Genomic DNA, 57303 nt, shown 5'->3' with positions numbered 1-57303 from the left:
CCATGCGGCCATCGCCCGCCCGGGAACGCCGGTATCCGGCCCCAGGCTTGCGATTGACGGGCAGCCTGCGGCCCACGACGCCGCAGGGCCAGGTGCTACGGACACAGCAAGTTTCGACCACCTGATACGCCGCCCTCAGAACAACAACAACGAGGTTCGCATGCGTCAGAAAACCCAGCTCAAGACTATGCTCGCCGCCGGCCTGATCCTCGGCTCCGGCATCACCCACGCCGCCAGCAACCTGGTCTTCTGCTCCGAAGGCAGCCCTGCCGGCTTCGACCCGGGCCAGTACACCACCGGCACCGATTTCGACGCGACCTCCGAAACCATTTTCAACCGCCTGGTGCAGTTCGAGCGCGGCAGCACCCGCGCCGTGCCGGCCCTGGCAACCAGCTGGGAGATCAGCGAAGACGGCAAGCGCTACGTCTTCCACCTGCGCCCGGACGTGAAGTTCCATACCACCGAGTACTTCAAGCCGAGCCGCACGCTCAACGCCGACGATGTGCTCTTCACCTTCCAGCGCATGCTCGACAAGAACCACCCGTTCCGTAAGGCCTACCCCACCGAGTTCCCCTACTTCACCGACATGGGCCTGGACAAGAACATCGCCAAGGTGGAGAAGGTCGACGACCTGACCGTGGCCTTCACCCTTAACGAAGTGGACGCCGCCTTCATCCAGAACCTGGCGATGAACTTCGCGGCCATCCAGTCCGCCGAGTACGCCGACCAGTTGCTGAAGGCCGGCAAGGCCGCCGAGATCAACCAGAAGCCAATCGGCACCGGCCCCTTCGTGCTCAAGCGCTACCAGAAGGACGCGCAGATCCGCTTCACCGGCAACAAGGACTACTGGAAGCCCGAGGACGTGAAGATCGACAACCTGATCTTCGCCATCAACACCGACGCCTCCGTGCGTACCCAGAAGCTCAAGGCCGGCGAATGCCAGGTCACCCTCAATCCGCGTCCGGCGGATATCGAGGCCCTGAAGAAGGACCCGAACCTGCAGGTCCCCAGCGAGCCTGGCTTCAACCTCGGCTACATCGCCTACAACGTCACCCGCGCGCCCTTCGACAAGCTCGAGGTGCGCCAGGCGCTGGACATGGCGGTGAACAAGCAAGCCATCATCGGCGCCGTCTACCAGGGCGCCGGCCAACTGGCCGTGAACGGCATGCCTCCGACCCAGTGGTCCTATGACGAGACCATCAAGGACCGCGCGTTCGACCCGGAAAAGGCCAAGGCACTGCTCAAGGCCGCCGGCGTCAAGGAAGGCACCGAGATCACCCTCTGGGCCATGCCCGTGCAACGCCCCTACAACCCCAATGCCAAGCTGATGGCCGAGATGCTCCAGGCCGACTGGGCCAAGGTCGGCATCAAGGCGAAGATCGTCAGCTACGAATGGGGCGAGTACATCAAGCGCGCCCACGCCGGAGAACACGACGCCATGCTGATCGGCTGGACCGGCGACAACGGCGACCCGGACAACTGGCTGGGTACCCTCTACGGCTGCGACTCGGTCAACGGCAACAACTTCTCCAAGTGGTGCGACGCCAGCTACGACAAACTGATCAAGGCGGCCAAGGCCACCCCGGACCAGGCCAAGCGCACCGAGCTCTACAAAGAGGCCCAACACGTGCTCCAGCAGCAGGTGCCGATCACCCCGATCGCCCACTCCACGGTCTATCAGCCGATGCGCGCCAGCGTGAAGGACTTCCTGATCAGCCCGTTCGGCCGCAACAGCTTCTACGGCGTCTCCAACGGGCGCTGAGCAGAGGGGGCCGGGCAACCGGCCTCGATGCATTCCTCCAACCGGCACAGACCGGACGAGGCTTTCTCACCTGCCACAACGAACGCCAGGCGCCGTACCCGACACCCTCGGGCCGGCGCCTTTACCCACGCGGCCTAAACTGCTGGGAACGGCCACCTTTGTTGGCCGGCACGAATAAAAGATGAGGAGTGATTCGCCAAGATGCTGAGTTTCATTGCACGCCGACTGGGGCTACTGATCCCCACCTTCTTCGGCGTCACCCTGCTCACGTTCGCCCTGATCCGCCTGATTCCCGGCGACCCGGTGGAAGTGATGATGGGTGAACGCCGGGTCGACCCGGAAATGCACGCCCAGGCCATGGAACGCCTCGGCCTCAACAAACCGCTGCCGGAACAGTACCTGGACTACATCGGCAAGCTGGCGCAGGGCGACCTGGGCGAATCCCTGCGTACTCGCGAGGGCGTCTGGAGCGAGTTCCTCACCCTGTTCCCCGCCACCCTGGAGCTGGCCATCGCCGCGCTGATCTTCGCCGGCACCCTGGGCGTGCTGGCGGGGGTGATCGCCGCGCTCAAGCGCGGCTCGCTGTTCGACCACGGGGTGATGGGCATCTCGCTCGCGGGCTACTCCATGCCGATCTTCTGGTGGGGCCTGCTGCTGATCATGTTCTTCTCCGTGGGCCTGGGCTGGACCCCGGTTTCCGGTCGCATCGACCTGCTCTACGACATCGAGCCGAAAACCGGCTTCATGCTCATCGATACCCTGCTCAGCGAGGAGGAAGGCGCCTTCGTCGACGCCTTGCGCCACCTGATCCTGCCGGCGATCGTCCTGGGCACCATCCCGCTGGCGGTGATCGCCCGCATGACCCGCTCGGCGATGCTCGAAGTGCTGCGCGAGGACTATGTCCGCACCGCCCGCGCCAAGGGCCTGTCGCCGGCCCGCGTGGTCTTCGTCCACGGCCTGCGCAATGCGCTGATCCCGGTGCTCACGGTGTTCGGCCTGCAGGTGGGTACCCTGCTCGCCGGCGCCGTCCTGACCGAAACCATCTTCTCCTGGCCCGGCATCGGCAAATGGCTAATCGAGGCCATCGGCGCCCGTGACTACCCGGTGGTGCAGAACGGCATCCTGCTGATCGCCTGCCTGGTCATCCTGGTCAACTTCGTCGTGGACATCCTCTACGGCCTGGTCAACCCGCGCATCCGCCATCAACGCTGAGGAGACCTGACCTTGAACGCCATGCAACCCCAGGTCGACCCGAGCATCCTCTATCCGTCTCCGCTCAAGGAGTTCTGGAAGGCCTTCTCCCACAACAAGGGCGCCGTCGGCGGCCTTGCCTTCATGATCCTGATCGTGATCTGCGCGCTGTTCGCCCCCTGGATCGCGCCCCATGATCCCAGCGAGCAGTTCCGTGATTTCCTGCTGGCTCCGCCGGCCTGGCTGGAAGGCGGCCAGGCGCAGTTCCTGCTCGGCACCGACGAGTTGGGCCGCGACTTGCTCTCGCGCCTGATCCACGGCGCTCGGCTGTCGCTGCTGATCGGCCTGTCCTCGGTGGTGATGTCGCTGATCCCGGGCATCCTCCTCGGCCTGGTGGCGGGCTTCTTCCCGCGCCTGCTCGGCCCGTCGATCATGCGCCTGATGGACATCATGCTGGCCCTGCCCTCGCTGCTGCTGGCGGTGGCCATCGTCGCTATCCTCGGCCCGGGCCTGATCAACACCGTGATCGCCATCGCCATCGTATCCCTGCCCTCCTACGTGCGCCTGACCCGCGCCGCGGTGATGGTCGAACAGAACCGCGACTATGTCACCGCCTCGCGCCTGGCCGGCGCCGGCCTGTGGCGCCTGATGTTCGTCACCGTGCTGCCCAACTGCATGGCGCCGCTGATCGTGCAGGCCACCCTGAGCTTCTCCTCGGCCATCCTCGACGCCGCCGCCCTGGGCTTCCTCGGCCTCGGCGTGCAGCCGCCCACTCCCGAGTGGGGCACCATGCTGGCCTCCGCGCGCGACTACATCGAACGCGCCTGGTGGGTGGTCTCGCTGCCCGGCCTGACCATCCTGCTCAGCGTGCTGGCGATCAACCTGATGGGCGACGGCCTGCGCGATGCGCTGGACCCGAAACTCAAGAATGCAGTCTGAGGAGCCCGCCATGAACCGAATGACCTTTGTAGGATGGGTGGAGCGAAGCGATACCCATCATTTCCGGCCGACCTCCTCGATGGGTATCGCTCTGCTCCACCCATCCTACGGCCACGCTTGCGACCGCCAGGAGACCGCCGTATGAGCCTCCTTGAAATCAAGAACCTGTCCGTGCGCTTCGGCGACGCCAACGCGGTACCCGTGGTCGACGGACTCGACCTTTCGGTGGACAAGGGCGAGGTGCTGGCCATAGTCGGCGAATCCGGCTCCGGCAAATCGGTGACCATGATGGCCCTGATGGGCCTGATCGACGCTCCCGGCATCGTCAGCGCCGACAGCCTGCGCTTCGACGGCCACGACATGCTCAGGCTCAAGGGCAAGCAGCGTCGCCACATAGTCGGCAAGGACATGGCCATGGTCTTCCAGGACCCGATGACCGCGCTCAACCCCAGCTACACCGTGGGCTTCCAGATCGAGGAAGTGCTGCACCAGCACATGGGCCTCAAGGGCAAGGCCGCCCGCCAGCGCGCCCTGCAGCTGCTGGAACGAGTGGAAATCCCCGGTGCCGCCAGCCGCCTCGACGCCTACCCGCACCAGCTCTCCGGGGGCATGAGCCAGCGCGTCGCCATCGCCATGGCCATCGCCGCCGAGCCCAAGCTGCTGATCGCCGACGAGCCCACCACCGCCCTGGACGTGACCATCCAGGCGCAGATCATGGACCTGCTGCTCGACCTCCAGCGCGACCAGGGCATGGCCCTGGTGCTGATCACCCATGACCTGGCGGTGGTCGCCGAGACCGCCGACCGCGTCTGCGTGATGTACGCGGGACAGGCGGTGGAAGTCGGCGAAGTGCCGCGCCTGTTCGACGCACCCACCCACCCCTATACCGAAGCCCTGCTCAAGGCCATTCCCGAGCACAGCCTGGGCGCCCGCCGCCTGGCCACCCTGCCCGGCATAGTCCCCGGCCGCTACGACCGGCCCCACGGCTGCCTGTTGTCGCCGCGCTGCCCCTACGGCCAGCCCAACTGCGTGGCTCACCGTCCGACCCTGGACCCGCATGCACACGGCGCGGTGCGCTGCTTCTACCCCCTGAACCTGATCGAGGTGGCGCGATGAGTGCCGTATTGACCGCCCGCGAACTGACCCGCCACTACGAGATCTCCCGTGGCCTGTTCAAGCCCCACGCCCTGGTGCGCGCCCTGAACGGCGTGTCGTTCGAGCTGGAAGCCGGCAAGACCCTGGCCGTGGTTGGCGAATCCGGTTGCGGCAAGTCCACCCTGGCCCGCGCCCTGACCCTGATCGAGGAGCCCTCCTCCGGCTCCCTGCGGATCGCCGGCCGCGAAGTGACAGGCGCCAGCAAGGAAGACCGCAAGCAACTGCGCCGCGACGTGCAGATGGTCTTCCAGAACCCCTACGCTTCGCTCAACCCGCGGCAGAAGGTCGGCGACCAGTTGGCCGAGCCGCTGCTGATCAACACCCCGCTGTCCCGTGCCGAGCGCCGCGAGCAGGTGCAGGCGATGATGCAGCAGGTGGGCCTGCGCCCCGAGCACTACCAGCGCTACCCGCACATGTTCTCCGGCGGCCAGCGCCAGCGCATCGCCCTGGCCCGCGCCATGATGCTCAACCCCAAGGTGCTGGTGGCGGACGAGCCGACCTCGGCACTGGACGTGTCCATCCAGGCCCAGGTGCTCAACCTCTTCATGGACCTGCAGGAGCGCTACAACACCGCCTACGTATTCATCTCCCACAATCTCGCGGTGGTGCGCCACGTCGCCAACGACGTGCTGGTGATGTACCTCGGTCGCCCGGTGGAAATGGGCCCCAGCGAGCTGATCTACACCCGCCCGCTGCACCCCTACACCAAGGCCCTGCTTTCGGCCACGCCGGTCATCCACCCGGACCCGGGCAAGCCGAAGATCAAGATCGCCGGCGAGCTGCCCAACCCCCTCGACCCGCCGTCCGGCTGCGCCTTCCACAAGCGCTGCCCCTACGCCACCGAGCGCTGCACGGTGGAAGTACCGGAGTTGCGCCTGCTCGATGCCCGCCAGGTGGCCTGCCACCATGCGGAGACGATCAACGCCTGACGCTCTTCTGTGGGGGCGAATTCATTCGCTATGCGGGCCGAAGGCCCGCCCGACAGTATCCAAGGGGCCGCTTCGCGGCCCTTAGCGAATGAATTCGCCCCCACAAGGAAAAAGCACCACCTTCAGATATCCCGCAACAGCGCCAACCTCACCCCGAACCCCACCAGCACCCCGCCGAACAGCCACTGTTGCACTCGCTGCACCAGCGGCCGCCGCCCCAGCCAGCGGCCCAGCCCCGCGCCCGCCAGGGCATAGGCCGCGTCGAACGCCAGCCCCACCGCCACCAGCAGGGCACCCAGCCAGGCGAACTGCAACGCCAACGGCCCGGCCTCGGGGCTGACGAACTGCGGCAGCAGTACGGAACAGAACACCAGCGCCTTGGGGTTCAGCAGGTTGGTCAGCAGGCCCCGGCGCATGGCCAGCCAGTAGGCCCGCGATGGCTGCCGCCCACCCTCCACCACCAGGGCCGAGGTCTGCGCCTGGAGCAGCCGCAGCCCGAGCCAGAGCAGGTAGGCCGCGCCGGCCAGGCGCACCAGGTCGAAGGTCCAGGGCGCGGTTTTGAACAGCACCGCCAGCCCCAGGCCGGCCAGCGCCACATGGCAGCTGCGCGCCAGGGCCAACCCCAGTGCCGTGGCCAGGGCCATGCCGCGGCCCTGACGGGCCCCGGTTTGCAGCAGGAGGATCATGTCCGGCCCAGGCAGCAGGTAGACCACTGCCAGGGCGATAAGGAATCCGGTCATTTTTCCGCTCCAGAGCCGTGTCGAGAGGAAAAATTCTAGGCCCGAAGGCCGGGGCAGGTGCTTGCGTATTTGACTGGTACAGCCATGATTCATGGCATTTCCTGCCAACCCTATGCAGCCAAACAGACCACTCATGCCAAAACTGAAACTGGACGCCCTCGACCACCGGATTCTCGCCGCCCTGCAGCGCGACGGCCGCCTTTCCAACGTGCAGCTGGCCGACGAGATCGGCCTGTCCGCCTCGCCTTGCCTGCGCCGGGTCCGGCTGCTGGAGGAAGCCGGCGTCATCCGGGGCTACCACGCCAGCCTCGACCGCGACGAAGTGGGCCTGGGGCTGACAGTGTTCGTTGGCATCAAGGTGGAACGTCATCGCCAGGAACAGGCCGACGCTTTCCGCGAAGCGGTGATCAGCCTGCCGGAAGTCATCTCCGTGCACCTGGTATCGGGCGAGGCGGACTTCCTGCTGCAAGTGGTGGTGCCGGACCTGCGGGCCTACGAGCACTTCCTGACCGGCACCCTGCTCAAACTCCCCGGCGTCAGCGATATCCGCAGCAACTTCGCGATCCAGACGGTAAAGGCGCCCTCGCCGCTGCCGTTGAACCACTTGCCGAAATAGCCCGTTGCACGGGCCGCTTTTCTGTGGGGGCGAATTCATTCGCAAAGGGCTGCGCAGCAGCCCCCCTGCGGCGCTGAAGGGCACCCCTGCGGGCTGCTTAGCGAATGAATTCGCCCCCACAAGGAACCGGCAAGGTCGGTGCCCTACCGCCCGAAAAAGCGATAGAACTCCCGCAGCTCTTCCTGGGCATCCTCCAGGCTCATGGGGGTGAAGCGCAGCACCTGGTTCGCCGCGCACTGCGCCAGGCGTCCCAGGTCCAGCGGGTGGACCCAGCCGAGGATGGGGTAGCCGCCCATGGTCTGGCGGTCGGCCATCAGCACTATGGGTTGGCCGTCCGGCGGCACCTGGATGGCGCCGCTGACCACGCCCTGCGACCACTGTCGCTGCGGCGCGAGGATGGGCGCGCCTTGCAGCCGCGTACCCATTCGGTCCGACTGCGGGCTAAGTTGCCAGGGCTGCTCGAAGAAGGCGCGAGCCTCTTCCTCGGCGAAGCTGGCCGCGTCACCGCCCAGCAGCACCCGCATCAATTGCGCGGCCTTGTAGTCCGGCTGCCAGGGCCAGGGCACGCTAGCGCCGCGTGGAAAATCGGCGGCGCCGCCTTGTAGCAGGTCACCCTCGGCCAGCTTGGCGCCTTCACCGCCCAGCCCGCCCAGGCCTTCGCGCAACTGGCAGGCGACACTGCCCAGTACCGGCTCGGCTCGGATGCCATCCGCCATCGCCAAGTAGGTGCGCTGGCCACTGCGGGCGAAGCCGACCTGGAGGCGCTGCCCGGCCTCCAGACGAAAGCGCGACCAGTTGCGTCGCGGTTCGCCGTCCACGTCCAGCGGCATATCGGCGCCGGCCAGTGCCACCCAGAGCGTATTTTCAGCTTCCAATTCGACACCGCCCAGGGCAATTTCCAGCACTGGGCAGCCGAAAGGATTGCCCAGCAGCCGATTGGCCCAGGCCATCGCCAGCGGGTCCATGGGCCCGGCGGGGGAAACTCCCAAGTGCTGCCAGCCAAAGCGCCCGGCATCCTGCAGCAGGCTCAGCGGGCCGGGCTTGATCACCCGCAGGCCGCTCATGCCTCGCCCCCTTCGGCGCGGTAGCGCGCTTCGTCGATGGCGAAGAAGCGCACCCGGTCTCCCAGGGCCAGTGGGCAAGGCGGTTCGCGACTGGCGTCGAACAGCGACCAGGGGCACAGCCCCAGCAGGTGCCAGCCGCCGGGGGAGGCCTGGGGATAGATGGCGGTCTGGCGCTCGGCGATGGCCAGGCTGCCGGCGGGCACGCGGATGCGCGGACTGCCTCGGCGCGGCAGCGCCAGGCGCGCATCCAGGCCGCCGAGATAGGCGAAGCCAGGGGAAAAGCCGATGGCGCCGACGCGGTATTCGCCGCCGCTGTGGATATCCACTACCTCAGCCGCGGAAAGGCCACAGGATTCGGCCACCTTCGCCAGGTCCTCGCCGCAGTACCAGACGGGAATCTGGTGGAGCTTGCCGGCGTCGTTCGCAGCCGGCGCCTTCAGCCAGTCCTCGAGCAACGGCTCGATATGCCGGCCCAGGGCGAGATGGTCGGTGCGGGTCAGGTCGTAGTGCAGCAGCAGGGTGGTCCAGCCCGGCACCAGGTCCACCAGCAGGTGGCCGAAATGCTGGCGCAGGGTCTCGGCCAGCACGGCGATGCGCTGTGGCAGCCGCGCATCCGGTTCGTCGGCCAGCACCAGCAGCAGGGCTTCGGCGCCAGCGGGTTCGAGGCGGATCATAGGGCGTCCAGCTTGCCTCGCAGACGGCGCAGTACAGCCAGGGACTCCGGGTTATCGCCATGCACGCAGAGGCTGTCGGCGGTCAGCCGCAGCGGCTTGCCGTCGATATCGGGGAAAGGTTCGCCAGTGGCGATCGCCATGGCTTGGTCGAGGATGCGCTCGGGCTCGTGGTGCACCGCGCCCGCCAGGCGCCGGGGCGCCAGTTGGCCGTCGGACAGGTAGGCGCGGTCGGCGAAGGCCTCGAACATCAGCGGTACGTCGGCCGCGTCGGCCAGTTGCAGCTCGCGGCTGTTGTCCGCCAGGGCCAGGACCATCAGCGGCAGACCCTTGCGGTAGCTGGCGCAGGCGTCGAGCACCGCGCCGAGCAGCGCGTCGTCGCGCACCAGGTCGTTGTACAGGGCGCCATGGGGCTTCACATAGGCGACCTGGGTGCCGACGGCGCGGCAGAAAGCTTCCAGCGCGCCGATCTGGTAGAGCACCAGGGCGCGCACCTCCTCCGGCGTGCAGGCCATGTGGCGGCGGCCGAAACCAGCGAGGTCCGGGTAGGCCGGATGGGCGCCAATGCGCACGTTGTGGCGCAACGCCAGTTCGACGGTGCGTTGCATGGTCAGGGGGTCGGCGGCGTGGAAACCGCAGGCGAGGTTCGCCTGGTCCACCAGCGGCATGGCGTGCTCGTCGTTGCCCATGTTCCAGGCACCGAAGCTTTCCCCCATGTCGCAGTTCAGCAGGATTCGTCTGTTCATGAAGCCGATTATGGCTAAAAGCCGCCGTTCTTGTAGGGGCGAAACTCCACGTAGGTTGTGGCTGGGCTACCGGAGCCCAACATCCCGTGCGCCGACAGGGCCGCCGTTGGGCTTCGCTGCGCTCTGCCCAACCTACAGGACGCCCCCAAAAAACGCCCCGCACGAGGCAGGGCGAACATTTCCCCAGGAGCAGGGATCACTCGGTTCGGCGCACAGCGCCCTCAATACACGTCGCGGCGGTAGCGGCCTTCGTCGCTCAGCTGTTGCAGAGCTTGGTCACCCAGGATGTCGCGCAGGGTGCGGTCCACGCCTTCGGCCATGCCCTGCAGGCTGCCACAGACATAGATCACCGCACCCTCCGCCAGCCAGGCGCGCAACTCGTCGGCGGCCTCGCGCAAGCGGTCCTGCACATAGACCTTCTCGGCCTGGTCACGGGAGAAGGCGAGGTCCAGGCGTTGCAGCTCGCCCTCGGCCAGCCAGGCTTGCAGCTCACTGCGGCAATAGAAATCGTGGGCCTGGTTGCGCTCGCCGAACAGCAGCCAGTTGCGGCTGCGGCCAGCGGCGATGGCGGCCTTGAGCAGGCTACGCAGACCGGCGAGGCCGGTGCCATTGCCGATGAAGATCAGCGGGCGGTCTTCATCGATCAGGTGGAAGCGGCTGTTGCGGCGCAGGCGCAGGGGCACGGCGGCGCCCTGCGGCAGATGGTGGGTCAGCCAGCCGGAGGCGATGCCCAGGCTGCCGTCGGCATGCTGCTCCTGGCGCACGATCAGCTCGAGCACGCCGTCGCTGGCCAGCGAGGCAATGGAGTACTGGCGCACCGACAGGCCGATCAGCGCCTGCACCAGGGCTTGCGGCTGCAGGCCCACCAGGTGCTCGAAGGAGCCCGGCAGCAGGCGTCCGCCCAGGGCCTGGCGCAGCGGCTGGCGCACGCCGTCCAGTTCCACCTGGGCGTCGCCGTCCAGACCATGCTGGTCGAGCCAGGTCTGGATGCGCGGCTCGGCCTGACGCGGGAGGATCTCCACCAGGTCGCCGGCCTGCCAGTCCATCTGGCTGCCCGCCGGTGCACGCAGGCGCAGCAACCAGGTGGATTCGCCCTGGCTGCCGGGGTTGAGATGTTCGCGGCCTTCCAGGGTCCAGCTCTCGAAAGCCGGGCCACTCCAGGGCGTCAGTACGGCGTTACCGGAAACCTGGGCGAGCTGTTGCTGCCACTGCTGCAGGGCCCCGCTGTCGCCGTTGTCCACTTCCACCGGGTCGAACAGCTGGCTGGCGCCCTGCCCTTTCAGCCAGGCCTGCAGGCGTCGGCCGAAACCGCAGAACTGCTCGTACTGGCGATCGCCGAGGGCCAGCACGGCGAAGCGCAGGCCGGCGAGTTGGGAGGCCTGGCCGAGCACCTTGCGCTCGAAGCCACGGGCATTGTCCGGGGCCTCCCCATCACCGAAGGTGCTGACCACGAAGAGCGCATTGCGGGCCTGGGCCAGGGTGCCGCCGTCCAGTGCCGCCAGGGGCTCGACGCGCACCGGCAGGCCTGCGGCCTGCAGCTGGCCAGCGCTCTGCCAGGCCACCTGCTCGGCGAAACCGCTCTGGCTGGCGAAGCCGATCAGCCAGGAATCGTTGCCGGCACTCGCCTCCAGCCCGCCACGGGCGGCCTTGATCGCGCTCTTCTTGCGCCGGCGGTCGAGATAGAGCAACCAACCGGTGACGAAGAACAGCGGCATGCTCAGGCTGGCCAGCATCACCAGGATGCGCCCCGGCAGGCCGAAGTATTCGCCCACGTGCAAGGCGTAGATGCTGGTGAGCAGTTGGGCCTTGAAGCTCTTGTCGGTATAGCGGTCGCTGCGCAGCACCTTGCCGCTGGCCGGGTCGAGGGTGATCTGGTTCAGCGCGCGCGGATGGTCGGCGCCTTCCAGCAGGTAGAAGACGGTGGCCGGCTGGCCGCCCACCGGCGGCAGGCGCAGGTTGTAGGCGGTCATGTCCGGGCCCGCGGTGTCGCGGATGCTCTTCCACACCGCGTCATAGTCCACCACCAGCGGCGGGCCGGAGGGCGCATGCATGCCGGGGCGGCCGCGGCCTTCGCCACGGCGCTCGCCAGGCTTGCCCTGCTGCCCGGCGGGTGCATCGGAGAGCAGTCGATTGAGGCCTTCGCGGTACCAGTCGTAGGACCAGAACAGGCCGGTCAGCGCGGCCAGGAGATAGAACGCCAGGCACCAGGTGCCGGCCACCGCATGCAGGTCCCAGTTGAAGCTGCGCCCCTTGCGCGACCAGTCGAGGGTCAACCAGGCGCGCCAGCTGCCGGCCTTGCGCGGCCAGCGCAGGTAGAGGCCGGAGAGGCAGAAGAAGATCAGGATCAGGGTGCAGGCGGCGGTGATCTGCTTGCCGAACTCGCCCATGGCGAGGAACCGGTGCAGCTGCAGCATCAGGTCGAAGAACACCTGGCCGGACGGCTCGCCCAGCAACTCGCCGGTGTAAGGGTCGAAGTAACGCATGGGGCCACGGTGCTCGCCGGGCGGAGGCGCGAAGAAGACCCGGGCGGCTTGATCGGACCCGGTTTCCACCCCGAGGCGGACGACCTTCTTGCCTTCGGCAGCTTCTATCCTGCTCACCAGCTCGGCAGGCGGCAGCACGCCAGTGTCGCGCACCTGGACCTGCAGGGTCTCAGGGTTGAGCAGGCTTAGGATTTCCTCCTGGAAGCTATAGGCGGCCCCAGTGACGCCCATCAGGGCCAGTACCAGCCCGGCACTGATACCGAACAGCCAGTGCAGCTGGAACAGGGTCTTCTTCAACACGTGATCTTCCTCGGGCGCGCGCCTGACGGCGCGGCGGATCGCTCTTGCGGTCGGCCCCATGCCTGACCGGGAGGCGATTTTATTTGAGAACGGGATGCATTAAACCAGGAATCAGAGCTTTTACCTTTTATTTACAGCCTTGTCCGAGGACCCTGCCTTGCGCAGGGCCCCCGGGTCGTTCGTCAGAACGAGTAGGTCGCGGTCAGGATCGCCGACCGCGCGTCGCCGTACTCGACGGCCGAGGAGCGGGCATCGGTGCCGTTCTGCTGGCGTACGCGCTCCACGTAGTCCTTGTCGAACAGATTGTTGACGTTCAACTGCAGGTCCAGCTCTTTGTTGACCCTGTAGCCGACCATCGCGTTATGCACCCAGTAGGCATCCAGCTTGGCGGTGGTGCTGGAGCTGACGTTACGCTCGCTGACGTAGCGCGCGCCGTAGCCCAGGGTCCAGCCTTCCGGCAGTTCGTAGGTGGTCCACAGGTTGAAGGAGCGCGGCGGGGTGTTGCCCAGCGCCTGGCCTTCACGAGCGATGCCGGCGGCGGTGTTGGCCGCTTCGAGCGTCTCGCTATCCTGGAAGGTGTAGTTGGCGAAGACATCCCACTGCTCGGTGATGTGCCCGGTCAGACCGAGCTCAACGCCTTGCACCCGCTGCTTGCCTGCCAGCTGGGTGGAACCGTCGGCCATGGTTTCGCGCGCGTCGGTCTTCTCTACGCGGAACACCGCGCCGTCCACTTGCAGGCGACCACCCAGCAGCTCCCACTTGGTCCCCAGTTCCCAGGTCTCGTTCTTTTCCGGGTCCAGGTTTTCGGTATGGTCAGTCACACCGCCGCCGTTGGACGCCAGCGCCTCCGCGGAGGGGTTGAAGGAAGTGCCCCAGGCCACATAGATGCGGCCGTTCTCCACCGGCTTGTAGACCAGGCCGGCACGGCTGCTCAGCTCTTCATCCTTGGAGGTGAAGTCGCCAGTCTCGGCATGGGTCGCGGAGTAAGTCTTGCTGTTGCCGTCGAACCAGTCATAGCGCAGGCCCAGGTTCAAGTCCCACTGCTCGTGCAGGGCGATGGTGTCGAAGACATACAGCGCCTTGTCGTCCAACTGGTTCTCGGTATAGCTGCTGGTGGCCTTGGTGACCGGGCCATCCCAATGACCGGGCGGATTGCTCAGGTCGAAACCGTTGGACGGATACAGGGCGTTGCCGAGACCGTGGTTGTAGCTCTTGAGATCGAAGTCCTCACGGGATATCTCGGCACCGGTGACCAGCTCATGACCCAGTCCGAGGGTGTCGAAGCTGGCCCGCAGGTTGGTCTGGTTGATCCACATCTCGGTGGTGGTGTCGCGGCCGGAAGCCTGAGGCCCCGCCGGGCGGTAGCGGCCTGGCGGAACGCCTTCGATGTTGACGTGGGACGCCGAGACTATGGTGTTGCGGTCGATGCGGCTGTAGCGGGTGAGGTTCTGCAGGCGCAGGTTCTCGTTGAAATCGTGCTCGAGGTTCGCAGTGAAGGCGTTCTGGTCGATCTCGTCCTTGTCCAGGTTCTCCCAGCCGAAGTAGTCCTCGCGGCTGACGCCGGCGAGCTTCTTGCCGTTGCGGGCCGGTACGCCGTAGTCCGGCAGGTTGTCGTCGGTCTGGTGGAAGGCGCTCAGGGTCAGGCGGGTGGAATCGTTGAAGCCCAGGCGCAGGGAGGGCGCAACGCCCCAGCGCTCGCGGTCGATCTCGTCACGGCCGGGTACGTCGTTCTCGTGGGCCATCAGGTTCACGCGAAACGCACTGTCACTGCCCACGCCTTCCAGCGGCTGGTTGGCGTCCAGGGTCAGGCGGTGATAGTTGTCGGTGCCGAGGCCGCCGCCCAGGGTGGTGAAGGCGTTGTCATGGGGCTGCTTGCTGATGATATTGATGCTGCCGCCGGTGGTGCCGGCGCCGCCGAACACCGAGTTCGGGCCCTTGATGACCTCGACCTGCTCGATGTTGAAGGTGTCGGTGCGGCTGGTCTGGGCGCTGTCGCGCAGGCCATCGATCTGGATGTTGTTGTTCGCGGAGAAGCCGCGGATGTTGATGCTGTCGCCGGAACCGCCGCCACCCTCGCCGGCGTTGAAGGTGATGCCGGAAACGTTGGACAGTACCTGGCGCAGGCTCAGGGCCTGCTGCTCCTGGATGACTTCCTTGGGTACGACGGTAATGGTCTGCGGCGTATCCAGCAGCGGGGCGGTGTATTTGACGGAGGAGGATTGCTCGACCTTGTAGGTTTTCACTGCCTTGCCGTCGACCGTCACGCTATCGAGTTGCAGGGCCTGTTTCTGCTCTTCGGCCAGCGAAAAATTTGCGGACGATGCGACTGCCAGGCCGATGGCGCTGGCCAGGATGGCGCGTTGCGGCAGACTATTCTTGTTGCTCATAAGAATCACTCCCCAGTGAATTTGAGGCGCGATTCTATTTGCGAATGTTTATCAGTAAAGATAAATACACGTCCTTTACATAATCTTTACATTTATATCGGAAACTTCCCTCTCTAAAACGGGCCACGAATAGGTTGATATTGCCGGCTATTTCACCCAATTCCGGCGAATAGGACTGCCCACTGGTGCTATCCCGAAGCACGAAAAGAATCAAGCCGAAAAGTGACTTGCCAGTCACTTTTCGGCCTTGAAACTCTACAGAACGAGTTGCACCGCGAGCCGCGTCGTAGGGTGCGCCGTGGGCACCGCCCCCTTTGCCAGGAGCGGATATCGAGCCTGCCAACACCGATCTCCGGTGCGCACAGCGCACCCTACGCCACTGGACCTTTCCCTGGAGTCAGTGGGGGAGCGCTGAAGTACTCAGCGCCAGATCAGCGAAGCGTCGATGGAGGGCAGGTTCGGGCAGCCAGCCAGGGCCATGGCCACCTCCAGTTCCGTGCGCAGCAAGTGCAGCACGTGGGCCACCCCCGAAGCGCCTGCCGTTGCCAGGCCATGCACATAGGGCCGGCCGATCATCACCGCGTTGGCGCCCAGGGCCAGGGCCTTGAATACATCGGTGCCGCGGCGGATACCACCATCGAGCAATACCGGCACCTTGCCCTCCACCGCCCGAACCACCGCCGGCAGCACATCCAGGGTGGCGGGCATACCGTCCAGGGTGCGGCCGCCATGGTTGGAGACCACTATGCCGTCGACGCCCTGCTCCACCGCCCGCGTGGCATCCCGGGGGTTCATCACGCCCTTGACCAGCACCGGCAAGCGGGTGAGCGATTGCAGCCACTCGAGGTCCTTCCAGGTGGGCGCGTGCTCCAGCAGCGGGCTGCCGAACAACGGGCTGGCACCCGGCTGGGCGACACTTGGCGGCAGGCTGCGCATGCCCTTCAGATTGACGGCCTCGACACCATCCGGGAGGACGAAGCCGCTGCGCTGTTCGCGGTTGCGCATGCCGTTCACCGGTGCGTCCACCGTCACCACCAGCGCGCGGTAGCCGGCGGCCTCGGCGCGCTGCACCAGCTCACGGGTGAACCCCCGGTCCGGCTGGATGTAGAGCTGGAACCAGAGCGGCGTCTGCGCCGCCTGGGCGATAGCCTCAAGACTGACACCGGCCTGGGTGCTGACCACCATGGCCGCGCCCATGGCCGAGGCGCCGAGCACGCTGGCCAGTTCGCCGTCCGGATGGGCCAGTTTCTGGAAGGCCACAGGAGCCAGGAGAATGGGGTAGTCCAGATCGAGGCCACAGAGCTGCAGCCGCGTATGACCTCCCCTGAGGTCTTCCAGCACCCGATTGAGCAGGCGCACGCGCTGGAAGGCCGCGAGGTTGTCGGCCAGGGTGAGTTCGTCCGCCGCACCGCCGGCCAGATAGGCCCAGGCCTGGGGCGTCATCCGCTCGCGGGCGAAGGGCTCGTAGTCGGCGACCGCGGCGATTTCGGCGGGAATCTGCTGGAGCTTCGGAAGGGGCATCATGGCGGGCCTGCTCAGGTGTTCGACCAGTGCCGCAGCAGATTGTGGTAGACGCCGCTGAGACGCACCAGGGCCTCGCTTTCCGGCGCTTCTCGGGTCAGTTGCTGGATGGCGCGGTCCAGCTCCAGCAGCATGGAACGCTGGCTGTCCTCGCGGACCAGGCTCTGGATCCACATGAACGAGGCCATGCGCGCACCACGGGTCACCGGGTTTACCCGGTGCAGGCTGCTACCGGGATAGAGCACCAGATGCCCCGCGGGCAGCTTGACGCTGTGGCTGCCGTAGGTGTCTTCGACTATCAGCTCGCCGCCTTCGTATTCGTCGGGATCGCTGAAGAACAGGGTGGCGGAGAGGTCGCTGCGCACCCGGTGCTGCGTGCCCGGCACACTGAAGATGGCGTTGTCGACGTGGTTGCCGTAGGTGCCGCCGCCGCTGTAGCGATTGAAGCGCGGCGGCAGGACTTTCAGCGGCAGGGCCGCAGCGAAGAATTGCGGGTTACTGCCCAGGCGCTCGACGATGAAGTCACCGATCTCGATGGCCAGCGCGTCGTCCTGGGCCAGCTGCTGGTTGTCCTTGGCGCGGACGGCCATATGCCCTGCCGTGCCGCGACCATCGACCCAGTTGGCCTGCTCCAGTGCCGCGCGGATCTTGCGCACTTGCTCGGGCGTGAGCACGTCAGGGATGTGCAGCATCACGGTGGTTACCCTCCTAAGCGGCGCCCGATTGGAGAGCCGGCTGATAAGCGTTCGCAAATAAAACTGGCGCTCATCTTACTTGGGCAGCAAGGCGCAAGGAACCAGAGACAAGATGCCGCCCAGGAGAAAGGTGTGGCTTTTTTACCTTGGGTTGGCCGGGGTCAGAAGGACAGCGTGGCGGAAAGGACGGCCGAACGCGCATCGCCGTATTCGATGGCGGAAGACCGGGCTGCGTCGCCCAGGGTGGTGCGCACGCGCTCCACATAGTCCTTGTCGAACAGGTTGTTGAGGTTCAGCTGCAGGTCCAGGTTCTCGCTGGCCTTGTAGCCGAGCATGGCGTTGTGCAGCCAGTATTCGTCCAGCTTGATCCGGTCGTCGGACGAGGTCAGGTTGCGCTCGCTGACATAGCGCGTGCCATAGCCGACGCGGACATTGCCCGGCAGGTCATAGGTGGTCCAGAGGTTGAAGGAGCGCGGCGGCGTGTTGGCCAGGGCCTGCCCCACGGTTGCGAGGCCCTTAGGCGTGTTGGCGTCCTTGCGGGTTTCGCTGTCGAGGTAGGTGAAGTTGGCGAACAGGCTCCACTGTTCGGTGAGCTTGCCAGTGGCGGCCAGCTCGACGCCTTGTACCCGGCGATCACCCGCCAGGGCGGTGGAACCGTCGGCCATGGTGGCCCGCGCGTTCTTCTTCTCCACCTGGAAGATGGCGGCATCCAGCTCCAGGCGACGCTCCAGCAGCTCCCACTTGGTGCCCAGCTCCCAGGTCTCGTTCTTTTCCGGACCGAGCTTCTGGGTCGCCTCGCTCAGGCCCGCGCCCGAGGTCGCGAGGTTCTCCGCCGAAGGGTTGAAGGAGTTGCCCCAGGCGACATAGAGGCGGCCGAAATCGGTAGGCTTGAACACCAGCCCGGCACGGCTGCTGAGGCGCTCGTCGCTGGAGCTGTAGCCCTTGGCGGTCCAGGTGCCCTTGGCCTGGCTGCGGTTCTCGGCGTCGCCATCCACCCAGTCGTAGCGCAGGCCCAGGCTCAGGTCCCACATCTCGTCCAGGGCAATGGTGTCGAAGGCGTAGAGCGCCCGGTCGATCAGGCGCGTCTCGACCTTGGAGGACGTGCCCTTGTCGGTCGGCCCGCTCCAGTAGCCCGGCGGGCTGGCCAGGTCGTACCCGCCCTTCGGAAACTTGAGGCCGTAGGAATAGACGTCGCGGTCATAGGTCTCGCGGGAAACCTCCAGGCCACCTACGAAGGTATGCCCGAGTCCCAGAGTGTCGAAGTTGGCGGTGAGACTGGTCTGGTTGATCCACATCTTGCTGGTGACGTCGCGCCCATAGGCTTGCGGACCGGCCGGCAGATACTTGCCCGGAGGCAGCTTGTCGATGTTGACGTGAGCAGCGGAAATCACCGTGTCGCGGTGGACCTGGCTATAGCGGGTGAGGTTCTGCAGCGACAGGTCGTCATTGAACTGGTGCTCCAGCTTGATGGTGAAGGCGTTCTGGCTGATCTCTTCCTTGTCCAGGTTGCGAAAGCCGAAGTAAGCATCGCGGCTGACGCCAGCCACCCGCTTGCCGTTGAAGATGGGCACGCCATAGTCGGGCAGATTGTCGTCGGTCTGATGGAAATAGCTCAGGGTCAGCCGCGTGTCTTCGCTGAGCCCCAGCGCCAGGGACGGTGCGATGCCCCAGCGCTCGCGCTCGATCTGCTTGCGGTCTGGAACGTCGTTCTCATGGGCCATGAGGTTGAGGCGGAAGGCGCTGCCATTGCCGACCTCCTCCAGCGGCTGGTTGGTATCCAGAGTCAGGCGGTGGTAGCTGTCGGTGCCCAGGCCCGCGCCGATGCGGGTGAAGGCCTCGCCCTGCGGTTGCTTGGTGATCTGATTGACCGTGCCACCGGTGGTGCCCATGCCACCGAATACCGAGTTGGGGCCCTTGATCACTTCCACCTGCTCGATGTTGAAGGTGTCGGTGCGGTTGTTCTGCGCGCTGTCGCGCAGGCCGTCGATCTGCATGTTGGAACTGGCCGAGAAGCCGCGGATGTTGATGCTGTCGCCGGAACCGCCGCCGCCCTCACCGGCGTTGAAGGTAATGCCGGAGACGTTGGACAGCACTTCGCGCAGGCTCAGCGCCTTCTGGTCCTGGATCACCTCCTGGGGCACCACCGTGATGGTCTGTGGCGTGTCCAGCAGGGGTACGGCGTACTTCGCCGAAGCCGAGCGCTCGACCTTGTAGGGTTTGTCGCGCTTGCCATCGACAGTCACGTTGTCGAGTTGCATGGCCTTGCCCTGCCCATCGGCCATGGCATGACTGGCCAGGCTGGCGAGGGCGACGCCGACAGCGGCAGCCAGCAGGTTGCGCTGCGAAAGCTTGAGTGGTGCGGTTTGGTGCTCCATGAGAGGTCTCCCCAGTTGAATGGGGAGCGACTCTATTTGGGAATGGTTATCACCAACAGACATCCAACGCAGGTTCGGAAATGCCCTTGTCTGTCACGGAAAAACCCTACAACCAACGCGCCGCATAGGGCTTGGGAGGCAGTGATAGCTGGCGACCCGGACTCGCGATCCGTTGGGCTTCGCTGCGCTCAACGCCAACCTACAAAAAAACAAAGCCCGCCAATGCGGCGGGCTTTGTCTGAGCGCGTACAGCCATGTAGGTTGGGCAGAGCAACGCGAAGCCCAACAAGGAATGCGCAGCATTCCCCGGTGAGGAACCGTCCCCGGATTGTTGGGCTTCGCTGCGCTCAACGCCAACCTACAAAAAACAAAGCCCGCCATTGCGGCGGGCTTTGCGTGAAGCGGGTGCAGCCTTACAGGTAGAAAGCCTTCAGCGGCGGGAAGCCATTGAACTCCACTGCGCTGTAGCTGGTGGTGTAGGCACCGGTCGACAGCCAGTAGAGGCGGTCTTCGGCGGCCAGGTTCAGCGGCAGGCCGTACTTGTAGTTCTCGTACATGATGTCGGCGCTGTCGCAGGTCGGACCGGCGATCACCACCTCTTCCACCTCGCCCTTCTTCTCGACCCAGATCGGGAACTTGATGGCCTCGTCCATGGTTTCGATCAGGCCGGAGAACTTGCCCACGTCGGTGTAGATCCAGCGCTCCACGGCGGTGCGGGACTTGCGCGCCACCAGCACGACTTCGCTGACCAGGATACCGGCGTTGGCGATCAGGGAACGGCCCGGCTCGAGGATGATTTCCGGCAGTTCGTCGCCGAAGTCTTCCTTGAGGAAGCGGATGATTTCCTCGGCGTAGGTTTCCAGGCTGTTGGTGCGCTGGATGTAGTTGGCCGGGAAGCCGCCGCCCATGTTGATCATCTGCAGGGTGATGCCGTCTTCTTCCTTCAGGCGCTCGAAGATCACCTTGACCTTGGCGATGGCGGCGTCCCAGACGTCGATGTCACGCTGCTGGCTGCCCACGTGGAAGGACACGCCATAGGGCACCAGGCCCAGTTGTTTGGCGAGGATCAGCAGGTCCAGGGCCATGTCCGGGTTGCAACCGAACTTGCGCGACAGCGGCCAGTCGGCCGAGGTGGAGCCTTCGGTGAGGATGCGCACGTAAACCTTGGCACCCGGAGCAGCCTTGGCGATGTTGCGCAGGTCGGCTTCGGAATCGGTAGCGAACAGGCGCACGCCCTTATCAAAGAAATAGCGGATGTCACGGGCTTTCTTGATGGTGTTGCCGTAGCTGATGCGCTCCGGGCCAACACCGGTCTTCATCACCTTGTCCAGCTCGTAGATGGAGGCGATGTCGAAGTTCGAACCCTTGTCACGCAGCAACTCGGTGATCTCGCTGGCCGGGTTGGCTTTCACTGCGTAGTAGATCTTGGCGAAGGGGAAGCAGCTGACCAGCTGATCGTAGGAATCGGCGATGGTCTGCTTGTCGATCACCACGAACGGGGTTTCTTGCTTGTCGGCAAACGCCTTCATGCGCTGGAAAGTTTCGGGCGAGAAGTAATCTTCGACCTTGATCGACATGCGAGGGGCTCCATATGGCAAAACAAACGAAAGTTGTTAGGGGTGGCCGAGTCTTTGGACAACAGGCCTGAACGTCTGATCAGTTTCCCCACTTTGGTTCGCCTACTTCCCAAGGCATGTCGCCGAGGATTTTCAGTCGATCAGGACTTCAAACCTCTCGTCGTCAGTACTTGAGCCGGATGGATCGTTGCCAGCATGGACGTTCGGGCGCGAACTTTAGGACCACAGGCAGCACAGATCAATCAAAAATTGCCGCTTTGGCGCATCCCTTTGTCGCATCGCCAATTGACTGTTTCAGATATCCAACACAACGAACTGAAATACCGCACAATCGCCGAGATTCCTCTCGCCCGATGGACACCGCTTGGCCTGCGAATACCGCTATAATCGCCGCCTTTTTTGACAGACCGACTACTCGTCGACGGATTTCATTTCCATGAGCATTCAGGCCGCCGAAGTCGCGAAGCGCCGCACGTTCGCGATCATCTCCCACCCCGACGCCGGTAAGACCACCATTACCGAGAAGCTGCTGCTGATGGGCAAGGCCATCGCCGTGGCCGGGACCGTGAAGTCGCGCAAGTCCGACCGCCATGCCACCTCCGACTGGATGGAGATGGAAAAGCAGCGCGGCATCTCCATCACCACCTCGGTGATGCAGTTCCCCTACCGCGAGCACATGGTCAACCTGCTCGACACCCCCGGCCACGAAGACTTCTCCGAAGACACCTATCGCACCCTGACCGCAGTGGACTCGGCGCTGATGGTGCTCGACGGCGGTAAAGGCGTGGAGCCGCGGACCATCGCCCTGATGGAAGTCTGCCGCCTGCGCGATACGCCCATCGTCAGCTTCATCAACAAACTCGACCGCGACATCCGCGACCCGATCGAGCTGCTCGATGAGATCGAAGCGGTGCTGAAGATCAAGGCCGCACCGATCACCTGGCCGATCGGCTGCTACAAGGACTTCAAGGGTGTCTACCACCTGGCCGACGACAAGATCATTGTCTACATCCCGGGCCACGGTCATGAGCGCATCGAGACCAAGGTGATCGACAAGCTCGACTCCGACGAAGCCCGCGCCCACCTGGGCGACCTCTACGAGCGTTTCGTCGAGGAGCTGGAACTGGTGCAGGGCGCCTGCCACGAATTCGACAAGAACGCCTTCCTCAAGGGCGAGATGACCCCGGTGTTCTTCGGCACCGCGCTGGGCAACTTCGGCGTCGACCAGGTGCTCGACTGCATCGTCGACTGGGCGCCGCAGCCGCTTTCGCGCGCCACCCACGAGCGCGTTGTCGAGCCCACCGAGGAGAAGTTCTCCGGCTTCGTGTTCAAGATCCAGGCGAACATGGACCCGAAACACCGCGACCGCATCGCCTTCATGCGTATCTGCTCGGGCAAGTACGAGAAGGGCATGAAAATGCGCCACGTGCGCCTGGGCAAGGACGTGAAGATCGCCGATGCGCTGACCTTCTTCTCCTCCGAACGTGAGCAGCTGGAAGAAGCCTTTGCCGGCGACATCATCGGCCTGCACAACCACGGCACCATCCAGATCGGCGATACCTTCAGCGAAGGCGAACCCCTGGGCTTCACCGGTATCCCGCACTTCGCTCCGGAACTGTTCCGCCGCGTGCGCCTGAAGGACCCGCTGAAGTCCAAGCAGCTGCGCCAGGGCCTGCAGGAGCTGGCCGAGGAAGGCGCCACCCAGGTGTTCTTCCCCGAGCGCAACAACGACATCATCCTCGGCGCGGTGGGTGTGCTGCAGTTCGACGTCGTCGCCAGCCGCCTGAAGGAGGAATACAAGGTGGAGTGCGCCTACGAGGCGATCAACGTCTGGTCGGCGCGCTGGATCGATTGCAGCGACGAGAAGAAGCTCAAGGAGTTCAAGGACAAGGCCTTCGAGAACCTGTCCGTGGACGGCGGCGGCCACCTCACCTACCTGGCGCCGACGCGGGTCAACCTGGGCCTCATGGAAGAGCGCTGGCCGGATATCAAGTTCCGCGCCACCCGCGAGCACCATTGATAGCGGGCCCGCGCGTCGGGCCTACTGCCCTGCAGGGTGGATATCGCCTTTCATATCCACCATCACGGCTGATCCCAGCGCCGATGGTGGATCGGTGAAGCGTGATCCACCCTACGGCCGATGAGCGATCACGGATCGAGCGCACCGGAGGTCCAGGTGCTCGAAGGCGCCGAGCCGGTGAACTTGGCGACTATCGCCCCCTCCGGCACCAGCCGGTCGCGGTAGCGGGTGACCATCCGCCCCGCCTGAGGCGCTACCAGCACCTGCTCGCTGGCCGGGTCGCCCGGGATGGCGATGACTCGCGCGAAGCGCTCGCCGGCCTGGACGACATCACCCAGCTCCCGCTCGAACACCAGCACCCCTGCCGCTGGCGCGAAGACCGTTTCCATATGCCCGATGGGCACAGCCCTGCCCTGCCATTCCGGCAGCTCCGCCGCTTGCGCGATCAGGCCGCGGGCACAGAGGAAGGCGTAGAGGCCGTCGGCATCCTGCTGCGCCAGGGCATCGCTGACGTCGCCCTGGCCGCGCAATTCGACAGTGGCGACCAGGCGCCCCTCGAAGCGTCCCTCCGCCAGCCAGGGAGCGATCACCACTTCCTCGAAGGCACCATCGCTGTCGCCCTCCCAGATGATCGCCACCTCGGCCCTCAGGGCCGCCGCCAGGTCCTGGCCGGCGGGCCAGAAGCACTGGTGCAGGTAGACGTATTGCAGCGCCTCATCATCGGTATGCAGGTCGAGGACGATATCGGCATCCGCTGCGAGGCTGGCCAACGCCTTCTGCCAGACGGCCAGGTTACCCAGCGGGCGAGCCTGGGCCAGGGATGCGGGGAAGCCCCGATTGAAGTTGCGGCTACTGGGTTCATGCACCCGGCCAAGGATGCGTCCATGGCGGAACTGGCCGATACCCAGCGGATTGGCCTGGGGCACCAGGGTCACGCAGCCCCGCAGAAAGCCGCTCTCGGCGGCTGCCTGCAGGCGCGGCAGCAGCGTGTGCAGCACCAGCATGCCGGCGATCTCGTCGGCATGGACGCCTGCCTGCAGGTGGACCCTGGGTCCCGGCTTGCCGCTGTCCAGGCGCCAGGCAGGCACCCGCAGCAACGCGCCGGAATCACCCGGCACGCTCAGGGATACGTCTTCGATCATGTCCTACCCTCCTGATGGCCGCCGGGCGAGCCCGGACGGTTGGTTTGTCGCCTGGCCAGGCGGTACTATCCCGGCCGATCGAGCGAAGGAAATCGCCCTTGGATACGCCCCGCGAAAGACAGCCCCGAACCAACCCCGACGAACGCCGCGAACACCTGGTGCGGGCGGCCCTGCGCTGCCTGGTCGCCGAGGGCCATGCGGGCATTTCGGTGCGCCGCATCGCCAAGGAGGCCAATGTCGCCGTCGGGCTGATCAACCACTATTTCGGCAGCATCGATGCGCTGGTGGCCCAGGCCTACGAAACCCTGGCCAGCGAGGTCAACCAGGCCCTGTTGGCGCAAATCGACGCCGCCGGGCCGGCGCCTGCCGCACGCCTGGAAGCCTTTCTCACCGGTTACTTCTCGCCGGTAACCCTGGACCCCGACCTGCTCAGCCCGTGGGTGGTGTTCTGGAGCCTGATCCGCCACTCCCCGCAAGTGAACGAAGCCCACGAGCGCACCTACGGCGGCTCCCTGGTATTGCTGGAACAATTGCTCTCGGAACTCGCCCGGGAGGAAGGCTTCGCCATCGCCAAGCCGCGCCTGGCGGCAATCGGCCTGTCGGCATTGCTCGACGGCTTGTGGCTGGAATGGTGCCTCAACCCCGCCAACTTCAGCGCCGAGGAAGGCCTGGACATCAGCCGCCGCTGGGTCGACAGCCTGCGGCGCGGGGCGTATGCCTGACCTCTTGCGACCGAGGTTGAACCGAAACACGTTGTGGGGGCGAATTCATTCGCTAAGGGCAGCGAAGCTGCCCCAATTAACCTTACAGGCAGACCTGCGGCCTGCTTAGCGAATGAATTCGCCCCCACAGGTAATCTGTCAGCCCCTGTCAGCTTGCCCGGCGAAACATCGATCGTCGCTCCGCCAGGCCGAATCCCGTCTCGATCATGAAGGTCAGGCAGATGTAGATGCCGGCCACCAGCAACAGCGGCTGATAGATCTGGAAGGTCTGGGCGCGCACCACGTTGGCGGCGCCCAGCAGATCAACCACGGCCACGGTCGAAGCCAGCGCGGTGGACTTCAGCAGCATCACCGTTTCCCCCGCGAGCGTCGGCAGCAGCAGGCGGATCGCCCTCGGCAGCCAGACCCGGATCAGCACCAGTCGGTGACGCATGCCGAAGGCCGCCGCAGCTTCCAGCTCGCCCTTGGGCACCGACTTCATGCCGCCGCGAATCACTTCGCCGACATAGGCGCCCACCGAGAGCACCAGGGCGAAGACGATGTACCAGAAGCCATCGCGCAGGTAAGGCCAGAGAAAGCTGCCGCGGATCAGCGGGAACTGGGCGAAGAGGCTGCCCAGGCCGTAGTAGAAGATGTAGATCTGCACCAGCAGCGGCGTGCCGCGGATGACGCTGGTGCAGGCCAGGCTGGTGCCCGCCAGCAGCGGGTTGCGCGACATCCGCGCCAGGGCCACCCCTAGCGCCAGCACGAAGCCCAGCACGGCCGAGATGGCGAGCATCAGCAGGGTGGTGCCGAGGCCACCGAGCAGCAGTTTGCCGTAGTCGATTATCCAGGCAGCGGTCATCGTCAGCCCTCGCTCACACCGACGGGGTCCAGCGGCGGAAGCGCCGCTCGAGCCAGCCGGAAAACAGGTTGGAGAGCACGGTCAGCACGTAATAGAAGGCCGCCGCGGTAAGGTAGAAGGTCAGGTAGTGGCGGGTGGAGCCGGCCGCCTGCTTGGCGGTGAACAGCAGCTCGTTGGTGCCGACCACGCTGATCAGGGCGCTGTCCTTGATCAGGTTGACCCAGAGGTTTGCCATGCCGGCCAGGGCATTGGGCGCCATGATCGGCAGGGTCACCCGGCGGAACAGGCTGAGGCCGCCCATGCCGAAGGCCCGCGCCGCTTCGATCTGGCCAGAGGGAATGGCCTGGATGGCGCCGCGGAAGATTTCCGAGGCATAGGCGCCCTGCACCAGGCCGAGCACGGCGATCGCCACCACTGTGCCGTTGAGTTTGAGGTCACCGTAACCCAGCCAGGCAAACAGCTGGTTCAGGCCCATGGAGCCGACGTAGTAGAGCAGCAGGATCAGCAGCAGCTCAGGCACGGCGCGGCACAGGGTGGTGTAACCGCGCATCAGTTGCGCCACCGGCCGCGGCCCGCTGAGCTTGCCCATGGCGACCGCGAGGCCGATCAGCATGCCGACCAGGAAGGCGCCGACGGAAATCTGCAGGGTTACCCACAACCCCTTGAGCAGCGCCGGGCCCCAACCCTGGGCGCCGAAACCGACCAGTTCAAAGTAAGACTGCATTGCAGGCCCTCATCGAGGCGGAAATGCGCCATCCCGGAGCTGCCGGGATGGCTCCGGAGGTCACTGCTTCGGCGCGACGCTGACGTCGAAGTACTTGGCGGAAATGGTCTTGTAGTCCTCGCTGGCCAGCAGCTTGGCGATGGCTTCATCGAGCTTGGCCTTGAGGGCCGTGTCGTCCTTGCGCAGGCCGGCCCCGACGCCTCGACCGAACACCGGGTCGTAGGGCACCTCACCCTTGTTCTCGATGCCGGCGGCCTGGGCATCGGAGGATTTGACGAAGGCGCTGACGGCGATGCCGTCGGCCATCATCAGGTCGATGCGCCCGGCCACCAGATCGGCGTTCACCGAGTCCTGGGTGTCGTAGTAGCGCACGTCCGCGATGTCCTCGTAGTACTTCTTCAGGTAGTTGGAGCTGACGGTGGAGAGCTGCACACCGATCACCTTGCCCTTGAGCCCCTCTGGACTGATGGCGAAGTCCAGCGCCTGGGGCGCGGCCACGGCCACCGGAGTGTCGTAGTAGGCGCGGCTGAAGGCGATCTGCTTCTCGCGCTCCTCGGTGACGGACATGGAGTTGAAGATGATGTCCACCTTCTTCGCCATCAGTGCGGGGATCAGTCCGTCCCAGGCCACTTCGTCGATTTCGCACTTGGCCTGCATCTGCGCGCAGAGGGCGCGGATCAGGTCGGGCTCGAAGCCGGCCCACTGGCCGTCCGGCTGCTTGCTGGAGAATGGCGGATAGGGTTCGGCCGCCATCGCGAACTTCAGGGTTTCGGCCTGGGCGCCCGCCGCGCCGGCCACGAGCATTACCGCACCTGCCATCCAACTTGCCAGTCGAGACTTCTTCATGGTGTTCCCCTGCCCTGCTTGATGTTGTTGTGGTTAGAGCTTGTCGCGCTGGCCGCCGCTGGCGGCCGGGGTCAGCGATTCTGGTGCGCGGTGACGAACTGCCGGCAGCGTTCGCTGCGCGGGCGCAGGAAGACTTCCTGCGCTGGACCTTCCTCTTCGATCCGGCCCTGGTGGAGGAAGGCGACATGGCTGGATACGTCGCGGGCGAAGGCCATTTCGTGGGTCACCAGGATCATGGTGCGGCCCTCTTCGGCCAGCGAGCGGATCACCCGCAGCACTTCGCCCACCAGTTCCGGGTCCAGGGCCGAGGTGGGTTCGTCGAACAGCATCACCTTGGGTTCCACCGCCAGCGCGCGGGCGATGGCCACCCGCTGCTGCTGACCACCGGAAAGGAAGGACGGATACTCGTGGCGCTTGGCCGCCAGGCCGACGCGCTCCAGCAGTGCCTCGGCCCGCTCCAGGGCTTCGGCGCGGCTCTCGCGCAGCACCTGGATCGGCGCCTCGATGAGGTTTTCCAGCACGGTGCGATGGGGCCAGAGGTTGAAACCCTGGAACACCATGCCAAGGCGCGAGCGGATGCGGGTCAGCTGCTTCTGGTCGGCCACCACCGGCTCGCCGATGCGGTTGGTGGTGAGCCGGATGCTCTCGCCGTCGACCTTGACCGTGCCCTGGTTGGGAATCTCCAGCATGTTGATGCAACGCAGCAGGGTGCTCTTGCCGGAGCCGCTGGCGCCGATCAAGGACACGACGCCACCCTCATGGGCCGTCAGCGAAACACCCTTCAGCACTTCAAACTGGCCGAAGCGCTTGTGGATGGAATCCACTTCCACCATCTTCGGCCGTTCAGCCGGGGCGGCAGCGGGATTGGCCTTGCGGGTCGAGATCACCTCGATGGCCGGGCCGGGCTTCAGGCTGGAAGCGAAGCGGCGGATGCGCGCGCAGGCCTCCGTCAACTGCTCCTCGCCCAGGGTGTAGGACAGGCGCACGAACCCCGCGGCGGCCGGGCCGAAGGCTTCGGCATCGAGCACCGCGACACCGGTGGCGCGGAACAGCTGCCAGGCGAAGTCCAGCGAGCTGAGACCGCTGCCACGCACATCCAGCAGCACGAACATGCCGGCTTGCGGCTTCAGCACCTTGAGCGGGGCGCAGCCTTCCAGCGCGTCCACCACCAGATCACGGCGGCGCCGGTAGAGCTCACGCATGTCATGGGTCACCTGGTCGTAGGCGAGCACCGCGGCCAGCGCGGCCTCCTGCACGAAACCGGGCAGGCCGTAGAGCATGTTCAGCGCCAGGTTCTCGATATGCGCCACCAGTTCCGGGCAAGCGACCACCCAGCCGGTGCGCCAGCCGGTCATGGCGTGGGACTTGGACAGGCTGCCAATGCTCACGGTGCGGTCGCGCATCCCCGACAGGGTGGCGAAATAGAGGTGAGGCTGCTCGAAGGCGAGGCTTTCGTAGACTTCGTCCACCACCACCCAGAGGTCGTGCTGCCGCGCCAGCTCGGCGATGGCCTGCAGCTCCTCGGCATCGAGCACCACGCCCGTTGGGTTGTTTGGATTGGCGAAGAAGATCGCCCGGGTACGCTCGCTGATGGCCGCGCGCAGGGCCGCGAGGTCGGGCCGGAAGCCGCCTTCCGCTGGGCAAGGCACTCGCACCAGGTTGGCGCCGGAGGCCTTCAGGGTGGCTTCGTAGGTGACGTAGACCGGGTCGAAGACGATGACTTCGTCACCCTCTTCCAGCAGGCACATGGCGGCGGCGTAGAGGCCGTTCTGCGCGCCAGCCACCAGTATGGTGCTGTCGGCCGACACCGCCTGCCCGGTCAACCGGCCATGCAGGTCGGCGATGGCCTGGCGCAGTTCGGGGCGACCGGCCACGTCACAGTAATGGGTGTCGCCCGCCTGCAGCGCTTCGATGGCGGCTGCGGTGATGGGTTCTGGCGTGGCGATATCCGGATCGCCGATGCTGAGGACGATGACGTCTTCGCCCGCCCGCTGGGCGGCGATCGCCGCGTAGTGAATATCCCAGGCGGCTGTGCCTGGCCCTGCCATCTTCTTCACAAGCGAAGCGAAACGCATGTCCGAGCCCCATTGAAAATGGTGGAATCCGGGCCGCCTGGCTGCATTGGCCAAACGGCAAGTGGGCCAACCATAGCCCAGCATGAACGAGTGTTCAATAGCGTTTTTCACCCGGTTTCCGCAGGCCCGCGCCATGCCCCGAGGCAGAGCGGATGCACCACGGGAAACAGCCCGGACACCCCGGCAAGAGGCATGCTCCGGGGCCACTGCCGGTATATGCTGGCGAGCATGCTGATCGATACCCACAACCACCTGGACTTCCCGGAATTCGATGCCGACCGCAGCGAGGTGCTGGCGCGCTGCCGCGCCCTGGGCGTCCACCGCCAGGTGCTGCTCGGCGTGTTCCAGGGCAACTGGCAGCGGGTCTGGGACCTGGCCAACGCCGAGGACGGTTTCTACACCGCCTTCGGCCTGCACCCGGTCTACCTGGCGCAGCATCGCGCCGGGCACCTGGATGAGTTGCGCGAAATGCTGCAACGCCATGCTGGCCACCCCAAGCTCTGTGCGGTGGGCGAGATCGGCCTGGACTACTTCATCCCCGAGCTGGACCGCGACGGCCAGCAACGCCTGTTCGAGGCGCAGTTGGCCCTGGCGGCGGAGTTCGAACTGCCGGCGCTGCTGCATGTCCGGCGCAGCCATGCGGCGGTGATCGCCACCCTGAAGCGCTTCCGCCTCAAGCGGGCCGGCATAGTCCACGCCTTCGCCGGCAGCGTCGAGGACGCCAAGGAATACCGCAAACTGGGCTACCGCCTCGGCCTCGGTGGCGCGCCGACCTGGCCCCAGGCCAACCGTCTGCGCAAGGTGGTGGCGCAGTTGCCGCTGGAGGCCATCGTGCTGGAGACCGATTCACCGGACATGGCGCCGGCCATGCATCCCTATGGGCGCAACAGCCCGGAATTCCTTCCGGATATCTGCGCAGCCCTGGCTGAAATCAGGGGCGTCACACCGGAGGAGCTGGCCGAGGCCAGCACGCGCAATGCCTGCGAGGTGTTTGGCTGGTAATCCTGGCGATGAGGCGGTTTCTTCGTTGTGGGGGCGAATTCATTCGCTAAGGGCAGCGCAGCTGCCCCCAGGCTCCCAGGCAGACCTGCGGTCTGCTTAGCGAATGAATTCGCCCCCACAAGAACAGCGCCCATGAACAAGCCCGCCGAGCGGCGGGCTCATTCATGGGGCCGGATCAGACCCGGAAGGCGCCGATCAACTGCTTGAGCTGCGCCACTTGCCCGGACAACTCGCGGCTGGCCCGCTCGGTCTGGCTCGCGCCTTCGGCGGTGCGTTCGCCGGCGTGGTTGATCTCGACGATGTTCTGATCGATATCCTGGGCCACGGCGGTCTGCTGCTCGGCTGCAGCGGCGATCTGCTGGTTCTGGTCGACGATCATGCCCACCGCGCTGAGGATGTTCTCCAGCGCCGCCTGCACCTTGCCCGACTGGCTGACCGTGCCGTCGGCCATCTGGTGGCTGGTGCTCATCGCCTTCACCGCGGCGCCGACACCACCCTGCAGCCTGGCGATCATCTGCTCGATTTCCTCGGTGGATTGCTGGGTGCGTTTGGCCAGGGTGCGCACCTCGTCCGCGACCACGGCAAAGCCACGACCCTGCTCGCCGGCACGGGCCGCCTCGATGGCGGCATTGAGGGCCAGCAGGTTGGTCTGCTCGGCGATGCCCTTGATCACCTCCAGCACGCGGCTGATGGAAGCGCTGTCCGCGGCCAGTTGGTTGATCACCGCCACCGACTGGTCGATCTCGCCGGCCAGCCGCTCGATGCTGCCCAGCTGGGACTCCACCAGGGCCCGGCCGCTGACGGTTTCCTGGTTCACGCTCTGCGCGCTATCCACTGCGGCTGCCGCGCTGCGCGCCACTTCCTGGGCGGTGGCGGACATCTCGTTCATGGCCGTGGCCACCTGCTCGATCTGGCTGCGCTGCCCGGCCACCGCCTGGTTGCTTTCGCCGGAGACCTGCTCGACCCGCCCGGCCTGGCGCTCCACCTCGGTCACCGTGTGGCCGACCAGTTCGATCAGGTCGTGGATCTTCACCACAGTGCCGTTGAAGGTCTGGCCCAGCTCGCCCAGCTCGTCGCGGCTTTCGGCGCGGAAGCTGACGGTCATGTCGCCGGCGGCGACCTGGTCCATCACCTTGCCCAGGCTCTTCAGGGTGGTGCGGGTGGACACGTAGAAACCCGCGTAGAGGTAGAGGATGGCGACGAACACCACCAGCAGCGCCACCACCAGCAACGCGGTCTGCACACGCTTGTCGGCCAGGCGGCCTTCCAGTTCGACCTTGAGGAAGGCCAGGGAGCCGTCGTTGAGCTGGTAGGTCCTATCGAGGGCGGTGCTGACCTGGTCGTAGAACTGCTGCCATGGCGAGTCGAGGGTGTCGGCCATGATGACCTGGTCCTCGAACAGCGTGGCGCTCTGCTTGATGGTCGCGCGGCTGGCGGCAGTCAGGGCGTCCAGCGCCTGGTGGGCGCGCGGGCTGCCGTCCAGGGCGTCGGCAATCTTCAGGCCGTACTCGGCGTTGAGCTTCTCCAGGTCCAGCAGCAGGTCATCCAGCTTGGTGCTGGCCGCGGAATTGAGGAAGCCCTGCGCCAGGGAGTAGGCGCCGATGGCGCGCCCCTTGCCCAGGGCCATGGTGACCTGGGGCGTGGCAGTGGTGACCAGTTCGGTGATCTGGCGGACGTCGGCCTGGTCGTCCTGGCTGAGACCGGCCTGGGCGGCGACGAACTTGATGAAGACCTGGGAATTGCCCAGCAGCTTCTCGATCATCGCGCTCTTGCTCTGCAGCGAAGTTTCGCCCTTGGCCGCCTGCAGCGCCGAGAGCAGCTCATCGCGTTTGGCATTGAAGGCTTCGACCTGCTCGGCCTCGGACGCGACCGGCGCCAGGCCCTGCAGGGTAGCGAGCAGTTCCTGCTCCAACGTGGCGATGCGTTTTTCCAGGTCGCCTGACTGGCCTGACTGGCCAATCATCGCGTTGATCAGCACCAGGTCGTTGAGGCTTTCCAGGCCACGACGCAAGCCGAGGCTGGCGCCCAGGAGGTCAAGGCTCTGCAATTCGGAGCGGGTGCTGACGTACTGCCGATAGGAGTCGCGCACCAGGTAGAAGTTGGTGATCAGCATCGGCAGGAAAAATAGAACGCTGATCAGACTGAACTTCATGCCGAAGCTGAGGCGGTTCATCAGCGCGATGGCAGGATACAACAGAGTCTTCACGAGACGTCTCCTGTTCTCATTATTGTTATGGACGCGCTCCGCCCGCCTTGGCAGGCGAGTTGGCCAGTGCGTTGCAGTATCCCCACACTGCTCGGCGGCCACTTGGTTCTGTCAGATATCCCTGTGATCCAAGTCAGCTATTTCGGGCGCGGTCATCTGTGTACCCGATATCGGCAGGAGTTTCTGTAACTAAAGGTTAAGCATGGCGGGTGCCGCCCGGCGGTAGTGCCAGGCGGACGAGGGGACAGGAATCAGAACAGCAGGGCCCATACGGCGAAACCGGCGTACCAGAGCACTGCAGCGCGGACCAGCAACTGCCAGAGGGCGTCCAGGGTCGCCACGCCGGCGTCGCCGCTGACCGGTTCCGGCAGCTCGGCGGCTGCGCGGCCGGCCAGCTCGATATAGCGTCGAGCCGGGATTTCCCAGCTCAGCAGCTCGTGCAACAGCACGCGGCTGACGCCGACGAAGTTGCCCACCAGGGAGAAGCTGGCAGCCAGCACCCGGACCGGTAGCCAGTCGAAGGCATGGCGAATCATCCCGGCCTGCTCACGCAGCGCCGGGATGCCGGCATTTTCCGAGGCCAGGGCGAGCAGGCGGTAGGCCAGGGCCGCTACCGGGCCGAGCAGCGCGTACCAGAAGATCACCGCGAAGAAGCCCTCGTAGGCCTGCCAAAGCTGGTAGCCCTGCACCTGTTGCAGCAGGTCGGCACCCTCGTCCGCCTCCAGGCCGAGGTCGCGCTCGGCGACGTGGTAGGCGCCCTGGGTATCGCCGCGACGCCAGGCATCGCGGAACGGGCCGAGGTCGGCCAGCACGTCGCCGCGACCGAGGCTGTAGATGATCACCAGCAGATGCACCGGCAGCGCCAGCCAGCCATAGGCCACCGGCTCGACCAGCAGCAGGAGCAGTGCCAGCCCCACCAGGGGCAGCAGCACCAGCCGCACCAGGATCAACCAGGGCCGGTCAGCCAGCTGTGGGTTGGCCTCGGCCTTGGCCAGTTCGCGCAGCCAGAATCCGTCCTGCTGGATATGCCGGCGCCAGGCAGAAAATTTCTCGATCCAGAGCACCAGCAACAGCACCAGAAAATACATGGGTCCCTCCTCTTCCTATGGCGCGAGGGCGGCCCGCAGGCGCGCCCAATCGAATGCAGGCCCCGGATCGGTCTTGCGTCCCGGGGCGATATCGCTATGACCGCAGATGCGCGCCGGCGTTATGGCCGGGTAGGCAAGCCGCAGCTGCTCCACCAATGCGATCAGCGCAGCATACTGGGGTTCCGTGAAAGCTTGATCATCGGTGCCTTCAAGTTCTATCCCCAAGGAGAAGTCATTGCAGTTCTCCCGCCCATCGAACAGCGAGACACCGGCGTGCCAGGCCCGCTCGTTGCAGGAGACGAATTGGGTGATGGCGCCATCGCGCTCGATCAGAAAATGCGCGGACACCTTGAGATCGCGGATACCGTCGAAGTAGGGATGCTCGTCGGGATTCAGGCAATTCTGAAAGAACTCCTGCACCTTCCCCGTGCCGAACTGCCCGGGCGGCAAACTGATGTTGTGAATCACCAGCAGGGAAATTTCTCCCTGCGGGCGACAGTTGAAGTTGGGCGAAGGGCAGTGGCTGATGCCCTGGCACCAACCGGATGCGGGGTCCAGCTGCATGTCGGCTCCTTGGTCTGCCGCCCACTTTAGGCGCAGTGGAGCCATTTTAGCGAGTGAAGACGTGAGGAGCGTCAGGGGCGCCATGCGCACCGGGCGGAACTCACTGCCACATTCCTGTGGGGGCGATTTCAATCGCTGAGCGAACCGCAGGTTCGCCCTTCGACCTCGAAAGGGGCAGCTTCGCCACCCTTAGCGAATGAATTCGCCCCCACAAAGGATGACTACAGCATCCGGAATCAGGCTCAAGCACCCTTGAGTCGCCGCAGGTTACCGATCACCGACTCCAGGGCACGGTCGAACAGCAGGGCGTCGTCCAGCAAACGGATCGCCTTGCGGCGGAACTCCACGGCCAGACCCATGCGGGTCTTCTCCAGCACTTTCATGCCGGTGCGGTTGACGAAGATGTACTTGCCGGTGGGCTTGATCAGCGCCGCCAGCTTGCAACGCAGCTTGTGTTCCTCGTCTTCCTGGAACTCGACCCAGCTGCCGACCCGCAGGCTGTCGACGAAGCCCAGGGCCTCGTCGTCATCGGCCAGGCTGACCTCGGGTTCCTGGACCTGGGACTCGCCCGGCACGGCCAGGACTATTTCCTCCAGCACCGCCACCATGGCCGGGGCGGACTCGCCCGCTTCGGTTGCGGCTTCGTCCGGCAAGTCGAGCAGCAGGGGCGCCGATTCCAGATTGTCGTCGGCGAGCACTTCCACCGGCTCCGGCTTGCGGAAACGCTGGAAGCCCTGGACGTGCAGGGCCTCCAGCTGGCTGAAGAATTCGCTGGTGGAGAAGGGATCGAACGCGGCGCTGGCCAGCCCTTCGCGCAGGGACTTGAGCAGCCCCGGCACCAGCTCCAGCAGCCGGGCGCGGGCTTCGGGGGCCTCGTGGGACTCCACGCTCCAGACCAGGTCGTCCATGGTCTGCAGGGCGGCCCGCCATTCGGCCGACTCCACGCCGTGCTTCAGGCAGCTGAGCAGCAGGACCTTGCTCCAGGCCTCCTGCAACAGGCGCACCACCACTTCCGGCAGGGTGCGGCCGAGCAGGCGCTGGTTGAGCGCTTCCTCGACCTGTTTACGCGCCAGTTCGGCCTTGGCGCGGCCTTCCTCGGCGTCGCGGGTGCGCTGTTCCAGCAATTCGCTGCGGCGCCGTTCATCGCCGGTGTAGGCGAGAAATTCCGCCAGCAGCTCGGAGAAGATTGCCGGGTCGTCGACGAAATCGTTCAGCAGGCGCTGCACCACCTGCTCGATGCGGTGGTAGAGGCTGTCGCGCTGGGCGTCGTCCTGTTCCACCCAGCCCAGGGCGGCGGAGGCGATCTCGTTGAGCAGGCGGCGCGCCGGATGGCTGCCGCGGCTGAAGAAGGTCTTGTCCAGCAGCGCGACCTTCAGCATGGGAATCTGCATGCGGCCGATCAGGGCCTTGAGCGAATCCGGCAGGGTGCGGTCGTCGAGGATGAACTCGAAAAGCATGGACACCAGGTTGATGACGTCATCGTCCACCTGGCCCACCACCCGCACTCGGCCACTTCGGGCGCTGGCGCGGGTCAGCAACTGGTCAAGGCTGATGCGCAGGTCGTAGTCATCGCTGTGCTGCTGCGGCAGGTGCTGTTGCAGATGCGAGAGCAGGCGTAGCAGGTCGATGCTGCTGACCGGCACGGCATCGGCCGGGTGATCCCGACGCGGCAGCGCGGTGCCGCGAACCTGGGAAAGCAGCTCCTGAAGCACACCGAAGACTTCCTGCATGCCCTCCTCGGCCGTCTGGCTGCCGCCAGCAGGAGAACCCGAGCCGGTCTGAGCGGAACGCCCTGCGCCGCTGGCGCGTTCCTGCTGGCGACGCGGCGCCGCCGAGCGCAGGTCCGGCAGCACGCCGGCAGCGACCAGCGACTGGTTGGCCTCGGCGTAGAACTGATCCAGCTCCGTGAGGACATACTTCTCGAACAATTTGAGGATGATCAGCTTGACCTTGATCTCCACGCCCAGGCTGCGGCAGGCGTCGAGGAAGGCCTCGCAGAGCATGCGCGGGCCCAGGGGGTTGGTCTTGTCTTCGATCTTCTTGCTGATGAGGGTGTTGAGGCGAATGGTCAGGTGGCTCAGGGGAACCGCGTCGCGGCTCATCACCTTGGCGACCATGGCATCCAGGGCCACGGTTTCCTCGAGTTCGTCGTTCTGCACCAGGGACAGGCTGTCGAAGGACACCGCGTCCAATTGCGGCGCCTTGCCGATCTCGTACTGATTAAGGGAAGAGAGTGACTCGAAGACGTTCTGCAGGAAGGTCCGCTCGATGCTCTTGCGCTTGAGCCGCAAATCGCGCATCGCCTCGAAGAAGGCATTCTGCTCGGCATTGCTGGTAGCGCGATCCGCCATCTCGAAGAGGGTGTCGTCGGCATTGTCGAACAGCACCTGAAGCGTCTGCTTCAGCTGCAATGCCACTTTGTCGCGCACCTGGATCAAGGCCACGGGCAGCCTTCCTACCGGTGAGGTTGGCGATTGCTGGGCGGCTCCCTTGTTCAGAGGCACCACCTTCGCGTCGTTCTGCATCACGAGCCTCCCGCAGGCCACGCCCTTCCGAAGGGTACATTGGGCCACACGTCGATCATGGGAAGTCATCCATAACGTCAACTATCTGGCGTCAAAAATAGAAAATTCCGATGTCATTATATGGATGATGCCGTGACAACCAAGCGAAGTTTTCCTACAGACATGACTCAAGTCACAGATGCAGGGAAACCAACCGAGAAGCGCACGACATGCGAGACGCACTCCAGAGGTCTAGCAGAAAGCGCCGGCCGGCGGTCATCGACACTGCGCCGGTCGTCGGCAGCCTTTATAATCGCCGCCATTCTGCCTGCGGAGCCCACCATGCCCAACCTCCTCCTCGCCGACCTCAACGCCGAAATCGAGGCCAATGTACGCGCCGCCCTCAGGGAAGACATCGGCAGCGGCGACATCACTGCCCAACTCATCCCCGAAGACCGCCAGGCCCGCGCCACCGTGATCACCCGCGAATCGGCCATCATCAGCGGCACCGCCTGGGTGGACGAAGTGTTCCGCCAGATCGACCCACGGGTAACGGTGGAGTGGCAGGTGCAGGACGGCCAGCGCGCCGAGCCGAACCAGGCACTCTTCCACCTCGAAGGCCCGGCCCGCGCCCTGCTCAGCGGCGAGCGCAGCGCGCTGAACTTCCTCCAGTGCCTGTCCGGCGTCGCCACGCGCGTCGGCCACTACGTCGAGCTGGTCAAAGGCACCCAGGTGAAACTGCTCGACACCCGCAAGACCCTGCCCGGCTTGCGCCTGGCGCAGAAGTACGCGGTGACCTGCGGCGGCGGCCACAACCACCGAATCGGCCTGTACGATGCCTTCCTGATCAAGGAAAACCATATCGCGGCCTCCGGCGGCATCGCCCAGGCCATCGAAGCCGCCCACCGCATCGCCCGCGGCAAGCCCGTCGAAGTGGAAGTGGAAAATCTGGAAGAACTGCAGCAGGCCCTGGACGCCGGTGCCGACATCATCATGCTCGACGAACTCAGCCTCGACGACATGCGCACCGCCGTCACCCTCACCAATGGCCGCGCCAAACTCGAAGCCTCCGGCGGCGTCAACGAGACCACCCTGCGCACCATCGCCGAAACCGGCGTCGACTACATCTCCATCGGCACCCTGACCAAGGACGTCAAGGCCATCGACCTGTCCATGCGCCTCAGCCTCTGAGCAAACCCCGGCCAACAAAAAGCCCCGCAATCGCGGGGCTTTTCGTTTGAACTGAGTAACGGGCCCGCCTGCTACGCCTCAAGCGACCTGGATGAAGCGCCGAAACCAGTCGGTCGGGTGCGCCATGCGCACCCGCAGCCGAGCATCGCGCAAGGGCCGATTCCACAAGCCGACTTTCCGGGATTACTTAGCGACTGAAGGCAGACGCCTTGTGGGGGCGATTTCAATCGCTGAGCAGGCCGCAGGTCTGCCCTACGGACCGTCCCGGGGCAACTTCGTCGCCCTTGGCGAATGAATTCGCCCCCACAGCGCCGGTAGGGTGCGCCATGCGCACCAGCCGTTGAACCCCGCGCAGTGACTGACTCCGCAATCCGGCTACCAGAGATTACTTAGCGGCTGAAGCAGTAACCCCTGTAGGGGCGATTTCAATCGCCAAGCAGACCGCAGGTCTGCCCCACGACCCTTCCCGCGGCAACTTCGTCGCCCTTGGCGAATGAACCCGCCCCCACATGCGCCGGTATGGGTGCGCCATGCGTACCAGCAGTTGCCCCCCGCGCAGTGGCTGACTTCGCAATCCGGCTACCAGAGATTACTTAGCGGCTGAAGCAGTAACCCTTGTAGGGGCGATTTCAGTCGCTGGGCAGGCCGCAGGTCTGCCCTACGGACCGTCCCGGGGCAACTTCGTCGCCCTTGGCGAATGAACCCGCCCCCACAGCGCCGGTAGGGTGCGCCATGCGCACCAGCAGCCGAGCATCGCGCAAGGGCCGATTCCACAAGCCGACTTTCCGGGATTACTTAGCGACTGAAGGCAGACCCCTTGTGGGGGCGATTTCAATCGCTGAGCAGGCCGCAGGTCTGCCCCACGACCCTTCCCGCGGCAACTTCGCCGCCCTTGGCGAATGAACCCGCCCCCACATGCGCACCAAGTGCCGCCCGCTCATTACCCATGAAAAGTCGAAATAAACCTGCCCTTGCTTCACCCCAAAATGACCTAACCCAGGCGACCAGTTGCCTCGCTGTGATTCCGATCAGCCACCATACTTCGCCGTGAGCGAGCAGGGCCTACTCACTCGTCCTTAATTGCTTCCCGCGAAGTCCCCATCACCCATCGATGATCGGGGCGTCTTGGCGTGCGCGCCGAGCCGCCAAGCATTCACGCGGACGCAATTCGAGGGAGTAGTCGCTTCGTCGGTGCCGGGCCGGATGTGCAGGGCATGGCACCGCTTTCTCGATGTAGATGTAGTGGAACAACAGCGCTTGCGCTGTGGAAGCTGCTTCCGCAGTTGCATGAATGACCAGAAGAAGTTCCGTGATCATCAACGCCGGATCGATGCAGGCAATTGACATCGGAGTGACTCGACGAATCCTGATTTCGGCTGTCGCGTGCAAGGTATCGGTGGATAGGCTTCCGACCGACGGACAGAGCGGCAAGGGCGGGCAACCGCTGCCCCCGTTGCGCTCACAGGGACACACCTGAGAAGAACTGTGCCTCCGTCCACCTGAAAACCGAACTCCCGCTCGGGAAGACAGCCATGCATACCATCCGTAACACCTTGGTGGTAGTGGATCCGCAGCAACCTGAAACCCTGGTCCTGAACCGGGCCAGAATGATCGCCAGTGCCACCCAGTCGCACCTGCATCTGCTGGCTTGCGACAAGCACCGCGACCATTCCTCTCACCTCCAGGACCTGGGAGGGACACTGGAAAAGGAGGGGTTCAGTGTCAGCGCCCAGCAGGCCTGGCACCACAGCGCACACCAGACCATCATCGCAGTACAGCAGGCGCAGGACTGCGGACTGGTGATCAAGCAACACCTGCCCGATAACCCCCTCGTGAAGTCGATCCTCACCCCGGAGGACTGGAAACTACTGCGCTATTGCCCCAGCCCGGTTCTGATCGTGAAAACCGCTGCACCATGGAGCAGTGGCACCATTCTCGCCGCCGTCGACGTGGGCAACAGTGATATCGAACACCGCGTCCTGCATGCCGGCATCGTCAGCCACGGGCACGACATTGCAAAGCTGGCCGGCAGCGCGCTGCACATGATGAGTGCCCACCCCTACCCCATGCTCTCGGCGCGGGACCCTGTATTCCAGCGCAAGGAGAGCATCCAGGATTTCTACCGCGAGCAATGCAGGACACTGCAAAAGGAGTTCGGCATTGACGACGACCGCCTGCATATCGAAGAAGGCGCGGCCGATATCCTTATTCCGCAAATGGCCCGCAAACTCAATGCCGCGCTGACGGTGATCGGCAACGTGGCCCGCACCGGGTTGACCGGCGCCCTGATTGGCAACACCGCCGAGATGGTGCTCGACGCACTGGAGAGCGATGTCCTGGTGCTCAAGCCGGACGACATCATCACCCACTTGGAGGAACTGGCAGCCCCGGCGCAAGGCGCCCAGGAGCAGGCCACGCTAACGTCCTGGCCCTACAACCACCATAACCATCGACTGTAGGTTCACCTGCCTGCGACTCGTTGGTCGTGGCCGTGTGCCGCTGTTGAGTCTCTGATACCCGCCTTGCCGAGCCTCGGGACGTTGCCATGCGCCCCGAGCAAGGCTATGGTGCGGCCGTCCTGGCAAATTTCAGGACCGGGTTTGGCGACCCGAATTACAAGTTGGCGCTCAGGCGCCCCAGACTATTGCAGGCGCTTTTTTGTGCCCGCAATGCTGTGTCATGGCGGCTGTGCGCGGGAGACCGAAAGGTCTGCCGGGAGCCAACTTGCCCGGTTCGCCAACCTGCGCACAGCTGTCACCTCTAATCGTTTGGCGACGATTTTTGACAGCTCCATTTCTCAAGTTGGAGCCGCACTCATGAACATTGGAAGTCCGTATTCGCAAACAGCAGTGGGCAAGCCCCGCACTTGGCCAACCGCTATCGCCCTGGATCAGAGAATTGTTGGAGGTGGGCCATGAACACCTTCGCCCGCATTGCCGACCACCAAGGCGACCGCATCCTGACCGCCAGCTACGCCCTCGGCACCATCGCCGACCTGCTGGGGTGCGATGGCCTCGAACACCACCTGAGCAACCGGGACCTGAACGGCCTGCACCACGCCATCAAGATCATCTCGGACCTGATGCAGTGCTCGGCAATGGACCTGTATGGCGTTGCCGACAAAATTGGCAGAAAGGACTGAGAGGTTAGTGGCCAAGCCACCACGCAGTAGCCGAGCACCAAAAAACAAAAAGCCCCGCAGAACCTGCGGGGCTTTTTGTTTGGATCATGGTGCCGGTGAAAGGAATCGAACCCTCGACCTTCTCATTACGAATGAGCTGCTCTACCGACTGAGCTACACCGGCGGCGGGACGTAAGCTAACACTCTACCCCGTTCGAATCAATCGACTGAAGGTAGCAAAAAACACGAAGTCGCGAAGTAATCGGACGTCAGTTCAGGCACTCCGATACAGCTGATAGAGCATTAGCCCTGGCCACTAGGCAGAAGCGACTTTTATTTTGCCACCGAACCACCTCAGAAACCATGAACCATTAACTCATATTCGTCACCCTACATTTTTGGCAACACAACAGAACTCATCTCCGGATACCGCTGAAGTGCAAGAATATTCCAGTCTTTAATCGCCGCATCACAAATCCCAGTAGGATTCAGATCGCATATGAGCCTCATAGCCCATGTCGATTCACTCCCCCTATCATTTAATGCACTAGCCTGCGCATATCGGAACAACCCCCCAATTGTTGGATAACGTAAAACGGCACGATGCATCCGCTCAAGTTCTTGCCGAGGCATATTCCGCTTTGGAACAGCATCAAGGCTGTTAAGAGATACCTGTAGGGAGTTGAGCATTACCGCTTCCGGAAATACATGAGCACCAGCACCGGATATGTGCGCCGCCAAGAGTCGACGCGCATTCAACTCCTGCTCGACCCCACGGTACTCACGAAAAACAATCGCCAGAAGCACACTCAGCAGCAATCCAGCAACAACCAACAGGTAACGCGGCAACACGGCAACAACTTTATCATTGCCAAGCACACTAGCAACGCCTACAAACAGGCCCATCGGCAATATAAAGAACAAATAAAGATGAGGCAACTCAAGCATTGCATGTATAAAGAAAATACCGATCACCACCAGAACAACTCTATGAAGTTCAGTTGCCGCACTAAAAACTTGCCGCACCAGCCACCAAAGAATAGCTACAACCAGCACCACACCTAGCAAAACCCCATTCCAGAGAAGCAAATCGAGAAATAGGTTGTGCGCATGCCCCATGATCTCCTTAATCCCAGAGTACTTGTCAGCCAATGAAACATGCACCAGTATCACCTGATTCCAACCATACCCCAGCAGCGGCTTGTCCAGAATCCCCTCAATTGCCATCGCCCAGAATATTGGCCGCACTCCAGCACTGAACACCGCTCTCCCCGAAGCCCCAAAAAGAATCTCGCTTACTATGGGCTTGAACCCCAAAAGCAGAACAAACCACCCCCCCAGCAATATCAGCAATATGACCTTCCGCCACAAGTGGCGAGACTGCGCCCAAATCAATGCCGCCCCGGCAAGAAACGCGATCTGGAGACAGCCAGTGCGCGACCCCGTCAGAACGATTCCCAGCAGAAGAAAAGCAATGCCTAAACTAGCAGCACCAACGCCAATGTAGCGCCGACTGGATGCCCACCAAAACCCGGCACATCCCCATGCCAGAAGCGTGGAAAGATTATTCGGCTGCCCAATATGCGCTACAGCACGCCCACCGCCTACCGCCCCCGAAGGAACTAAAACCCCCAACCCCTCAAGAGCAAACCATTGATACAGGGCAAGTCCGGTCGACAACATCGACGCAATAATCAAGCTGAAAAATAGATAATCGACGACCTTGAAAGGCTGTATAGACTGACTTCGCTGCCCCAAGGATATCGCAATCGCAAAAGCCAGAATGTACGCAATAGACAAGACAGCTTCGCTAGAAAACAGCAGAATACCAAATACCGATTGATAAATCGGGATAAAGGAGACACAGGAAACAAAAAGCACCTGCCGCGTTATCAACCAGGGTTGAGCCGAGGTCCAAAAACACCACCCCACCCATGGAAGCACCACCACCACCATCAGAAACTCATTATAAAATGTAGTCCAGGGATCGGAATGTGTGGATACCAACCAGGGAAGTGACGCCAGCAAAACACAAACAAGCCATCCAACACCGCTTTGTTTCGAGTCCTTCCTATACTCATATTTTTCAGCCCCCCCCCCAACCTCTGAGACCTGATTCAAAATAAAACCATCTTTCCGCTTCGAACGAAGCCCCCCCTGAAAATAACTCATGAACAATTGAATCCACACATTAAACACCCCAAAAAAAAGAGGCGACCATTAGGCCGCCCCTTTTACCCCCACCAGTCACGCCGCCTTATCAACGGCACTCTTGCGGAACAAATTTGTCTGCAATAGCTGTGGCACAAACCCAAGTCAACTGACCGTTACCAGCATCAGTAGGAGTCAGGGTAATCGTTCCAGTAGCGTTCGGAACAGTGGAGGTTACTGTTACCACACCAGTGGCAGCAGTAACAGTAATGCCGGAAACATACTTCGTAGCCCCTGGGAAAGTATAACCAGAGTTTGCAGCAGTAAGAGATGCCAACCCCCCGAGCGAAGAGCTAGTTTCAGCAACTGCCAACTTGGCCGGAGCTGCCATTACAAGAACCTCGCTAATCTTGGCGCGAGTAGTGTAGTCCTGGTAAGCGGGTAGTGCTACAGCAGCCAAAATACCGATGATGGCAACCACGATCATCAATTCAATCAGAGTAAAGCCTTTCTGAGCTTTCATGTATTCATCCTCAAATGTGATAGGCCAAACGACCTACCACCTACCAAGCAAAGCGCACGCCAACTATCGATGCACTGAGAAAAAACTGCTGCCGCTGGCCAGAACGGCAACGGTATGTCGTAATTTTTGATGGCCTTCGAGGCCACAGGCGTCGTTCATGGAGTCCGAACCCTGCCAGAATGTGCCATATTTTGTCAGGTTGGCCGAGTCAGTTTGGTGGACGGACTCGACTAGGTTATAAGACTGAGTCAAACAATCGACCGACGCTCGCCATGACAGAGACTGCCCCTACCCTTTCAGGCTTGGCCAAACAACTCGTCTTGACCAATCTACTGGATGAAAGAAGTGCCCTGCAGGCCCATACCCAGGCTCAGCGCAACAAGATTCCGCTGATCACCTACCTGGTGCAGAACAAGCTGCTGAGGAGCCGGGATCTGGCGGAGATGGCGGCGGAGCAGTTCGGGGTGGCCTTCCTTGACCTGAGCTGCATCGACAAGGAAGCCCAGCCCAGGGAATTGGTCAGCGAAAAGCTGATCCGCCAACACCGGGCGCTGCCCCTTTGGCGTCGTGGCAACAAGCTGTTCGTAGGCATTTCCGACCCGACCAACCACCAGGCCGTAACCGATATTCAGTTCAGCACCGGGCTGAATACCGAGGCCATCCTGGTCGAGGATGACAAGCTGGGCGATGCCATCGAGAAATTCTTCGAAAGCGCTAATAGCGCCATGGAAGACCTAGGTGACGTCGACCTGGATGGCATCGATGTCGAGGCGGTCGATGATGACAAGAAAGACAGCCCCGGAGGCGTAGATGCCGACGATGCCCCGGTGGTGCGTTTCGTCAACAAGATGCTGCTGGACGCAATTCGCGGCGGCTCCTCCGACTTGCACTTCGAACCCTACGAACGCTCTTACCGCGTGCGCTTCCGAACCGACGGCATGCTGCATGAAGTGGCCAAGCCGCCGATTCAGTTGGCCAGCCGGATCGCCGCTCGCCTTAAGGTGATGGCCGCCCTGGATATTTCCGAACGGCGCAAGCCCCAGGATGGCCGGATCAAGATGAAGATCTCCAAGGCCAAGTCCATCGACTTCCGCGTCAATACCCTACCCACCCTCTGGGGCGAGAAGATCGTGATGCGGATTCTCGACCCCACCAGCGCACAGATGGGGATCGATGCCCTGGGCTATGAAGAGCATCAGAAAGAGCTATACATGACGGCCCTGAAGCAGCCGCAAGGCATGATTCTGGTAACTGGCCCCACCGGCTCGGGCAAGACGGTTTCCCTCTACACCGGCATCAATATCCTCAATACTGTGGATATCAATATTTCCACGGCCGAGGACCCGGTGGAGATCAACCTGGAAGGGGTCAACCAGGTCAACGTCAATCCCAAGCAGGGCCTGGATTTCGCCCAGGCCCTGCGCTCATTTCTGCGCCAGGACCCGGATGTGATCATGGTCGGCGAGATCCGCGACCTGGAAACCGCCGAGATTGCCATCAAGGCGGCACAGACCGGCCATATGGTGCTTTCCACCCTGCACACCAACAGCGCAGCCGAAACCCTGACTCGCCTGCGCAATATGGGCGTGCCTGCCTTCAACATCGCCACCTCGGTCAACCTGATCATCGCCCAGCGCCTGGCACGTAAATTGTGTAGCCACTGCAAGAAGGAACTGGACGTCCCGCGAGAAACGCTGGTCAAGGAGGGCTTCCCGGAGGCCAGGATCGGCAGCTTCAAGCTCTTCGGTCCGGTCGGCTGCGACAATTGCAACCAGGGTTACAAGGGCCGAGTGGGTATTTATGAAGTGGTTAAAATCACGCCGGCCATGCAGCAGCTTATTATGGAGGAAGGCAACTCCATCCAGATCGCCCAGCAGGCGCGCCGCGATGGCTTCAATGACCTGCGAACCTCGGGCCTGGTGAAAGCCATGAATGGCATTACCAGCCTTGAGGAAGTCAACCGCGTGACCAAGGATTAACCATGGCGGAAAAAGCGCTTAAAACCAGTACCTTCGCCTGGGAGGGTACCGACAAGAAAGGCTCCAAGGTTAAAGGCGAAATCAACGGGCATAACCCGGCGCTGGTCAAGGCCCACCTTCGCAAGCAGGGCATAAGCCCTACCAAGGTGCGCAAGAAGTCCACTTCCCTGCTCAGCGCGGGGAAGAAGATCAAGCCCATGGACATCGCCCTGTTTACCCGCCAAATGGCCACCATGATGAAGGCCGGCGTGCCGCTGATGCAGTCCTTCGACATTATTGGCGAAGGTTTCGACAAGCCGGCCATGCGCACCCTGGTCAATGAGGTCAAGCAGGAAGTGTCAGCAGGTAACAGTCTGGCCAACTCTCTGCGCAAGAAGCCCGACTATTTCGATGAGCTCTATTGCAACCTGGTGGATTCCGGCGAACAGGCCGGTGCACTGGAAACCCTGCTGGACCGTATCGCCACCTACAAGGAAAAGACTGAGGCGTTGAAGGCCAAGATCAAGAAGGCCATGAACTATCCCATTGCGGTGATAGTGGTGGCCATCATTGTGTCCGCCATTCTGCTGATCAAGGTGGTGCCGCAGTTCCAGTCGGTATTTGCCAACTTTGGCGCCGAACTCCCAGGCTTTACCCTGATGGTAATCGGCCTATCCGAGGCCCTCCAGAAGTGGTGGTTTATCATCCTGGCGGGATTCTTTGTCCTGGGCTTTGTGCTGCAACAGGCGCACAAAAAGTCAGAGAAGTTTCGTGACTGGACAGACCGCACTGTACTGAAGTTACCCATAGTGGGCGACATTCTCTACAAGTCTGCCGTTGCGCGCTTTGCCCGCACCCTCGCGACCACCTTCGCCGCCGGCGTTCCGCTGGTCGATGCCCTGGACTCGGTAGCCGGTGCCAGCGGCAATGTGGTGTTCAAGAATGCGGTGAACAAGGTCAAGCAGGATGTCTCCACCGGCATGCAACTGAACTTCTCCATGCGCACCACTGGCGTCTTCCCTGCGATGGCAGTGCAGATGACCGCCATCGGCGAAGAGTCCGGCGCGCTGGATGACATGCTCGACAAGGTCGCCAGCTTCTATGAAGCCGAAGTGGACAACGCCGTGGACGGCCTCACCGCCCTGATGGAACCCATGATCATGGCGGTCCTCGGCGTCCTGGTCGGCGGCCTGATCATTGCCATGTACCTCCCCATCTTCCAACTCGGCAACGTCGTCTAAACCATGCAGTTGATCGACTTTCTGGCCAGCCATGCGCTGGCCTTTGTTTTGTGCGTCCTGCTGCTCGGCCTGCTGATCGGCAGCTTCCTCAACGTGGTGATTTATCGCCTGCCAAAAATGATGTTCCACGACTGGCAGGAGCAAGCGCGGGAAGCGTTGAGCCTGCCGGCCGAACCCAAGGGCGCGGTGTTCAACCTGGTATTGCCGAACTCACGCTGCCCACACTGCAGTCATGAAATCCGCGCCTGGGAGAATATCCCGGTCGTCAGCTACCTGGCGCTGGGCGGCAAATGCTCGGCGTGCAAGGCGCCGATCAGCAAGCGCTACCCGCTGGTGGAACTGGCCTGCGGCCTGCTCTCGGCCTATGTGGCCTGGCATTTTGGCTTCGGCTGGCAGGCCGGCGCCTTTCTGCTGCTGACCTGGGGCCTGCTGGCGATGAGCATGATCGATGTCGACCACCAGTTGCTGCCCGATGCGCTGGTGCTGCCGCTTCTCTGGCTGGGCCTGATCCTCAATAGCCAGGGCCTGTTCACCAGCCTCGATCACGCGCTCTGGGGGGCGGTGGCCGGCTATATGAGCCTGTGGTCGGTGTATTGGTTGTTCAAGCTGGTGACCGGCAAGGAAGGCATGGGCCAAGGCGACTTCAAGTTGCTGGCCATGCTTGGCGCCTGGGGTGGCTGGCAGGTGCTGCCGCTGACCATCCTGCTGTCGTCCCTGGTGGGCGCCGTGCTGGGGGTGATCATGCTGCGCCTGCGCAACCAGGACAGCGCCACGCCTATCCCCTTTGGTCCCTACCTCGCCATTGCCGGCTGGATTGCGCTGCTCTGGGGTGATCAAATAACGGCGACCTATCTGCAGTTCGCCGGTTTCAAATGAATAAACCCTGGATTCTTGGACTTACGGGCGGCATCGGCAGCGGCAAGAGCGCCGTTGCTGCCCACTTCAGCGAGCTTGGTGTGCATCTGGTGGATGCCGACCAGGCCGCGCGCTGGGTGGTGGAGCCCGGCCGCCCTGCCCTGGCGAAGATCGCCGAGCATTTTGGCAGTGAAGTCCTGCAGGCTGACGGCCAGTTGGACCGTGCGGCGCTGCGCCAACGCATCTTCGATAACGCGGACGAGCGCCGCTGGCTGGAGAGCCTGCTGCATCCCCTGATCGGCCAGGAGATCAGCCAGTACCTGGCACGGGCCGAATCCCCTTACGCCATCCTGGTGTCGCCCCTGCTGATAGAATCCGGCCAGTACCGCCTGACCCAGCGCGTGCTGCTGGTGGACGCGCCGGAGGCCGTGCAGATCCAGCGCACCATGCAGCGGGACAATGTGCCCGAGGAGCAGGTCCAAGCCATATTGAAGGTACAGGCCAGCCGTGAGCATCGCCTCAAGCATGCCCACGACGTGCTGCTCAACGACCGCGACCTTGGCTGGTTGCGGAGCGAAGTGGAGCGCCTGCACAACTTCTACCTGACCCTGCGAGGAGGCCAGCCATGAGTCAACCCGTCACTGTGGAGTGCCCCACCTGCGGCGCTCCGGTGGAATGGGGCTCGCAAAGCCCCTCCCGCCCCTTCTGCTCCGAACGTTGCAAGCTGATCGACCTGGGCGCCTGGGCCGCCGAGGAACATGCGATCCCTGGCGACAATATGGAAGACGAGATCTTCTCCGGCAGCCTGCCGCCTCGCGAGCATTGATCCCCGAGCTCAGGGACGCATGAAACCGTAGTCCTGGTCCGGATCGAGATTATTCGCCAGGTAGATCAGCTCCTGGGCCAGATCCTCCGCGGAGCGCAGTCTCGTACTGCGCTCGACCACCGCGCTCAGCAGGGCGCGCAGGGCCAGTTCTTCGGCCTGCCCGTTCTGTTTCGCGTCGATCAGCTCCCGCTCCAGAGCTGCCCTTGCCCATTCATGTATGCCCATCGACTTGTCCTTTGGATACGTACGAGGCGGATATCGTGCTTCACGATCCGACGCCCATGGTGGATCGGTGAAGCGTGATCCACCCTACAAGGGGTGATGACCTACGTAGGGTGAAAATCCGCGTGGCGGATTTCCACCGTTACGCGTGATCCCGCGCTACTTGGCGGACCTTGGGCACCTTACCGCCCACAGCCTGCCGACCATTGACCCAGATCATGGGCAAACACGGCATGGAACCGATGAGTAAAGATCCACGTTCGTAAAACGTGGACTTGCTTTGGCCCCCTGGTAGAGGGGCCGCAACTCCTGCACTTGCCCCACCGTAGGGTGCGCCATGCGCACCGATTGCGGAGTCGGCCCCTGCGCGGCGCTCAACCGCCGGTGCGCACGGCGCACCCTACCGGCCGGCTACGTCGCTCGATCCGAACCACTTGAGTCGTAACAGGTGCGCCATGCGCACCGATTACCGAATCGGCCCCTGCCCGACGCTCAACCGCTGGTGCGCACAGCGCACCCTACCGGCCGGCTACGTCGCTCGATCCGAACCACTTGAGTCGTCACAGGCCGAGCCGGTTACTCATGACCATGCCCTGAGGACATGCTTTCCCAGGCTCAAATAAAGCGCCGTCAACGGGACTCGTCGTCCTTCCAGGGCGCCTGGAGGTAACGGGTGCGGTTGAAGGTCTCCAGCCAATCCGGGCAGAACACCACCAGGGCGGTCACGGCGGTGCCGTTGATGAAGGCCTCGGGGAACATCACCAGCCACAGGTAGCCGATGAAATCATCCAGCCAGGGCGGCATGGGGAAGACGCCATCGACCCACAGCAGCCCCAGGCCGATGAGGACGCACAGCAGCGCGGTCAATGCCGCTGGAAAGAAGCCGCAGCAGAAGATGTACACGAACAGGTTGCGCGGCTGGTAATACTCCACCCACTTGGCGCAAAGCTCGGTGACCAGCACCGGCAGCAGCACCAGCAAGGCGCCGTTGATGCCGAGGGCCAGGAGGTCCTGCTTGCCCAGGGCAAGCAGGCCGAGTTGCGCCACCAGGCCGCTCAGCACCGCCAGGGGCCAGTCCAGCAGCAAGGTCACGGCCGTCATGCCGATGAAGTGGTAGGACAGCCCCGATTCGAAGTCGCGCCGCATCAGCCAGAGCAGGAAGAGCGCCAGCACGGTGCCGAACAGCAGGTGCTGGCGGCGGAAATCGCTGAACAGCTCGACCCAGGGCGCGCGCCAGGCGGCCCAGGCCAAGACGGGCAGATAGAGCGCCCAACCCAGGCCCAGGGATTCTGCGGAGAGGAGTTCAGCAGCGATCACGGCGCAAGGGACTCCAGGGCGGCGCGCAATGCCGCGGCATCGCCGAACTCCCGCTGCTCGAGGAGCCGGCCCTGCTCCAGGCGCAACCACAGCACGCGCGACTCATCGCCCGGATAGCGGCTGACGACGCGGGACTCCCGGTCCAGCAGGACGCGGTAGTTGTAGTCGCGCATGGCGGGAACGGCGAAGAGCGAGGACACCAGCGTCGGCATGCGACTGATATCGGCCACGAACACCGCATGGCGGGCCTCCAGGTAGCCCTTGGGCTGGCCTGCCAGCGCCGCGTTCACCAGCTTGCCGCCCTCCATGCTGCGGGCCACCAGCAATACCTGCAGCCCATCATCCAGGCTGTAGGGTTGCTCGTACTGGTCCAGCAGCGTCCAGGGCGCCAGGCGTTCACCGGTTTCCAGCGCCTGGCTCAAGGTGGCCAGCAGGCTCAATATCAGCCCAAGGCAGATCCGCATCGATTCAGTCTCCAGTGGTCGAGTAGACCCGAATATCCTCACGCTCCGACCAGCCCCGCTGCATCTGCCAGAAAGCCAGAGCCTCCGGCGCATCCTCGAGGACGAAGACGTGGGACTTGCGTATGCCCAGCTGGGCCAGGCGGCGCAGCGCCTCCTGCAGTAGCGCCCGGGCCCAGCCCTTGCCACGGAAGGGCTGGGCAACGATCAGATGCTGCAGGTAGCCGCGGCGTCCGTCATGCCCCACCAGCAGGCAGCCGGCCACCCGCCCGGCGTCGTCCTCGAGCAACAGGCAGAGATCGGGATTGCGCTGCAGGTAAGCGCAGAAGGGTTCCAGTTCGTCTTCCGCACGCAGACGGATACCCGGCGTGCGACGCCAGAGATCGAACAGGGGGGCATGATCGGCTGGAGTGATGGGTCGAATGCGCATGGCGGGCTCCGGGCAGGGCACTTGAAGTTTACACCGCCAAACGGCACGTCAACCTGCGCGCATTTGTCGCGACGGGCTCTCCGCTGGCGTTCCAGGGGGTACCCAGAGCCCGGGCCATAAGGCTAAGCTGCGGAACATGAACGAGTCCGACTACCTGCGCCTGCTGACGCGGCAGGCCGAGCAAGCCAACGACTTCCTGTCGAATGCGCGCCGGTGGGAGCGCGAGCGCTGGGTCTGCCAGCGACTGCTGCAGGCGCTCAACCTGCCCTATCGGCTGGAGGATTTCAGCACCGGCCAGGAGCCGCCGGATGTGCTGTTCCGCGAAGCCAACTTCGAGGTGTTCTTCGTCCTCGACGAAGGCCGCCGTCTCAACGAGGAATGGCGCGCCGAGCTGGAGCGACGCCGCCGCGCCTTCTCTCTTGCGCAGCTGGTGCGTCGCGAAAGCCGCCCAAAACGCATTCCCACCGCTGAACTCCAGGCGCGCCTGGGACCGACCCTGCGCAAGAAGGCAAGCAACTACGGGGAACGCGGTCTCGACCTGGGCGAACTCGATCTGATCGCCTTCGTCAACCTCAAGCGCGCCACCCCGGACTTCAACAGCCCTTTTCCACCGCCCACCGAATACCTGCGCCAGGGCTGGCGCTCGCTGTCGTTGGTGGGGCCGAACTTCGCCCGCGTGCTGTTCGCCCATGCGGACGCGCCCGACTTCCTGCGCAGCAACCTGGGCCGCACCATCATGTTCGATGTGGGGATGGGCCTCTGACGGCGGCCAGGCGCGCGCAAATAACACCGGCTGCGCGTTGGCCCGTGTGAATTCGCCAGCTAGAATGCCCGTCAATCCAAAGTCGAGGCTCCCATGCCCAGCCGCCTGACTCCCGAAGACCAGCAGAAGGTCGACCAGTACCTGAACCTCCCGCAGCACCAGGTCGAACGCCAGCCGTTCCGCCCGTGGCGCCTGCTGTGGATGACGCTGGCCGTGGTCATCGCCCTGGGCATACTCAGCCGCCTCCTGAGCCGACTGGTGCTATGAGCTGCCTCCTGCGCTCGCCCTCGGCGACAAAGAATTCCTATAGCCTTGTGAGAACATCCCATGTCCCATCGCATCGTGATCGTCGGCGGCGGCGCCGGCGGCCTGGAGCTCGCTACCCGTCTGGGTAGAACTCTTGGCAAGAAAGGCCAGGCCAAGATCGTCCTGGCCGACGCCAACCTCACCCATATCTGGAAACCCTTGCTGCATGAAGTGGCGGCCGGCTCGCTGAACTCCACGGAGAACGAGCTGAACTACGTCGCCCAGGCGAAGTGGAACCACTTCGAGTTCCAGCTCGGCCGCATGAGCGGGCTGGACCGCAAGCGCAAGGTCATCCAGCTGGCCGCCACCCATGACGAGGATGGGCGCGAACTCGTGCCCGCACGCGAGCTGGCCTACGACAGCCTGGTCCTGGCGGTCGGCAGCACCACCAACGACTTCGGTACCGAAGGCGCGGCCCAACACTGCATCTTCCTCGACACCCGCGAGCAGGCCGAGCGCTTCCACCGCCAGCTGCTCAGCCACTACCTGCGCGCCCACGCCCAGCAGGAGGCCAACGACCAGATCAGCGTCGCCATAGTCGGCGCCGGCGCAACCGGCGTCGAACTGGCAGCCGAGCTGCACCACGCCGCCCATGAACTGGCCGCCTACGGACTGGACAGCATCCGGCCGGAGAACATGCGCATCACCCTGATCGAGGCTGGCCCCCGCGTGCTGCCGGCCCTGCCGGAGCGCATCAGCACCCCGGTACACCGCACCCTGGAGCAGCTCGGCGTCACCGTGATGACCGGCGCCGCCGTGCAGGAAGTCACCGCGGATGGCCTGAAAACCGCCCAGGGCGAGAACATTTCCGCCAGCCTCAAGGTCTGGGCCGCCGGCATTCGCGCTCCGGCCTTCCTCAAGGACCTGGATGGCCTGGAAAGCAACCGCATCAACCAGTTGGTGGTGCGTCCGACCCTGCAGACCACCCGCGACGACGACATCTTCGCCTTCGGCGACTGCGCCGCCTGCCCGCTCGGAGATGGCAGCGAGCGCAACGTGCCGCCGCGAGCACAAGCCGCTCACCAACAGGCTTCGCTGCTGGTCAAATCGTTCAAGCTGCGCCTGCAGGGCCAGCCCCTGCCCGACTACCAGTACAAGGACTACGGCTCGCTGATCTCGCTGTCGAGCTTCAGCGCGGTGGGCAACCTGATGGGGAACCTGATGGGCAGCGTGAAACTGGAGGGCTGGCTGGCGCGGATGTTCTACATCTCCCTCTACCGCATGCACCAGATGGCGCTCTACGGCGGTTTCCGCACCTTCCTGCTGATGCTCAGCGACCGCATCGGCCGCAGCACGGACCCGCGCCTGAAGCTGCACTGAGGCGCGCCCGAACCATTCCTTGCAGGAGCGGGCTTGCTCGCGAACAGCACCGCACGGGGCCATTCGCGAGCAAGCTCGCTCCTACACCGACACCTTTGAATTTTTTCGGGACAAACAAAAAAGCGGTAAGGCTTTCGCCTTACCGCTTCTTCGGACCTCCCGAGAGGTCTTGTATGGTGGGTCGTGTAGGATTCGAACCTACGACCAATTGGTTAAAAGCCAACTGCTCTACCGACTGAGCTAACGACCCAAATGTGATGTGGTCGGGGTAGAGAGATTCGAACTCCCGACATCCTGCTCCCAAAGCAGGCGCGCTACCGGACTGCGCTATACCCCGTCTGGAAGTTGGCTCCGCGACCTGGACTCGAACCAGGGACCCAATGATTAACAGTCATTTGCTCTACCGACTGAGCTATCGCGGAACTTCGATCTTCCAACCCTTCTGCGCCTTGCTCATTTGCTTTAGCGCTTCAGAGGCGCGCCATTTTACGGTTCCAGAACCGCCTGTCAACCCCTAAAAAAACGAATTCTGCCAATGATTTGCACATAGCCGTCCGAGTGCTATACCTGAGCCGTGGCGAGATCGTTACAGGTCGTGGTCGCGGCCTGTCTCCCAACAGGACGGCTATGAGCAATCAGGATCGACCCCCACCCCCTCCCGGCCCCGTGACGACCCTGGCCAACCGCGGCATACAACCGCGCTTCGGTGATTTGGTGCAGAGCTGTCGCAAGCTGGTGATGAACCGGCTGGCCGAGCATCTCACCGGCGTCTTCGCCCAGGTCGACGACACCCTCTTCGAATGCGCCGAGAAAGCCGAGAACAACCAGGTACAAACCCTCTTCTTCGATAGCATGCGGGACATCCGCAAGCAGCGCCCGCAGATAGAACGCACGTATCACCAGCACATCGCCAAGTGCTTCGAGGATTTCCTCAGCGGCAAGCTGAAGCCTGAACTCAAGGCCAGCGAGCTGGACGCCAACCATCTCCAATTGATCGAGAACGAGGAATACGAGGAAAACCTGCTGGTCACTAACATGGTCAGCCGGGTCAAGGCACGCTGCGCACAGTCCCTGTTCGCCCTCGACCAACGCCTGGCGGTACTCAACGGCGGGCGCAAGCTGGGCGACGACGACAACCCCGTCGGCCCCCAGGCGGTGGCCCTGGCCTTCCGCGAAGCGCTGCAGCCCTGCCCTTTCCCGCTGCGGATCAAGACCATCCTCTACATGCTCTTCGACCAGCATGTGATGCATGGGCTGGACAATATCTATGACGCGCTCAACCAGCGGCTGATCGAGGCCGGTGTCCTGCCCAACCTGAAATACAGCGTGCAGCGTTCCACCAGCGTGCCGCATCCACAGTCCAACGCGCCGGGGCAAGCCAGCACGCCACAGCAGCCACAGCCGGCGACTGGCGTTCCCCCCACTGCGCCGCCGAACCTTGCCGGTGCGCCGCCCAGCGATCCCGGGCAACTGTTCAGCGGCCTGGCCGCCCTGCTCGGCGAGCGCCGCCAGCACCACGGCGACGCGCCGCTGCCGGGCGGTACGCCGAGTATTTCCAGCTTCGCCCCGCGCGGCGCCACCCGCACCTACAGCGCCGCCGAACTCCTTGAAGCCCTGAACCGGCTGCAGCAGCAGTCCGCCCAGGACCTCGCCAGCAAGCTGCGCCAGCCGCAGCGGGTCGAAGGCCTGAAGGCGGACCTGCAACAACAGCTTGAGAGCCACAGCAGCCTGCCCGGCCAACAGAAGCTGTCCGACTACGAAGCCGACGTGATCGACCTGGTGGGCATGCTCTTCGACTTCATCCTCGACGACGACAACCTCGCCGACATCTACAAGACCGCCCTCTCCCACCTGCACACGCCCTACCTGAAGGTCGCCCTGCAGGACAAGGCACTGTTCACCCAGCACCACCACCCGGCCCGCCGCCTGCTCAACAGCATGGCCCAGGCCGGCGTCCTCTATGCCGACGAAGGCGGGGAGCGCGGCCTGCTGGCGAAGATGCACTGGGTGGTGGAGCGCATCGTCCATGGCTTCAGCGGCGACCTGCTGCTGTTCGACAGTCTGCTGGACGAGTTCAACGAGTACGTCGGCACCCTGCGGCACAAGGCGGAGCTGCGCGAACAACGCGCAGTGGAGGCCGCCAAGGGCCGCGACAAGCTGCTTGGCGCCCGCCAGCAGGCCGTGGACGCCATCGCCCGGGTCCTGGTGGACCGCGATCTGCCGGGGATCATCCAGCACTTCCTCGAACTCACCTGGACCGACGTGCTGGTCTTCGTCCTGCTCCGCCATGGCGACCGCAGCAGTGAATGGCAGCGCTCGGTGGAAGTAGCCGAACAGCTGGCCTGGAGCGGCACGCCACAGGACGGCCAGGGTCGTGCGCGCCTGCAACAATTGCGCATCCCCATGCTGGAAGACCTGCGCAAGGGCCTGGAGCTGCTGGGCGGCTACCACGAGGACGGCATCCGTCGCCTGCTCCAGGACCTGGTGGCCTGCCAACACGCCGTACAGTCGCAGCAGCCGCAGCTCGCCGCGCGCATCGACAGCCCGCTGCCGCAGAGCAAACTCGGCGAGATGCTCGGCGCCGATGCCGAACTGGCCAGCACCCCACGGCCGGCCAGCCTTTCCAGTCGCGCCCAGGCACTGATCAAGGAACTCGCCCAGCTGGAATTCGGCACCTGGTTCGAATTCATCGACGGCCCGGACACCCGGGCCCTCAAGCTGTCCTGGTACAGCCCGACCACCCGTAACTACATGTTCGTCGACCACAGCGGCCAGCGCGTGGCGATCATGCCCATCACCCAGCTGGCCCTGGACATGGAGCAAGGACTGGCAAGACTGGTCCCGCCGGAACGCAGTGCCCCCCTGGTCGATCGCGCCCTTGGCGCCATCTACCGGGTCCTGCAGCGCTTTACCGGACGCACCACCTGAGCCCGCCGAGGAGCCGCCATGGATGAACGTCGCCAGCAGAATCGCCACGCCACAGGGCTGCAGATGGAAGTATTCGATCTGCATTCGGAGCAGCGCCTGGGCCGCATCGTCGACTTGTCGATGGACGGTTTCATGCTGTTCAGCGAAATGCCACTGGTCGCCGATTCGGTGTGGGAATGCCGGCTGGTGCCGCTGACCTGGGTCGACGGCATAGAAGAGGTCCGGCTGGGCGCCGATTGCCTCTGGACTCGAGCTGGCGAAGACGAGCGGAACTGCTGGGCGGGCTTCCATATCATCGACCTGGCCGACGACCAGGCAGCCCTGCTGGAAACCCTGCTGGAGTTCGTCCGCGCGCCGTAGGGCAATGAAATGGATCACGCTTCACAGATCCACCATCGACACCGGCCAATGTGGGGGCGATTTCAATCGCTGAGCAGGCCGAAGGGCTGCCCCTCGATGCTTTCGGGGGCAGCTTCGCTGCCCTTAGCGAATTCATTGGCTATGTCTACGTTAGCTGTTGCAGAACGGCATAGAAGCGTCTAGCACGGACCTTTCAGACCTGCGCACCGGCCTGACACATCCCTCTCCCCCGCCCCTCTCCCAGAGGGCGAGGGGTGACTCGCGCCTGACAGGGCGCAGCAATCCTGATGCCTGGTTATTGCCTGAACCTGTGCAGAAGAGGTGGGGCAGCGACTCTGCCCCGTCAGGAGGCCGAGCGGAAGCGTTGCGCAGGGGGACAAGCGGCATGGATGCCGCGAGAGGCGTGCGGGGCCAGGGATGGCCCCTCACGCCGGGCCCCCGG

47 protein-coding genes and 4 tRNA genes are annotated in these 57303 nt (G+C 63.9%); 22 read left to right on the top strand and 29 right to left on the bottom strand.

Features of this window, described 5'->3' with window-relative positions; genetic code table 11:
• The first annotated feature begins 160 nt into the window (after positions 1-160).
• The 5 genes from E8F11_RS15680 to E8F11_RS15660 all read left to right on the top strand — a co-directional run bounded on the left by E8F11_RS15680 (position 161) and on the right by E8F11_RS15660 (position 5976).
• Positions 161-1762: an ABC transporter substrate-binding protein gene (locus tag E8F11_RS15680; RefSeq protein ID WP_280289753.1), complete on the top strand. Its 1602-nt coding sequence runs from the start codon at positions 161-163 to the stop codon at positions 1760-1762.
• A 201-nt stretch (positions 1763-1963) separates the two neighbouring features.
• Positions 1964-2974, top strand: a complete 1011-nt coding sequence (locus E8F11_RS15675; protein WP_280289752.1) for an ABC transporter permease subunit — start codon at positions 1964-1966, stop codon at positions 2972-2974.
• Positions 2975-2986: 12 nt separating this feature from the next.
• Positions 2987-3892 (top strand): ABC transporter permease subunit, encoded by a 906-nt coding sequence (locus E8F11_RS15670; RefSeq protein WP_280289751.1) that lies wholly within the window; start codon positions 2987-2989, stop codon positions 3890-3892.
• 141 nt (positions 3893-4033) lie between these two features.
• Positions 4034-5008: an ABC transporter ATP-binding protein gene (locus E8F11_RS15665; RefSeq protein ID WP_280289750.1), complete on the top strand. Its 975-nt coding sequence runs from the start codon at positions 4034-4036 to the stop codon at positions 5006-5008.
• Positions 5005-5976 (top strand): peptide ABC transporter ATP-binding protein, encoded by a 972-nt coding sequence (locus tag E8F11_RS15660; RefSeq protein WP_280289749.1) that lies wholly within the window; start codon positions 5005-5007, stop codon positions 5974-5976. Before E8F11_RS15665 ends, E8F11_RS15660 begins: the two co-directional genes overlap by 4 nt.
• Before the next feature lie 122 nt (positions 5977-6098).
• Here E8F11_RS15660 and E8F11_RS15655 read toward each other — a convergent pair whose 3' ends face one another.
• The gene (locus E8F11_RS15655) at positions 6099-6716 is read right to left on the bottom strand and encodes a LysE family translocator (RefSeq protein WP_280289748.1); all 618 of its coding nucleotides are present in this window, start codon (positions 6714-6716) and stop codon (positions 6099-6101) included.
• Positions 6717-6858: 142 nt separating this feature from the next.
• Between E8F11_RS15655 and E8F11_RS15650 the strand changes: the two genes are divergently transcribed.
• Positions 6859-7332: an Lrp/AsnC family transcriptional regulator gene (locus E8F11_RS15650; protein ID WP_280289769.1), complete on the top strand. Its 474-nt coding sequence runs from the start codon at positions 6859-6861 to the stop codon at positions 7330-7332.
• A 143-nt stretch (positions 7333-7475) separates the two neighbouring features.
• On the opposite strand, the gene E8F11_RS15645 is transcribed toward E8F11_RS15650, so the two are convergent.
• The 9 genes from E8F11_RS15645 to E8F11_RS15605 all read right to left on the bottom strand — a co-directional run bounded on the left by E8F11_RS15645 (position 7476) and on the right by E8F11_RS15605 (position 21151).
• A complete protein-coding gene (locus E8F11_RS15645; protein ID WP_280289747.1) occupies positions 7476-8396 on the bottom strand; it encodes a biotin-dependent carboxyltransferase family protein in 921 nt (306 codons plus the stop codon).
• A complete protein-coding gene (gene pxpB, locus E8F11_RS15640; RefSeq protein ID WP_280289746.1) occupies positions 8393-9070 on the bottom strand; it encodes a 5-oxoprolinase subunit PxpB in 678 nt (225 codons plus the stop codon). The genes E8F11_RS15645 and pxpB overlap by 4 nt, the downstream gene beginning before the upstream one ends.
• A complete protein-coding gene (locus E8F11_RS15635) occupies positions 9067-9813 on the bottom strand; it encodes a 5-oxoprolinase subunit PxpA (RefSeq protein ID WP_280289745.1) in 747 nt (248 codons plus the stop codon). The genes pxpB and E8F11_RS15635 overlap by 4 nt, the downstream gene beginning before the upstream one ends.
• 221 nt (positions 9814-10034) lie before the next feature.
• Positions 10035-12593 (bottom strand): sulfite reductase flavoprotein subunit alpha, encoded by a 2559-nt coding sequence (locus E8F11_RS15630; RefSeq protein ID WP_280289768.1) that lies wholly within the window; start codon positions 12591-12593, stop codon positions 10035-10037.
• Positions 12594-12778: 185 nt separating this feature from the next.
• Positions 12779-14983 (bottom strand): TonB-dependent siderophore receptor, encoded by a 2205-nt coding sequence (locus E8F11_RS15625; protein ID WP_280289744.1) that lies wholly within the window; start codon positions 14981-14983, stop codon positions 12779-12781.
• A gap of 420 nt (positions 14984-15403) precedes the next feature.
• Positions 15404-16507 carry an alpha-hydroxy acid oxidase gene (locus E8F11_RS15620; protein WP_280289743.1) on the bottom strand — a complete coding sequence of 368 codons (1104 nt, stop codon included), beginning with the start codon at positions 16505-16507 and terminating at the stop codon, positions 15404-15406.
• Positions 16508-16518: 11 nt separating this feature from the next.
• A complete protein-coding gene (locus E8F11_RS15615) occupies positions 16519-17199 on the bottom strand; it encodes a Fe2+-dependent dioxygenase (RefSeq protein ID WP_280289741.1) in 681 nt (226 codons plus the stop codon).
• 161 nt (positions 17200-17360) lie between these two features.
• Positions 17361-19574, bottom strand: a complete 2214-nt coding sequence (locus tag E8F11_RS15610; RefSeq protein ID WP_280289740.1) for a TonB-dependent siderophore receptor — start codon at positions 19572-19574, stop codon at positions 17361-17363.
• Between the two features lie 413 nt (positions 19575-19987).
• Positions 19988-21151, bottom strand: a complete 1164-nt coding sequence (locus E8F11_RS15605; RefSeq protein ID WP_280289739.1) for a type III PLP-dependent enzyme — start codon at positions 21149-21151, stop codon at positions 19988-19990.
• A 436-nt stretch (positions 21152-21587) separates the two neighbouring features.
• On the opposite strand from E8F11_RS15605, the gene E8F11_RS15600 reads away from it, so the two are divergent.
• On the top strand, positions 21588-23171 hold the full coding sequence (locus E8F11_RS15600; protein WP_280289738.1) for a peptide chain release factor 3: 1584 nt from the start codon (positions 21588-21590) through the stop codon (positions 23169-23171).
• A 128-nt stretch (positions 23172-23299) separates the two neighbouring features.
• Here E8F11_RS15600 and E8F11_RS15595 read toward each other — a convergent pair whose 3' ends face one another.
• A complete protein-coding gene (locus E8F11_RS15595; protein ID WP_280289737.1) occupies positions 23300-24313 on the bottom strand; it encodes a succinylglutamate desuccinylase/aspartoacylase family protein in 1014 nt (337 codons plus the stop codon).
• Positions 24314-24411: 98 nt separating this feature from the next.
• On the opposite strand from E8F11_RS15595, the gene E8F11_RS15590 reads away from it, so the two are divergent.
• Entirely contained in the window at positions 24412-25035 is a 624-nt protein-coding gene (locus E8F11_RS15590) for a TetR family transcriptional regulator C-terminal domain-containing protein (RefSeq protein ID WP_280289736.1), read from the top strand.
• 148 nt (positions 25036-25183) lie between these two features.
• On the opposite strand, the gene E8F11_RS15585 is transcribed toward E8F11_RS15590, so the two are convergent.
• The 4 genes from E8F11_RS15585 to E8F11_RS15570 form a co-directional block, all read right to left on the bottom strand.
• Positions 25184-25879, bottom strand: a complete 696-nt coding sequence (locus tag E8F11_RS15585; protein WP_280289735.1) for an ABC transporter permease subunit — start codon at positions 25877-25879, stop codon at positions 25184-25186.
• Between the two features lie 13 nt (positions 25880-25892).
• Positions 25893-26603 (bottom strand): ABC transporter permease subunit, encoded by a 711-nt coding sequence (locus E8F11_RS15580; RefSeq protein ID WP_280289734.1) that lies wholly within the window; start codon positions 26601-26603, stop codon positions 25893-25895.
• A gap of 60 nt (positions 26604-26663) precedes the next feature.
• Positions 26664-27449 (bottom strand): transporter substrate-binding domain-containing protein, encoded by a 786-nt coding sequence (locus E8F11_RS15575; protein WP_280289733.1) that lies wholly within the window; start codon positions 27447-27449, stop codon positions 26664-26666.
• Between the two features lie 71 nt (positions 27450-27520).
• The gene (locus E8F11_RS15570) at positions 27521-29524 is read right to left on the bottom strand and encodes an aminotransferase class I/II-fold pyridoxal phosphate-dependent enzyme (RefSeq protein ID WP_280289732.1); all 2004 of its coding nucleotides are present in this window, start codon (positions 29522-29524) and stop codon (positions 27521-27523) included.
• Positions 29525-29752: 228 nt separating this feature from the next.
• Between E8F11_RS15570 and E8F11_RS15565 the strand changes: the two genes are divergently transcribed.
• Positions 29753-30526, top strand: a complete 774-nt coding sequence (locus E8F11_RS15565) for a TatD family hydrolase (RefSeq protein WP_280289731.1) — start codon at positions 29753-29755, stop codon at positions 30524-30526.
• Positions 30527-30701: 175 nt separating this feature from the next.
• On the opposite strand, the gene E8F11_RS15560 is transcribed toward E8F11_RS15565, so the two are convergent.
• From E8F11_RS15560 to E8F11_RS15545, 4 genes are all read right to left on the bottom strand, one after another.
• Entirely contained in the window at positions 30702-32732 is a 2031-nt protein-coding gene (locus E8F11_RS15560) for a methyl-accepting chemotaxis protein (protein WP_280289730.1), read from the bottom strand.
• A 251-nt stretch (positions 32733-32983) separates the two neighbouring features.
• The gene (gene ampE, locus E8F11_RS15555; RefSeq protein WP_280289729.1) at positions 32984-33820 is read right to left on the bottom strand and encodes a regulatory signaling modulator protein AmpE; all 837 of its coding nucleotides are present in this window, start codon (positions 33818-33820) and stop codon (positions 32984-32986) included.
• Between the two features lie 15 nt (positions 33821-33835).
• Positions 33836-34384 carry a 1,6-anhydro-N-acetylmuramyl-L-alanine amidase AmpD gene (gene ampD, locus E8F11_RS15550; protein ID WP_280289728.1) on the bottom strand — a complete coding sequence of 183 codons (549 nt, stop codon included), beginning with the start codon at positions 34382-34384 and terminating at the stop codon, positions 33836-33838.
• Between the two features lie 242 nt (positions 34385-34626).
• On the bottom strand, positions 34627-36909 hold the full coding sequence (locus E8F11_RS15545) for a DUF1631 domain-containing protein (protein WP_280289727.1): 2283 nt from the start codon (positions 36907-36909) through the stop codon (positions 34627-34629).
• Positions 36910-37230: 321 nt separating this feature from the next.
• Here E8F11_RS15545 and nadC point away from each other — a divergent pair, with 321 nt between their 5' ends.
• From nadC to E8F11_RS15530, 3 genes are all read left to right on the top strand, one after another.
• Complete coding sequence (gene nadC / locus E8F11_RS15540; RefSeq protein ID WP_280289726.1) at positions 37231-38079, top strand: carboxylating nicotinate-nucleotide diphosphorylase; 849 nt, start codon at positions 37231-37233, stop codon at positions 38077-38079.
• A 1532-nt stretch (positions 38080-39611) separates the two neighbouring features.
• A complete protein-coding gene (locus E8F11_RS15535) occupies positions 39612-40538 on the top strand; it encodes a universal stress protein (protein WP_280289725.1) in 927 nt (308 codons plus the stop codon).
• Between the two features lie 455 nt (positions 40539-40993).
• Positions 40994-41221 carry a hypothetical protein gene (locus E8F11_RS15530; RefSeq protein WP_280289724.1) on the top strand — a complete coding sequence of 76 codons (228 nt, stop codon included), beginning with the start codon at positions 40994-40996 and terminating at the stop codon, positions 41219-41221.
• Between the two features lie 87 nt (positions 41222-41308).
• Here the strand turns inward: E8F11_RS15530 and E8F11_RS15525 are convergent.
• The 3 genes from E8F11_RS15525 to E8F11_RS15515 form a co-directional block, all read right to left on the bottom strand.
• Positions 41309-41384: transfer RNA gene (locus E8F11_RS15525), tRNA-Thr, on the bottom strand.
• Between the two features lie 206 nt (positions 41385-41590).
• A complete protein-coding gene (locus tag E8F11_RS15520) occupies positions 41591-43372 on the bottom strand; it encodes an O-antigen ligase family protein (protein WP_280289723.1) in 1782 nt (593 codons plus the stop codon).
• A gap of 88 nt (positions 43373-43460) precedes the next feature.
• On the bottom strand, positions 43461-43874 hold the full coding sequence (locus tag E8F11_RS15515) for a pilin (RefSeq protein WP_280289722.1): 414 nt from the start codon (positions 43872-43874) through the stop codon (positions 43461-43463).
• Between the two features lie 272 nt (positions 43875-44146).
• Here E8F11_RS15515 and pilB point away from each other — a divergent pair, with 272 nt between their 5' ends.
• Genes pilB through yacG form a run of 5 tightly spaced genes read left to right on the top strand, consistent with a single transcriptional unit; the run spans position 44147 to position 48754 of the window.
• The gene (gene pilB, locus E8F11_RS15510) at positions 44147-45853 is read left to right on the top strand and encodes a type IV-A pilus assembly ATPase PilB (RefSeq protein WP_280289721.1); all 1707 of its coding nucleotides are present in this window, start codon (positions 44147-44149) and stop codon (positions 45851-45853) included.
• A 2-nt stretch (positions 45854-45855) separates the two neighbouring features.
• Complete coding sequence (locus E8F11_RS15505) at positions 45856-47073, top strand: type II secretion system F family protein (protein WP_280289720.1); 1218 nt, start codon at positions 45856-45858, stop codon at positions 47071-47073.
• 3 nt (positions 47074-47076) lie between these two features.
• Positions 47077-47949: an A24 family peptidase gene (locus E8F11_RS15500; RefSeq protein WP_280289719.1), complete on the top strand. Its 873-nt coding sequence runs from the start codon at positions 47077-47079 to the stop codon at positions 47947-47949.
• The gene (coaE, locus tag E8F11_RS15495; protein WP_280289718.1) at positions 47946-48557 is read left to right on the top strand and encodes a dephospho-CoA kinase; all 612 of its coding nucleotides are present in this window, start codon (positions 47946-47948) and stop codon (positions 48555-48557) included. The genes E8F11_RS15500 and coaE overlap by 4 nt, the downstream gene beginning before the upstream one ends.
• Positions 48554-48754, top strand: a complete 201-nt coding sequence (gene yacG / locus E8F11_RS15490; RefSeq protein WP_280289717.1) for a DNA gyrase inhibitor YacG — start codon at positions 48554-48556, stop codon at positions 48752-48754. Before coaE ends, yacG begins: the two co-directional genes overlap by 4 nt.
• Before the next feature lie 9 nt (positions 48755-48763).
• On the opposite strand, the gene E8F11_RS15485 is transcribed toward yacG, so the two are convergent.
• From E8F11_RS15485 to E8F11_RS15470, 4 genes are all read right to left on the bottom strand, one after another.
• Entirely contained in the window at positions 48764-48979 is a 216-nt protein-coding gene (locus E8F11_RS15485) for a hypothetical protein (protein ID WP_280289716.1), read from the bottom strand.
• A 627-nt stretch (positions 48980-49606) separates the two neighbouring features.
• A complete protein-coding gene (locus E8F11_RS15480; protein ID WP_280289715.1) occupies positions 49607-50293 on the bottom strand; it encodes an energy-coupling factor ABC transporter permease in 687 nt (228 codons plus the stop codon).
• Positions 50290-50757 (bottom strand): FAD/FMN-containing dehydrogenase, encoded by a 468-nt coding sequence (locus tag E8F11_RS15475; protein WP_280289714.1) that lies wholly within the window; start codon positions 50755-50757, stop codon positions 50290-50292. Before E8F11_RS15475 ends, E8F11_RS15480 begins: the two co-directional genes overlap by 4 nt.
• Before the next feature lie 4 nt (positions 50758-50761).
• A complete protein-coding gene (locus tag E8F11_RS15470; RefSeq protein WP_280289713.1) occupies positions 50762-51184 on the bottom strand; it encodes a GNAT family N-acetyltransferase in 423 nt (140 codons plus the stop codon).
• 136 nt (positions 51185-51320) lie between these two features.
• Here E8F11_RS15470 and E8F11_RS15465 point away from each other — a divergent pair, with 136 nt between their 5' ends.
• From E8F11_RS15465 to E8F11_RS15455, 3 genes are all read left to right on the top strand, one after another.
• Positions 51321-51947, top strand: coding sequence for a DUF1780 domain-containing protein (locus E8F11_RS15465; protein WP_280289712.1), 627 nt, complete (start codon positions 51321-51323; stop codon positions 51945-51947).
• Positions 51948-52040: 93 nt separating this feature from the next.
• Positions 52041-52214, top strand: a complete 174-nt coding sequence (locus E8F11_RS15460) for a DUF3094 family protein (RefSeq protein ID WP_280289711.1) — start codon at positions 52041-52043, stop codon at positions 52212-52214.
• A gap of 60 nt (positions 52215-52274) precedes the next feature.
• A complete protein-coding gene (locus E8F11_RS15455) occupies positions 52275-53573 on the top strand; it encodes an NAD(P)/FAD-dependent oxidoreductase (RefSeq protein WP_280289710.1) in 1299 nt (432 codons plus the stop codon).
• A gap of 174 nt (positions 53574-53747) precedes the next feature.
• Here E8F11_RS15455 and E8F11_RS15450 read toward each other — a convergent pair.
• The 3 genes from E8F11_RS15450 to E8F11_RS15440 all read right to left on the bottom strand — a co-directional run bounded on the left by E8F11_RS15450 (position 53748) and on the right by E8F11_RS15440 (position 53995).
• Positions 53748-53823 (bottom strand) — tRNA-Lys (locus tag E8F11_RS15450).
• Positions 53824-53833: 10 nt separating this feature from the next.
• Positions 53834-53910 (bottom strand) — tRNA-Pro (locus E8F11_RS15445).
• 9 nt (positions 53911-53919) lie between these two features.
• Positions 53920-53995: transfer RNA gene (locus E8F11_RS15440), tRNA-Asn, on the bottom strand.
• Between the two features lie 205 nt (positions 53996-54200).
• Between E8F11_RS15440 and E8F11_RS15435 the strand changes: the two genes are divergently transcribed.
• Both E8F11_RS15435 and E8F11_RS15430 read left to right on the top strand, forming a co-directional pair.
• Positions 54201-56501 (top strand): DUF1631 domain-containing protein, encoded by a 2301-nt coding sequence (locus E8F11_RS15435; RefSeq protein WP_280289709.1) that lies wholly within the window; start codon positions 54201-54203, stop codon positions 56499-56501.
• Between the two features lie 18 nt (positions 56502-56519).
• The gene (locus E8F11_RS15430; RefSeq protein WP_280289708.1) at positions 56520-56861 is read left to right on the top strand and encodes a PilZ domain-containing protein; all 342 of its coding nucleotides are present in this window, start codon (positions 56520-56522) and stop codon (positions 56859-56861) included.
• The last annotated feature ends 442 nt before the right edge of the window (positions 56862-57303 follow it).

It is taken from the genome of Pseudomonas sp. BN417 (assembly GCF_029871205.1).
Lineage (GTDB): Bacteria > Pseudomonadota > Gammaproteobacteria > Pseudomonadales > Pseudomonadaceae > Metapseudomonas.
Note: the sequence above shows the minus strand (reverse complement) of the source record. Positions and strands in the feature narration are given on the sequence as shown.

What these genes read in the sequence shown, in the direction of transcription:
- E8F11_RS15680 (WP_280289753.1), top strand. Translation starts at nt 161, where the DNA reads ATGCGTCAGAAAACCCAGCTCAAGACTATGCTCGCCGCCGGCCTGATC.
- E8F11_RS15675 (WP_280289752.1), top strand. Translation starts at nt 1,964, where the DNA reads ATGCTGAGTTTCATTGCACGCCGACTGGGGCTACTGATCCCCACCTTC.
- E8F11_RS15665 (WP_280289750.1), top strand. Translation starts at nt 4,034, where the DNA reads ATGAGCCTCCTTGAAATCAAGAACCTGTCCGTGCGCTTCGGCGACGCC.
- E8F11_RS15660 (WP_280289749.1), top strand. Translation starts at nt 5,005, where the DNA reads ATGAGTGCCGTATTGACCGCCCGCGAACTGACCCGCCACTACGAGATC.
- E8F11_RS15655 (WP_280289748.1), bottom strand. Translation starts at nt 6,716, where the DNA reads ATGACCGGATTCCTTATCGCCCTGGCAGTGGTCTACCTGCTGCCTGGG.
- E8F11_RS15645 (WP_280289747.1), bottom strand. Translation starts at nt 8,396, where the DNA reads ATGAGCGGCCTGCGGGTGATCAAGCCCGGCCCGCTGAGCCTGCTGCAG.
- pxpB (WP_280289746.1), bottom strand. Translation starts at nt 9,070, where the DNA reads ATGATCCGCCTCGAACCCGCTGGCGCCGAAGCCCTGCTGCTGGTGCTG.
- E8F11_RS15635 (WP_280289745.1), bottom strand. Translation starts at nt 9,813, where the DNA reads ATGAACAGACGAATCCTGCTGAACTGCGACATGGGGGAAAGCTTCGGT.
- E8F11_RS15625 (WP_280289744.1), bottom strand. Translation starts at nt 14,983, where the DNA reads ATGAGCAACAAGAATAGTCTGCCGCAACGCGCCATCCTGGCCAGCGCC.
- E8F11_RS15620 (WP_280289743.1), bottom strand. Translation starts at nt 16,507, where the DNA reads ATGATGCCCCTTCCGAAGCTCCAGCAGATTCCCGCCGAAATCGCCGCG.
- E8F11_RS15610 (WP_280289740.1), bottom strand. Translation starts at nt 19,574, where the DNA reads ATGGAGCACCAAACCGCACCACTCAAGCTTTCGCAGCGCAACCTGCTG.
- E8F11_RS15605 (WP_280289739.1), bottom strand. Translation starts at nt 21,151, where the DNA reads ATGTCGATCAAGGTCGAAGATTACTTCTCGCCCGAAACTTTCCAGCGC.
- E8F11_RS15600 (WP_280289738.1), top strand. Translation starts at nt 21,588, where the DNA reads ATGAGCATTCAGGCCGCCGAAGTCGCGAAGCGCCGCACGTTCGCGATC.
- E8F11_RS15595 (WP_280289737.1), bottom strand. Translation starts at nt 24,313, where the DNA reads ATGATCGAAGACGTATCCCTGAGCGTGCCGGGTGATTCCGGCGCGTTG.
- E8F11_RS15585 (WP_280289735.1), bottom strand. Translation starts at nt 25,879, where the DNA reads ATGACCGCTGCCTGGATAATCGACTACGGCAAACTGCTGCTCGGTGGC.
- E8F11_RS15580 (WP_280289734.1), bottom strand. Translation starts at nt 26,603, where the DNA reads ATGCAGTCTTACTTTGAACTGGTCGGTTTCGGCGCCCAGGGTTGGGGC.
- E8F11_RS15575 (WP_280289733.1), bottom strand. Translation starts at nt 27,449, where the DNA reads ATGAAGAAGTCTCGACTGGCAAGTTGGATGGCAGGTGCGGTAATGCTC.
- E8F11_RS15570 (WP_280289732.1), bottom strand. Translation starts at nt 29,524, where the DNA reads ATGCGTTTCGCTTCGCTTGTGAAGAAGATGGCAGGGCCAGGCACAGCC.
- E8F11_RS15565 (WP_280289731.1), top strand. Translation starts at nt 29,753, where the DNA reads ATGCTGATCGATACCCACAACCACCTGGACTTCCCGGAATTCGATGCC.
- ampE (WP_280289729.1), bottom strand. Translation starts at nt 33,820, where the DNA reads ATGTATTTTCTGGTGCTGTTGCTGGTGCTCTGGATCGAGAAATTTTCT.
- ampD (WP_280289728.1), bottom strand. Translation starts at nt 34,384, where the DNA reads ATGCAGCTGGACCCCGCATCCGGTTGGTGCCAGGGCATCAGCCACTGC.
- E8F11_RS15545 (WP_280289727.1), bottom strand. Translation starts at nt 36,909, where the DNA reads ATGCAGAACGACGCGAAGGTGGTGCCTCTGAACAAGGGAGCCGCCCAG.
- nadC (WP_280289726.1), top strand. Translation starts at nt 37,231, where the DNA reads ATGCCCAACCTCCTCCTCGCCGACCTCAACGCCGAAATCGAGGCCAAT.
- E8F11_RS15535 (WP_280289725.1), top strand. Translation starts at nt 39,612, where the DNA reads ATGCATACCATCCGTAACACCTTGGTGGTAGTGGATCCGCAGCAACCT.
- E8F11_RS15530 (WP_280289724.1), top strand. Translation starts at nt 40,994, where the DNA reads ATGAACACCTTCGCCCGCATTGCCGACCACCAAGGCGACCGCATCCTG.
- E8F11_RS15520 (WP_280289723.1), bottom strand. Translation starts at nt 43,372, where the DNA reads ATGAGTTATTTTCAGGGGGGGCTTCGTTCGAAGCGGAAAGATGGTTTT.
- E8F11_RS15515 (WP_280289722.1), bottom strand. Translation starts at nt 43,874, where the DNA reads ATGAAAGCTCAGAAAGGCTTTACTCTGATTGAATTGATGATCGTGGTT.
- pilB (WP_280289721.1), top strand. Translation starts at nt 44,147, where the DNA reads ATGACAGAGACTGCCCCTACCCTTTCAGGCTTGGCCAAACAACTCGTC.
- E8F11_RS15505 (WP_280289720.1), top strand. Translation starts at nt 45,856, where the DNA reads ATGGCGGAAAAAGCGCTTAAAACCAGTACCTTCGCCTGGGAGGGTACC.
- E8F11_RS15500 (WP_280289719.1), top strand. Translation starts at nt 47,077, where the DNA reads ATGCAGTTGATCGACTTTCTGGCCAGCCATGCGCTGGCCTTTGTTTTG.
- coaE (WP_280289718.1), top strand. Translation starts at nt 47,946, where the DNA reads ATGAATAAACCCTGGATTCTTGGACTTACGGGCGGCATCGGCAGCGGC.
- yacG (WP_280289717.1), top strand. Translation starts at nt 48,554, where the DNA reads ATGAGTCAACCCGTCACTGTGGAGTGCCCCACCTGCGGCGCTCCGGTG.
- E8F11_RS15485 (WP_280289716.1), bottom strand. Translation starts at nt 48,979, where the DNA reads ATGGGCATACATGAATGGGCAAGGGCAGCTCTGGAGCGGGAGCTGATC.
- E8F11_RS15475 (WP_280289714.1), bottom strand. Translation starts at nt 50,757, where the DNA reads ATGCGGATCTGCCTTGGGCTGATATTGAGCCTGCTGGCCACCTTGAGC.
- E8F11_RS15470 (WP_280289713.1), bottom strand. Translation starts at nt 51,184, where the DNA reads ATGCGCATTCGACCCATCACTCCAGCCGATCATGCCCCCCTGTTCGAT.
- E8F11_RS15465 (WP_280289712.1), top strand. Translation starts at nt 51,321, where the DNA reads ATGAACGAGTCCGACTACCTGCGCCTGCTGACGCGGCAGGCCGAGCAA.
- E8F11_RS15460 (WP_280289711.1), top strand. Translation starts at nt 52,041, where the DNA reads ATGCCCAGCCGCCTGACTCCCGAAGACCAGCAGAAGGTCGACCAGTAC.
- E8F11_RS15455 (WP_280289710.1), top strand. Translation starts at nt 52,275, where the DNA reads ATGTCCCATCGCATCGTGATCGTCGGCGGCGGCGCCGGCGGCCTGGAG.
- E8F11_RS15435 (WP_280289709.1), top strand. Translation starts at nt 54,201, where the DNA reads ATGAGCAATCAGGATCGACCCCCACCCCCTCCCGGCCCCGTGACGACC.
- E8F11_RS15430 (WP_280289708.1), top strand. Translation starts at nt 56,520, where the DNA reads ATGGATGAACGTCGCCAGCAGAATCGCCACGCCACAGGGCTGCAGATG.